The 57671-nt window shown below is 44.9% G+C and carries 43 protein-coding genes and 1 pseudogene (2 of these 44 cut by a window edge); 18 read left to right on the top strand and 26 right to left on the bottom strand.

The genetic code is table 11. The features are described from left to right. Both AB6E30_RS04835 and malT read right to left on the bottom strand, forming a co-directional pair. Positions 1–716 carry the 5' portion of a DUF368 domain-containing protein gene (locus AB6E30_RS04835; RefSeq protein ID WP_102321107.1) on the bottom strand. 205 nt of this gene lie to the left of the window's left edge, so only the first 716 of its 921 coding nucleotides appear in the window; it begins with the start codon at positions 714–716; the stop codon falls past the left edge of the window. A 611-nt stretch (positions 717–1327) separates the two neighbouring features. Then, positions 1328–4036, bottom strand: a complete 2709-nt coding sequence (gene malT / locus AB6E30_RS04830) for an HTH-type transcriptional regulator MalT (RefSeq protein WP_017061867.1) — start codon at positions 4034–4036, stop codon at positions 1328–1330. A gap of 567 nt (positions 4037–4603) precedes the next feature. Between malT and AB6E30_RS04825 the strand changes: the two genes are divergently transcribed. The 3 genes from AB6E30_RS04825 to glgB all read left to right on the top strand — a co-directional run bounded on the left by AB6E30_RS04825 (position 4604) and on the right by glgB (position 11778). Continuing rightward, the gene (locus tag AB6E30_RS04825; protein ID WP_102394044.1) at positions 4604–7057 is read left to right on the top strand and encodes a glycogen/starch/alpha-glucan phosphorylase; all 2454 of its coding nucleotides are present in this window, start codon (positions 4604–4606) and stop codon (positions 7055–7057) included. Positions 7058–7242: 185 nt separating this feature from the next. Beyond that, complete coding sequence (malQ, locus tag AB6E30_RS04820) at positions 7243–9423, top strand: 4-alpha-glucanotransferase (protein ID WP_017067441.1); 2181 nt, start codon at positions 7243–7245, stop codon at positions 9421–9423. 174 nt (positions 9424–9597) lie between these two features. Then, the gene (gene glgB / locus AB6E30_RS04815; RefSeq protein WP_017064240.1) at positions 9598–11778 is read left to right on the top strand and encodes a 1,4-alpha-glucan branching protein GlgB; all 2181 of its coding nucleotides are present in this window, start codon (positions 9598–9600) and stop codon (positions 11776–11778) included. 80 nt (positions 11779–11858) lie between these two features. Here the strand turns inward: glgB and AB6E30_RS04810 are convergent, their stop codons facing one another. The 6 genes from AB6E30_RS04810 to AB6E30_RS04785 all read right to left on the bottom strand — a co-directional run bounded on the left by AB6E30_RS04810 (position 11859) and on the right by AB6E30_RS04785 (position 17466). Next, positions 11859–12329, bottom strand: a complete 471-nt coding sequence (locus AB6E30_RS04810) for a TetR/AcrR family transcriptional regulator (RefSeq protein WP_372083000.1) — start codon at positions 12327–12329, stop codon at positions 11859–11861. Between the two features lie 223 nt (positions 12330–12552). After that, positions 12553–13392 (bottom strand): energy-coupling factor transporter transmembrane protein EcfT, encoded by an 840-nt coding sequence (locus tag AB6E30_RS04805; protein ID WP_017064241.1) that lies wholly within the window; start codon positions 13390–13392, stop codon positions 12553–12555. Then, positions 13389–15083 (bottom strand): ABC transporter ATP-binding protein, encoded by a 1695-nt coding sequence (locus tag AB6E30_RS04800; protein WP_017064242.1) that lies wholly within the window; start codon positions 15081–15083, stop codon positions 13389–13391. The genes AB6E30_RS04805 and AB6E30_RS04800 overlap by 4 nt, the downstream gene beginning before the upstream one ends. A gap of 6 nt (positions 15084–15089) precedes the next feature. After that, positions 15090–15638 (bottom strand): ECF-type riboflavin transporter substrate-binding protein, encoded by a 549-nt coding sequence (locus AB6E30_RS04795; protein ID WP_372082999.1) that lies wholly within the window; start codon positions 15636–15638, stop codon positions 15090–15092. A 302-nt stretch (positions 15639–15940) separates the two neighbouring features. Continuing rightward, entirely contained in the window at positions 15941–17071 is a 1131-nt protein-coding gene (locus AB6E30_RS04790; RefSeq protein ID WP_017061874.1) for an HlyD family secretion protein, read from the bottom strand. Then, entirely contained in the window at positions 17071–17466 is a 396-nt protein-coding gene (locus AB6E30_RS04785; protein ID WP_017061875.1) for a DUF3302 domain-containing protein, read from the bottom strand. The genes AB6E30_RS04790 and AB6E30_RS04785 overlap by 1 nt, the downstream gene beginning before the upstream one ends. A 250-nt stretch (positions 17467–17716) precedes the next feature. On the opposite strand from AB6E30_RS04785, the gene AB6E30_RS04780 reads away from it, so the two are divergent. Further along, positions 17717–18619, top strand: coding sequence for a DMT family transporter (locus AB6E30_RS04780; RefSeq protein ID WP_017061876.1), 903 nt, complete (start codon positions 17717–17719; stop codon positions 18617–18619). Between the two features lie 31 nt (positions 18620–18650). On the opposite strand, the gene AB6E30_RS04775 is transcribed toward AB6E30_RS04780, so the two are convergent. The 4 genes from AB6E30_RS04775 to deoD form a co-directional block, all read right to left on the bottom strand. Continuing rightward, a complete protein-coding gene (locus AB6E30_RS04775; RefSeq protein WP_372057063.1) occupies positions 18651–20231 on the bottom strand; it encodes a diguanylate cyclase domain-containing protein in 1581 nt (526 codons plus the stop codon). Next, positions 20231–21700 (bottom strand): hypothetical protein, encoded by a 1470-nt coding sequence (locus AB6E30_RS04770; protein ID WP_017061878.1) that lies wholly within the window; start codon positions 21698–21700, stop codon positions 20231–20233. Before AB6E30_RS04770 ends, AB6E30_RS04775 begins: the two co-directional genes overlap by 1 nt. Before the next feature lie 186 nt (positions 21701–21886). Then, positions 21887–23356 (bottom strand): lactate dehydrogenase, encoded by a 1470-nt coding sequence (locus AB6E30_RS04765; RefSeq protein WP_017061879.1) that lies wholly within the window; start codon positions 23354–23356, stop codon positions 21887–21889. Positions 23357–23438: 82 nt separating this feature from the next. Beyond that, on the bottom strand, positions 23439–24149 hold the full coding sequence (gene deoD / locus AB6E30_RS04760) for a purine-nucleoside phosphorylase (RefSeq protein ID WP_017061880.1): 711 nt from the start codon (positions 24147–24149) through the stop codon (positions 23439–23441). Positions 24150–24495: 346 nt separating this feature from the next. Here deoD and AB6E30_RS04755 point away from each other — a divergent pair, with 346 nt between their 5' ends. Continuing rightward, positions 24496–25470, top strand: a complete 975-nt coding sequence (locus AB6E30_RS04755; protein ID WP_137001438.1) for a L,D-transpeptidase family protein — start codon at positions 24496–24498, stop codon at positions 25468–25470. A gap of 157 nt (positions 25471–25627) precedes the next feature. Here the strand turns inward: AB6E30_RS04755 and AB6E30_RS04750 are convergent, their stop codons facing one another. Next, positions 25628–25894, bottom strand: coding sequence for an Lpp/OprI family alanine-zipper lipoprotein (locus AB6E30_RS04750; RefSeq protein ID WP_017061882.1), 267 nt, complete (start codon positions 25892–25894; stop codon positions 25628–25630). Positions 25895–26255: 361 nt separating this feature from the next. On the opposite strand from AB6E30_RS04750, the gene AB6E30_RS04745 reads away from it, so the two are divergent. After that, positions 26256–27587 (top strand): DEAD/DEAH box helicase, encoded by a 1332-nt coding sequence (locus AB6E30_RS04745; protein WP_017061883.1) that lies wholly within the window; start codon positions 26256–26258, stop codon positions 27585–27587. A gap of 115 nt (positions 27588–27702) precedes the next feature. On the opposite strand, the gene AB6E30_RS04740 is transcribed toward AB6E30_RS04745, so the two are convergent. Further along, positions 27703–28950 carry an SGNH/GDSL hydrolase family protein gene (locus tag AB6E30_RS04740; protein ID WP_102332720.1) on the bottom strand — a complete coding sequence of 416 codons (1248 nt, stop codon included), beginning with the start codon at positions 28948–28950 and terminating at the stop codon, positions 27703–27705. Positions 28951–29462: 512 nt separating this feature from the next. On the opposite strand from AB6E30_RS04740, the gene AB6E30_RS04735 reads away from it, so the two are divergent. Both AB6E30_RS04735 and AB6E30_RS04730 read left to right on the top strand, forming a co-directional pair. Continuing rightward, a complete protein-coding gene (locus AB6E30_RS04735) occupies positions 29463–30404 on the top strand; it encodes a triacylglycerol lipase (RefSeq protein ID WP_137001439.1) in 942 nt (313 codons plus the stop codon). A 38-nt stretch (positions 30405–30442) separates the two neighbouring features. Next, positions 30443–31330: a lipase secretion chaperone gene (locus AB6E30_RS04730; RefSeq protein WP_017060037.1), complete on the top strand. Its 888-nt coding sequence runs from the start codon at positions 30443–30445 to the stop codon at positions 31328–31330. A gap of 107 nt (positions 31331–31437) precedes the next feature. On the opposite strand, the gene AB6E30_RS04725 is transcribed toward AB6E30_RS04730, so the two are convergent. Next, entirely contained in the window at positions 31438–33081 is a 1644-nt protein-coding gene (locus tag AB6E30_RS04725; protein WP_136981746.1) for a methyl-accepting chemotaxis protein, read from the bottom strand. Between the two features lie 480 nt (positions 33082–33561). Here AB6E30_RS04725 and AB6E30_RS04720 point away from each other — a divergent pair, with 480 nt between their 5' ends. The 5 genes from AB6E30_RS04720 to AB6E30_RS04700 all read left to right on the top strand — a co-directional run bounded on the left by AB6E30_RS04720 (position 33562) and on the right by AB6E30_RS04700 (position 39624). Beyond that, on the top strand, positions 33562–34383 hold the full coding sequence (locus AB6E30_RS04720) for a phosphate ABC transporter substrate-binding protein (RefSeq protein WP_017064254.1): 822 nt from the start codon (positions 33562–33564) through the stop codon (positions 34381–34383). Positions 34384–34494: 111 nt separating this feature from the next. Then, positions 34495–35424, top strand: coding sequence for a phosphate ABC transporter permease subunit PstC (pstC, locus tag AB6E30_RS04715; protein WP_017064255.1), 930 nt, complete (start codon positions 34495–34497; stop codon positions 35422–35424). 15 nt (positions 35425–35439) lie between these two features. Beyond that, complete coding sequence (gene pstA / locus AB6E30_RS04710; RefSeq protein ID WP_017064256.1) at positions 35440–36303, top strand: phosphate ABC transporter permease PstA; 864 nt, start codon at positions 35440–35442, stop codon at positions 36301–36303. A 90-nt stretch (positions 36304–36393) separates the two neighbouring features. After that, a complete protein-coding gene (gene pstB / locus AB6E30_RS04705; RefSeq protein WP_004737715.1) occupies positions 36394–37143 on the top strand; it encodes a phosphate ABC transporter ATP-binding protein PstB in 750 nt (249 codons plus the stop codon). A 336-nt stretch (positions 37144–37479) separates the two neighbouring features. Beyond that, positions 37480–39624, top strand: coding sequence for a GGDEF domain-containing protein (locus AB6E30_RS04700; RefSeq protein ID WP_372102778.1), 2145 nt, complete (start codon positions 37480–37482; stop codon positions 39622–39624). Between the two features lie 69 nt (positions 39625–39693). Here AB6E30_RS04700 and AB6E30_RS04695 read toward each other — a convergent pair whose 3' ends face one another. From AB6E30_RS04695 to AB6E30_RS04670, 6 genes are read right to left on the bottom strand one after another with little or no spacing between them, the layout of a single operon-like run. After that, positions 39694–41373 carry a BatD family protein gene (locus AB6E30_RS04695; RefSeq protein ID WP_372102777.1) on the bottom strand — a complete coding sequence of 560 codons (1680 nt, stop codon included), beginning with the start codon at positions 41371–41373 and terminating at the stop codon, positions 39694–39696. Between the two features lie 2 nt (positions 41374–41375). Next, positions 41376–43298 (bottom strand): VWA domain-containing protein, encoded by a 1923-nt coding sequence (locus AB6E30_RS04690; protein ID WP_372102775.1) that lies wholly within the window; start codon positions 43296–43298, stop codon positions 41376–41378. Continuing rightward, positions 43291–44298, bottom strand: a complete 1008-nt coding sequence (locus tag AB6E30_RS04685) for a VWA domain-containing protein (RefSeq protein WP_372102773.1) — start codon at positions 44296–44298, stop codon at positions 43291–43293. The genes AB6E30_RS04690 and AB6E30_RS04685 overlap by 8 nt, the downstream gene beginning before the upstream one ends. Further along, positions 44291–44776, bottom strand: coding sequence for a DUF4381 domain-containing protein (locus AB6E30_RS04680; RefSeq protein WP_017065687.1), 486 nt, complete (start codon positions 44774–44776; stop codon positions 44291–44293). Before AB6E30_RS04680 ends, AB6E30_RS04685 begins: the two co-directional genes overlap by 8 nt. Beyond that, the gene (locus AB6E30_RS04675; RefSeq protein ID WP_017060044.1) at positions 44773–45699 is read right to left on the bottom strand and encodes a DUF58 domain-containing protein; all 927 of its coding nucleotides are present in this window, start codon (positions 45697–45699) and stop codon (positions 44773–44775) included. Before AB6E30_RS04675 ends, AB6E30_RS04680 begins: the two co-directional genes overlap by 4 nt. A gap of 10 nt (positions 45700–45709) precedes the next feature. Continuing rightward, positions 45710–46666 (bottom strand): MoxR family ATPase, encoded by a 957-nt coding sequence (locus AB6E30_RS04670; RefSeq protein ID WP_017072421.1) that lies wholly within the window; start codon positions 46664–46666, stop codon positions 45710–45712. A 455-nt stretch (positions 46667–47121) separates the two neighbouring features. Between AB6E30_RS04670 and AB6E30_RS04665 the strand changes: the two genes are divergently transcribed. Continuing rightward, complete coding sequence (locus tag AB6E30_RS04665; RefSeq protein ID WP_102321291.1) at positions 47122–49038, top strand: methyl-accepting chemotaxis protein; 1917 nt, start codon at positions 47122–47124, stop codon at positions 49036–49038. A 208-nt stretch (positions 49039–49246) separates the two neighbouring features. After that, the gene (locus AB6E30_RS04660; protein ID WP_010431457.1) at positions 49247–49447 is read left to right on the top strand and encodes a hypothetical protein; all 201 of its coding nucleotides are present in this window, start codon (positions 49247–49249) and stop codon (positions 49445–49447) included. A gap of 239 nt (positions 49448–49686) precedes the next feature. Here AB6E30_RS04660 and malK read toward each other — a convergent pair whose 3' ends face one another. Next, a complete protein-coding gene (gene malK, locus AB6E30_RS04655; RefSeq protein ID WP_081229370.1) occupies positions 49687–50799 on the bottom strand; it encodes a maltose/maltodextrin ABC transporter ATP-binding protein MalK in 1113 nt (370 codons plus the stop codon). 664 nt (positions 50800–51463) lie between these two features. Here malK and malE point away from each other — a divergent pair. The 3 genes from malE to malG all read left to right on the top strand — a co-directional run bounded on the left by malE (position 51464) and on the right by malG (position 55203). Then, positions 51464–52648 carry a maltose/maltodextrin ABC transporter substrate-binding protein MalE gene (gene malE, locus AB6E30_RS04650; protein ID WP_102394061.1) on the top strand — a complete coding sequence of 395 codons (1185 nt, stop codon included), beginning with the start codon at positions 51464–51466 and terminating at the stop codon, positions 52646–52648. An 81-nt stretch (positions 52649–52729) separates the two neighbouring features. Next, positions 52730–54301 carry a maltose ABC transporter permease MalF gene (gene malF, locus AB6E30_RS04645; protein ID WP_017060049.1) on the top strand — a complete coding sequence of 524 codons (1572 nt, stop codon included), beginning with the start codon at positions 52730–52732 and terminating at the stop codon, positions 54299–54301. A gap of 11 nt (positions 54302–54312) precedes the next feature. Continuing rightward, positions 54313–55203, top strand: coding sequence for a maltose ABC transporter permease MalG (malG, locus tag AB6E30_RS04640; RefSeq protein ID WP_017060050.1), 891 nt, complete (start codon positions 54313–54315; stop codon positions 55201–55203). Between the two features lie 561 nt (positions 55204–55764). Here the strand turns inward: malG and AB6E30_RS04635 are convergent. The 4 genes and pseudogenes from AB6E30_RS04635 to AB6E30_RS04620 all read right to left on the bottom strand — a co-directional run. Next, the gene (locus AB6E30_RS04635) at positions 55765–56037 is read right to left on the bottom strand and encodes a hypothetical protein (RefSeq protein ID WP_019822928.1); all 273 of its coding nucleotides are present in this window, start codon (positions 56035–56037) and stop codon (positions 55765–55767) included. Between the two features lie 237 nt (positions 56038–56274). Beyond that, a complete protein-coding gene (locus tag AB6E30_RS04630; protein WP_017064263.1) occupies positions 56275–56778 on the bottom strand; it encodes an acyl-CoA thioesterase in 504 nt (167 codons plus the stop codon). A gap of 406 nt (positions 56779–57184) precedes the next feature. Beyond that, positions 57185–57439, bottom strand: a pseudogene (locus AB6E30_RS04625) (peptide ABC transporter substrate-binding protein); the annotation flags it as partial. Positions 57440–57487: 48 nt separating this feature from the next. Then, positions 57488–57671, bottom strand: partial view of a DMT family transporter gene (locus AB6E30_RS04620; RefSeq protein ID WP_372102771.1) — the end only. The gene runs 710 nt beyond the window's last position; only the last 184 of its 894 coding nucleotides appear in the window; the start codon falls outside the window, past its right edge — the gene reads right to left on this strand; it ends in the stop codon at positions 57488–57490.

The following is a 57671-nucleotide window of genomic DNA, read 5'->3' as shown; positions in this document are numbered from 1 at the left end:
TTAGGCAGCGTACCGATCATCAAACCGGTTAAGAATACCAATGTGAAGTCGCGGAATGAACGCAATAGCCAAGACAGTACATGTGAGAAAGTCAGCAGTCCGATCACACAGCCCGCAAGGAATAGCGCAAGTATATCGACTTGAAATGATTTAACGGCGCCAAGCACGGGGCCATACATGCCAATCAGGAGCAGAATAAAGCTGCCTGAAATACCGGGTAAAATCATCGCGCAGATAGCAATCGCACCCGCAATCAATACGTTGATGCTGGTTGGTTCCATTTGCAGCGGTTTAAGCACGGTAATGCTATAAGCGAAAGCAACGCCAAGCAGCAAAAACACGAAGCGAATCATATCGCGTTTCTCTACTTGCTTAAGAATATGGAAAACCGAGACCAAGATCAGGCCGAAGAAGAAAGACCACAGTGGAACAGGGTGGGTGACTAATAACCAAGAAATCAATTTTGCGAATGTCGCAATGCTCGTGAATACGCCCGCGAACAGTGAAATTAGGAAGAAACCATTGATGTGATTAAACGCGGCTTTGAAGCCTTCGAGTTTCCATAAGCCAAGTACGCTAGGGTTAATTCTGCGAATGCTTTCTAGCAGCGTATCGTAGATACCAGTGATGAATGCGATGGTTCCGCCCGACACGCCAGGTACAACGTCTGCTGCGCCCATTGCCATGCCTTTGAAAAAAGTACTTAAGTAGTTCATTGCTTCATAGAGTTGAGGATGATTTTGTGCAGTATACAAACTTTAGTGTAAAAAAAGTATGAATATGCTTTTGGGGAAGGGCTTTTATTACTCTATTAATTGTAAGGCAATAAGTTGAAGTGAATATTTGCCTAACATTTAGATAACAACCACTTAGTGATTTGTCATTAAGAGCAGAGATGAAACTGATCCCTTATCGATATTGCATCTTGGTTGCAATATGCAAATGCACTTTGCAATTCGCATGACAAATTCATGGTTTTTATGCGGTGCAGGGCTTATAAAACGTCGAATAAAAGTTGGCACGCTAACTGCATTATATACATTGACCCTTCTTAAGCCGAGGGTCACCTAGCCAACTGACGTTGTTAGTGAACTTATGATTTGTTCACAAATATATAGAGCCAATCGCGATTATTGCGGTTGGCTATTTTTTTGCCTGTCGTTTGGTGATCGTCTTTTTACTTTTCCCATTCCTACATTTTTAGGTTCTAAACTTCAGATGAAAAAAAAGCCAGCCACCATCGGTGACTAGCTTATGTTTTCTCGAATCAATCTCGAATCAATCTCGAATCTCGAATCAATCTCGAATCTCGAATCTCGAATCCGTTTTAGTACCCCATCAACTGCAGCAAGTTCTCCGCTGTGCTGATTGCTTCTTTACGGTTAGCAATGTTGAGCTTTTGGTAAAGGTTACGGATGTGAGTCTTGATTGTGGTACCCGCTACATCGAGTTCTTGAGCGATCTGCTCATTACTGAATCCTGAGTAGATCAGACCAAGTACTTGCCATTCACGCTGGGTGAGTGGGCTAGTACGCACAAGCTCAGGAATGTTCGGGTGATTAACCAAGTTCTCAACAAAGTCTTCATCGAAGTGAACCGAGCGGCTGCGTTGGGTCGCGGAAATATCTTTCATGATTTGTTGTGCGCGGTGACGTTCTAAATCACCTAAGCCTGGCTTGTTGCTCAACTTATCCAAGATATGCCCGATAGTCCCACCGTCTACCAAGAAGTTACCGACCATACCGGTTTGGTTAGTCATATGAAGCGCTTCTTCGAGTAGTATTCGTGCGCTGTCTTCATCGTTAATTTGTGTACGTAACACGGCTTCAACGATCAAGTTGCGGTTGGTGTCTGTAATCAGGTGCGAACGCTGGGCTTCACTCTTAAGGAAAGTCAGCGCTTCTTCTGCGTCTTCATACTGCTCAAGGATGATGTGAGCACGAACGATGTTTCGCCACTGAAGTTGGCAGAAGTGGTTACTTGCCGATTCAGGTCGAACAGCCACACTCAGCCAATCACGGATAGCTTCTTTATCGCCTTTTACTTGCCAGAACAGAATCAAAGAAAGAGAAGCATTTGCCGTCCAATCTACGTGGTAAGTCGATTGACGCAATAGGTGCTGAATCTGGTCGATAAATTTCGACGCTTTATCAATCTCACCACGGCTCAATGAAATACGAGCCAACATAGAATAGCTGTGCAGGTGTTTACTCGGAGAGTGGTGACCAAGGATATCTAAGCCTTTGTAGCAACACTCTTCCGCTTCATCTAGTCGGTTCCAACACCAGAAGATCTGAGCGCGAACACGCAGCAAGAATTCGTGCAGAGGTACGTATTGCAGCTGATGTTCTTCAATCAATTTGAATGCACTGTCTTGTAGCTCAAATGCAGCTTGAACATAACCTTGAGCAATCAAGATTTCGCTTTGTTGCAGAATCGCCCACAGGGCCTGATGGTAAACCTGATACTGACGTGCCAGTTTTTCTGTTTGTTGCATCATCGGTAGCGCACGGCTTAGGTTACCCATTACGTGATTCACTTCGCCCACAACCGAGGTTGCGACAATGCGGCTACGATAAACGGTGGTGTTCAACTGACTCAACGAAAGCTCAGCCAATTCCAATGCTTTCTCAGGCTCATTGCTGTTGATGGCAACTTGTGCGCGTAAGGCGTTGTATTGGCCTTGCTGCTGAGTATCGAGTTCAATGTTTCGCGCTTGATATTGAGTCTCAGCCTCTTCCAACAAAGTACCCACTTGGTCATAACGGTGCTGACTTTGTGCAAGCCAAGCGCGCAACATCGAAAGCTTTGGCTCACTGTATAGTTGATCTGTGGTTAGCTGTTTGATCGCCATTTCTAATGACGAAAGCTCACCTTGGTTGAACATCGGCCAACCGTGCTCAGTCAGGATTTGAATGATCAGTTCTGGATCTTCAGCACGCTGTGCGTGACGTAGTGCTTGGTGTGGTGTGTTTTGCTTGATCCACGCTTTTGCAGCACTTCGATGCAGTTCAGCTTCTTGCTGAGGAATTCGAGCTTGGCGCTCATGTGCGAGGAATTCACCAAATAGATTGTGGAATCGGTACCAGTTTTTCTCGCCTTCAAGCGGGTAGATGAATAAGCCAAATCGGTTGAGTGATTCGATCATACCCAGTGCGTCTTCACGCTGTGTAAGCGCGCAGACTAATTCGTCATTGAAATGATCAAGTACTGAACACTGCATTAAGAACTGTCGGGTTTCTTTATCCAGTAGATCGAATACTTCTTCAACCAAGTAATCCCAAAGGTGGGCATGGTTAAAGTGAGAGAATGACTCTGCGGACTGTGCAAGAGTGCGTTTTTGGTGTTGTGCTTGTAGCGCGATAAGTTGTAGTGCAGAAGGCCAACCTTCTACATAACTACAAATGCTATCTGCCGTGGTGTCATCAATGCCGTCGGCTACGCGTTGGTTGAAAAAGCGTGTGGTTTCTTCGGTATCAAACGCCAACGAGTCATTACCTAATTCGATCATTAAGTCACGAACGCGCAGGTTTGCTGTACCAAGTGGTGGCGTACCACGACTGGTGACAACCAACGTTAGGTTATCGGGCATGTGTTTGAGGAAGAAGCGCATGGCTTCGTGGATGTCGTCATTGTTGACCAAGTGATAGTCATCCAACACCAGAAAGCACTCGTGATGGAATTCCGACATCTCGGCAAATACTTCACTTAATAAAGAATGCAGCGATGAAAACTGTCGCTTTTCTGCCAGTTTTTGGGCATTCGGACAGGCATTTTGAGTCGCTTTATTAAGTGATTGAAGTAGGTAGTTGATAAAGCGGAAGGCATCATTGTCGCTATCATCAATGCTGTACCAACCCACATTAGGTTTATCTACCAACCATTGTGCAGCCATGGTGGTTTTGCCGTAGCCCGCTGGAGAGCGGAACAACACAAGCTTATAGCAATCTGCATTGTGAAGCAGATCGAGAACCCTAGGTCGTAGGATTGCATTATGTAAGCGGCCGGGACGAGTCAGTTTCGAAGGGATCCACATATCGAAGTTTTACACCTATTCCGTGGCTATGTTCTGGAATATCCCAATCTATCGTTGAGTGCACTCCAATGACATGAGCCTAATTACTTAAGTCTTTACTCATATTACGTGAAGCCAAACGTTACCGACTACGATCCTCCTCAGAAACCTTGCACTCCTGCATGTTTTTGGGTGTCTACGCCCTTTATTTGAGACTTTGCTCACGTTGCGGGTTGGTTTGTGAATGTGACTTCGTTCATCCCTACACGGGAATCAATGCAAAAGATGAGAGTTGGAAATTATTTTCGTGATCTGAAACTCAGATTTGGCAATGACTTTAAATGGGTTAAATAAAAGTCACATCAATTGAAGTTAAGTTATCGAACGGGAGCTTGTGATCTTAGTCACTCCAAGTTTTTGTTCGCAGTCAGAACATGAGAGTCAGATCACTAACCCTAAGTCGGTACGCCCCCTACGCCCTCCCATCTACTCCTAGTCAGTTGCATTAGCGGGAGGATGTTTAGTTTATGGTGACCATGCACGATATGTCACAGATGAATTAGAACTATTAAAAGCGAGATTTCTGAAATGAAACCAACTCAGCAAAAAACTTTCGATAAAGTGTCATTCCAAGAGAGTGTTAAGAAACATTTATCTGCAACCTACGCAACAACGATTGAAAACGCAGATAGCCGCGCATGGTACCTAGCAATGGGGCGTGCGCTAGCAGAACTCACAACATTTGATCTGTTAGAAACTGAAAATGACGAAAAAATTAAGAACGCGAAGAGCGTTAACTACCTATCACTTGAGTTTTTGATTGGCCGTCTAACAGGTAACAACCTGATCAGCATGGGTCTATACGAACAGATCACTCATGCAATGGAAGAGCTAGGTCAAAACCTAACTGACCTTCTAGAAGAAGAACGTGACCCATCACTAGGTAATGGTGGTCTTGGTCGTCTAGCTGCTTGTTTCATGGATTCTTGTGCCGCTCAAGAATACCCAACAGTAGGCTACGGTCTTCACTACGAATACGGTTTATTCAAGCAGTCTTTCCAAGACGGTCGCCAACAAGAAGCACCTGACGCATGGCGCGGTGTTGAAGGTTACCCATGGGAAGTGGCTCGTCCAGAACTAGCACAACACATTGGTTTTTACGGTCATGTAGAAGTTGAATTCATCGACGGTAAAGAAGTACGTACTTGGGTTCCAGGTATGGAAGTGAAAGCAATGCCTTGGGATCTACCTATCGTAGGTTACGAGTCAAGCACGGTTTACCCACTGCGCCTTTGGGAATGTCAGGCAATTGCACCATTCTCACTAGCAAGCTTCAACAACGGTGATTACTTCGAAGCGCAACACTCGCTAATCGATGCAGGTAACATCACTAAGGTTCTTTACCCGAACGATAACCACGAGAAAGGTAAGACACTGCGTCTAATGCAGCAGTACTTCCATTCAGCAGCATCGGTTCGCGATATTCTACGTCGCCACGAAGCAGCAGGTTTCTCTCTAGAAGATCTGCCTAAGCAAGAAACGATTCAGCTGAACGATACACACCCAACGATCGCGATTCCTGAGCTAATGCGCATCCTGATTGACGAGAAAGGTCTATCTTGGGATCAAGCATGGGAAATCAGTGCTCACACGTTCGCTTACACGAACCACACACTACTTCCAGAAGCGCTAGAGACTTGGTCTGAATCACTGATCAATCGTCTTCTTCCACGTCACATGGAAATCATCTTTGAAATCAACCACCGCTTCATGCAAGAAGTTCGCAAGATGTGGCCTGGTGACGGTGAGAAGCAAGCGAAGCTTTCTATCATCCAAGAAGGTTTCCACCGCATGGTTCGCATGGCAAACCTATGTGTGATTGGTTCTTACAAAGTAAACGGTGTAGCTGCGCTTCACTCACAACTGGTTAAGAAAGACTTGTTCCCTGAGTTCAACGAAATCTTCCCAGGTAAACTGACTAACGTAACGAACGGCATCACGCCACGTCGTTGGTTGAAGTTCTGTAACCCAGGTCTATCTACGCTAATCACGGGTAAGATCGGCACTGAATGGCCAGCAAAACTTGAGCAGCTAGAAGGCATCGCTAAGTTTGCAACAGACGCGAAATTCCAAAAAGAATTCATGGCTGTTAAGAAAGAAAACAAACAGCGCCTAGCTGATTGGGTTCAAGAGAACATGGGTATCGAGCTAGATACTAACGCTATCTTTGACGTTCAAATCAAACGTCTTCACGAATACAAGCGTCAGCACCTAGATTTGCTACACATTCTATCTCTGTACCACCGTATTCTTAACGAACCTGGTTTCGAGTGTGAGCCACGCGTATGTTTCTTCGCAGCGAAAGCAGCACCGGGTTACCACCTAGCGAAAGAGATCATCTTCGCGGTTAACAAGATTGCAGAGAAGATCAACAACGACCCTCGCATCGGTAACAAACTGAAAGTGGTATTCATTCCTGACTACCGTGTAAGCATGGCTGAAATCATCATCCCTGCAGCAGACGTTTCTCAGCAAATCTCACTAGCGGGTAAAGAAGCATCTGGTACGGGCAACATGAAGATGGCTCTAAACGGCGCGCTAACTATCGGTACGATGGATGGTGCAAACGTTGAGATTCGTGAAGAAGTGGGTGATGAAAACATCTACATCTTCGGCCTAGACGTTGATGGTGTTCAAGCTCTGAAAGCTCAAGGCTACAACCCATACGACTACTACAATGCAGACCCACTACTGAAAGCATCTCTAGACCTACTGACTGGCGATGAGTTCACTCCAGGTCAACCAGGCCTTCTACGTGCAACGTTTGATAGCCTGCTAGACGGTGGTGACCCTTACCTATGTCTTGCTGACTTCGCATCTTACGTGAAAGCGCACGAAGACATGGGCACGCAATACAAAGACCAAGCAGGTTGGGCTAAGAAAGCAATTCTTAACACAGCATTGGTTGGTAAGTTCACATCAGACCGCTCTATCCGCGACTACGTGAACAACATCTGGAAACTTGAAGCGGTTAACCGTTAATACTTCCAAAGTAGCCAAGGCAGTTTCTGCCTTGGCTCAATTAGCTTGTGAGCAAACGAAAGGCTTAAAGGTTTCGTTTATAAACAAGCTGCTTACAAACCGATTGTCACAAGCTAATTGATTAGTAAAAATTAAATTAACAACCCTACAAAATAGAAAGCGTCAGAACGTTTTCGGAGAGAGCGATGAAAGAACAGACCGTATTAAAACAAGTCGCAGAAATGGCAAACATTGCCGACAGTTACGTTAGTGCGTGGGGCGATGAAGCACAAGTATCAGACGAGACGATCACGTCTCTATTGGCTTCGTTGGGCTACGATACAAGCAGCGATGATGCACTGCTTAAGTCAGCAGAAAGAAAACACAAAAAAGATGTACTAGACCCAGTTCTTGTCTTGCGTGACGGTGAGCCAGTAGAAGTGGCGCTTAATCTAGGTGTAAGTGCTCGTGAAAGTGAGTTCAGCTGGCGCTTAGAAACCGAGCAAGGAGAGGTACTTGAAGGCTATCTTCAATCTCAAGTCATTCGTGACGAGCGTGCCGAGGGTGGCCCTTTAGTGTTTGCATTGCCAAGTGATTTGGCATGGGGTTATCACAAGCTCATTGTGAGCCGTAAGCGCCGTAAGAAGCCTTACGAGATGACACTGATTATTACGCCAAAAGCGTGTTTCAAGCAGTCACCAATCGAGCAAGGCAAAAAGCTTTGGGGACCCAGTGTTCAACTTTATACCCTAAGAACTCAGCATAACTGGGGTATTGGTGATTTCGGAGACCTAAAACAGCTTGTTGCGGATATCGCTTCTCGTGGTGGTGACTTCGTTGGTCTAAACCCCATTCACTCATTGTTCCCTGCGAACCCTGAAGGTGCGAGCCCATATAGCCCATCTTCTCGTCGCTGGTTGAACATCTTATACATTGATGTGAGTTCAGTTCCTGAATTCGCATTAAGTGCAGAAGCACAACAAACAGTCGGCAGCGCAGAGTTCCAACAGCGTCTACAAAAAGCGCGTGAAGCACACTGGGTAAACTACACCGAAGTGTCTGAGCTTAAGATGAGCATCTTGCCTCTGCTATTCGCAGAATTTAAGACTCGTCATCTAGACAAAAACAGCGACCGTGCACAAGCGTTCTTAGCCTTCGTAGAAGAGGGTGGCGATAGCCTGATGCATCAAGCGGCGTTTGATGCTCTACATGGTGAACTGCATGCAGAAGATTCTGGCATGTGGGGATGGCCGGTATTCCCTGAGAAGTACCGTACATTCGACAGCCCAGCGACACAGAAATACATCAAAGAGAACTTAGAAAACGTTCATCTGTACATGTACCTGCAATGGCTAGCAGATTGCCAGATCAACGATGCACAGTCTCTTGCAGAAGAGAAGGGCATGGCTGTTGGCCTGTACCGTGACTTAGCGGTAGGTGTTGCAGATTCAGGCAGCGAGACTTGGGCTGACGAAGGCAACCTAGTGATGGATGCGAGCATTGGTGCTCCACCTGATATTCTTGGTCCTTTGGGTCAGAACTGGGGTCTACCTCCGTTAAACCCAGAAGTGCTTCAAGAAACAAGCTACGACGCTTACATCAAGCTACTTCGTGCGAACATGAAGCACTGTGGTGCACTGCGTATCGACCACGTTTTAGGTCTACTGCGCTTGTGGTGGATTCCAAAGGGTGAGAACGCAACTAAGGGCGCGTACATCTACTACCCAGTACAAGATATGCTGTCTATTCTGGCGCTTGAATCTCACCGTTACCAATGTAGCGTTATCGGTGAAGATTTAGGAACGGTACCGGATGAGATTGTCGACATCCTTGCAGATGCTGGCGTGCACTCTTACAAAGTGTTCTTCTTCGAAACATCAGAAGATGACGGTGGTTTCATCTCACCAAAACACTACGCATCACAATCGATGGCGGCACTGTGTACTCACGATATGCCAACGCTTCGTGGCTTCTGGCACTGTGATGACCTGAAAATGGGCCAAGAGATTGGCTTATACCCAGATGCAGAACAATTAGAAACCTTGTTCGATGACCGCCTAGAGTGCAAGCAAGGTATCTTAGATTCAGTAGCATGGCATGGTTTCCTACCAGAAGGTGTGGGCCGCGATGCGAGCCAAGTACCGATGGACTCTTACCTTGCTGAGGCACTTCAACTGCACGTAGCGGCTGGTGGTTCAACACTACTGAGCGTTCAGCTAGAAGATTGGCTAGAGATGGACAAGCCAGTAAACATTCCTGGCACGGTTGATGAATACCCTAACTGGCGTCGTAAACTATCAATGAACTTGGACGAAATATTTGCTCACGAAGGCGTTAATCGTATCGCTTCTAAGCTGACTGACGTTCGAGAAAAAGCCGGTAAGTAATGACGTGAGTGACTTGAAATTAGGTGGTTTTTTGCTTACGCCGTACGAAACTACAACCTCGGTCACTCAATAATGAATGCTCATCTGGTAGAATAAACCGTCGTTATATTGCCCGCACTAATAGCGGGCATTTTTGTATTATGTTTTTTGGATGTTTGGTTAGGGAGAAACGTTTTGGAACTAAGTTCGATTTCAAAGCAAAAACAAATATATACCCAACTATCACAGGCTTGTTTCACAGACCCATTCGCGTTTTTAGGGCCATACCTACCTTCTGAGCAAGGTGCATTACGTGTGTGGATTCCTGGGGCAGATAAAGTCGAGTTGATTGTTGGAAAGGAACCTCGTATTGAGTTAGCGCGAGAGGGTGAAAGTGGTTTCATTCTTAAGCAAGAGAGAGACTTACGTTTTACTCACTATAAGCTTGCGGTTGATTGGGCTGGCGTAGAACAGATCATCGATGATCCTTACCAGTACCACGATCTGTACGCGAGTTATGAAGATCTTCATACACCGAAAGATATGTATCATCACATGGGGGCTCAGTTTATTACGCTAGAGCGTGATGGACAGACGATTTCAGGTACGCGTTTCTTGGTGTACGCACCGCATGCAACTGCGGTAAGCTTGGTGGGTAACTTCAACGCTTGGGATGGTCGCCGCCACCCAATGCAACGCCTAGATTACGGTATGTGGGGCTTATTCATTCCTGAACTGGAAGAAGGCGCTCAATACAAGTTTGAATTAAAAGGACCAAATGGCGAAGGCTTACCACACAAAGCTGACCCATGGGGTTTCTACTCTGAGCAATACCCATCGTTCTCATCTGTAACTTACGATCACGCTCGTTACCAGTGGCAAGATACTCAATGGCAAAATCGCCCGGTAACGCAAAAGCGCAAAGAAGCGCTTTCGTTCTATGAATTGCATGCAGGTTCTTGGAAGCGTAACGCTGAAGGTGAATTCTTAAATTACCGTGAGCTAGCGGCAGAGCTAATCCCATACCTAACGGATCTTGGCTACACGCACGTTGAACTAATGCCAGTTTCAGAACATCCATTCTACGGTTCTTGGGGCTATCAGCCTGTTGGTCTTTTTGCACCGACTAGCCGTTTTGGCTCTCCAGATGATTTCAAATACTTCGTCGATCAATGTCACCAAGCGGGTCTTGGCGTTGTTCTGGACTGGGTTCCTGCTCACTTCCCAAGTGATGATCACGGCCTAGCAAACTTCGATGGTACGCCATTGTTCCATGATCCAGATCCACGTCGTGGTTGGCATCAAGATTGGAACTCGTACATTTACGATTTAGGCAAAGAGCATGTTCGTCGTTTCTTAGTTTCTAATGCACTGTACTGGTTCGAGCAATTCCACATTGATGGCATCCGTGTTGATGCGGTTGCTTCGATGTTGTACCTCGACTATTCGCGTAGCCATGACCAATGGATCCCGAATGCGGATGGCGGCAACGAAAACTACGACGCTATCGCAACCCTTAAGTGGATGAACGAAGAAGTGTATAAACACTTTCCGAATGCGATGACGATTGCTGAAGAATCAACGGCTTTCCCTGGTGTTTCAGCACCGACTTTTATGGGCGGCTTAGGCTTTGGCTTTAAGTGGAACATGGGTTGGATGCACGACAGCTTGTCTTACATTCAAGAAGACCCAATCAACCGTAAATATCACCACGATACGATTACCTTCCCACTGGTTTACGCACACAGTGAGAATTATGTATTGTCTCTGTCTCACGATGAGGTGGTTTACGGTAAAGGTTCTATCCACAACAAGATGCCTGGTGATGAATGGCAGCAAACGGCTAATTTACGTGCTTACATGGGCTACATGTACGCGCAGCCGGGCAAGAAGCTTAACTTCATGGGGGCTGAATTTGGTCAGACGGCTGAATGGAATCATGACGACCAACTGCAATGGTTCTTGCTGGATTACGAGCGTCATCAAGGTGTTCAGCGTTTAACGAAAGACCTGAACAATCTGTACCGCTCTGAAGCTGCAATGCACGATCTTGATTTTGATCCGAAAGGCTTTGAATGGCGTCTACAGGACTCTGCTGAAGCGAGCATTCTTGCGCACGAGCGCATCAGTGAATCTGGTGAGCGAGTATTGATAGTGTCTAACTTTACGCCAGTGCCTCACGAGCATTTCCGCTTAGGTGTTCCTGCAAAAGGTGAATACGCATTGTTGTTGAATACAGACTCTGTCGACTATGCAGGCAGCGGTTTTGAAGTGAAGCAGACTGCTGAGATTGAATCTGTAGAGAGCGAAGGGCTAGACACATCGATTGAGCTGCGTTTACCACCGTTATCGACCGTTTTTTACAAGCTAAATTAGGTCTATAAGTTGAAGTAAGCGATAACTAAAAAGAAAATGGGAGCCGAAAGGCTCCCATTTTTGTATTTCTAACGCTTGGTTTAATGCTGCTTGAAGTTTGTGAGATAGAACATTGAACGTCCTACGACAGTCTCAAGGATTCGAACGGTATCAAGCCCAAAGCTATTAAACATTATCTCGCGGAATTGACCATCTGAACTGATGTTAAACTGTTCAGGGCTCTTGACCTGGGAGGCATGGAAAAACATCAATTTGATCACGAATCGAAATTGATCATTATCTAGAGCGTTTTGCCAAGATTGAATGAATACCTCTTCCGATGAGAACTCTAGATTCTCTATAACAATTGATAGCATGTGTTGGTGTAACGCTGATCGGATAGCGCGGGTCGACGGATAATAGCCCTGAAGCGTCGTTAAACTAATGCCAATCTCTTGAGCAATCCTTGCATAAGTTAGTGCTTCATGTCCTTCAGCCAGAAAAAGGTTTAGTACGATCTCATCGTAGTTTTTTTGATTTTCTAGTTTTTGTACTTGAGTAATTCGAGCCATTACAAATCTCTACTGATTGTAACATTCTGTAAACGAGTATATTAAGAGCTTATGAATTAAATCTCAAACTCCAAGGGTAAATAACTGGTCAATTTATCGTTAAATATAGTCAGTATTGTGTCATTGGTTAAATTATCAATCAGATTTTGGCATAAACAAAAACACCGCCCTATTGAGCGGTGTGTTATTTAAAGTCTTTGTTTATCTATGCTAATTCAGATGACTAGAACGGATACCAAAATAACTGCGGCTCTAGAATGCGTTTCGCAATGGCTAACACCACGATAAAAGCGATGACACCTAAACAAACAAAGTCGATACGTTTCAAAGGTGCATAGCTATACCAAGTGCGAGCTTTGTGTCGGCCAAAACCTCGTAACGTCATTGCGTTAGAGATCTCGTCTGCTCGGTCCAAGCTAGAGAAAATGAGCGGGCCTAGAACCTTAGCCACATTTTTGATTCGAGTAATTAGAGGCGCTTTCTTTGAGAGCTCTACACCACGAGCCTGTTGAGCATGCATGATATTGATGAAGTCTTTCTTAACTTCTGGCAAGTAACGCAGTGTTAAGCTGACCGCATAGGCGATCTTGTAAGGAACACCGATACGGTTGAGGCTAGCTGCAAACTCAGTCGGATGCGTTGTGAAGACAAAAATCAACGCTATCGGGAACATGCTCATGTATTTGAGCGTCACAGTAACCAAGTAAAACAGAGTCTCTTGGCTCAACGAGTAGTTACCCGGCAATGTCAGCAATAAGGTTTTGCTGCCGATGAGCTCAGTACCTTGCTGTGGAGCCAGCAGATACATGAACAAAGCATTTAGGCTCAATACACTCGCCGTACCCAATAACAGAGGCTTATATACGCGTACAGGCACATTGGTCAGCTTTAGCAGGTATAAACCAGTCACAATAAGCAGTGCAATCAATCTTAGGTCGAACGTAGTTAAGACCACGGTTACCCAAGCTAAGAAGAGCGCAAATTTGGTGATGCCGTTAAGTGCATGAAGCGGTGATTTTGTATCAATGTAATTGATGCCGAATTTTACTTTTGATACGTTCATTGAGCGCTTCTCTCGTAGTCGATGAAGTACTGCATGAATGCGTTGGTGTCGTCGATTTTCATCATAGTCGCGAGTTCATAAATGCTGGTGGTACAAAGATTTGCGCGTTCTAACAGCGATGGCTGACTGAATACTTCCGTCATCGCGGCATTGGCAATCAGCTTGCTGTCAGCAATGACAATTGAGCGTGTGGTGTACTCTAGAACAAGGTGCATGTCGTGTGAAATGATCACGACGGTGATACCTAACTCGCGGTTAAGCTTTTGGATAAACGCCAGCATTGAGGTGTAGTTGCGGTAATCTTGACCCGCTGTTGGTTCATCCAAGATCAGAAGCTCTGGCTCCAATACTAAGATAGAAGCGATCGTTACGCGTTTTTTCTGACCGTAGCTTAGCGCTTCGATTGGCCAGTGGCGGAACTTGCTCAAGCCACACAGCTCAAGAACGTTTTCCACCTTCTCTTTGATTTCCTGCTCTGCAACCCCACGATTACGCAGACCGAATGCAACTTCATCAAAAATCATATGATGAGAGATCATATGATTTGGGTTCTGCATCACGACACCGACTTTCTGGCTTCTTTCAAAGATAGAAAGCTCAGATAGGTCTTCACCATTTAGATAGGAAGAGCCTGAATCGGCATCGATCACACCCATGATGAGTTTAGTGATGGTAGATTTGCCTGAACCGTTTTTGCCTAAGATTGAAACGAACTCACCCTTACCAATCTTAAAGCTGACATCTTCGAGAGCGTTCTTTTCACCATCGTAAGAGTAAGTCAGGCCGTGGACCTCAAGCAAAGGTTGGTACTGCTTCTCGGCAACTGGAGTCGGGCGCTCTGCAAACCAAGCCTGAACCGCAGGGCGGAATCTTTTGTAATCGAGAGCTTTGAGGTTTGATAGCTTATCTTCACTGGTCAAAGGTGCTTTCGCTGCCTTCAGAGCAGATAAATAAAGTGGTTCACGAATACCGTGTGTTTCAAGCAGTTCAGAAGCTAAGATTTCATCGGGTGTCATGTCCGCGACAATTTCACCGCGCTCCATCAAGATCACTCGATCGATATCGCGATGTAGTACATCTTCAAGGCGATGCTCGATGATGACTATAGTCTTGTTGGTTTCTTTATGAAGTTGGTCGATGATTTCGATAGTCGCTTTACCCGTTTTCGGGTCAAGGCTAGCCAAAGGTTCATCAAACAACAGGATGTCAACGTCATCAACTAAGATGCCCGCTAATGACACGCGTTGTTTCTGGCCGCCGGATAAATCATGTGGCGAGCGATCAAGCATATCTGCTAAGTCGACCATTTTTGCTGTCGACTTAACCAGAGGGTACATATCAATGTTCGACACTAACTGATTTTCCAGTGCGAACGCGATGTCTTCGCCAATACTCAAACCGACAAATTGGCTATCAGTATCTTGTAATACTGTGCCAACCTGCTCGGTATAGTCGTGCATAGAAAAATCAGAAATGTTCTTACCGTTGATCTCTAGAGAGCCAGTCACCTCACCTTTGATAGCATGAGGAATCAGACCGTTAAGGCATTGACCTAGGGTAGATTTACCACTACCGCTTGGTCCAATAATGACGATTTTCTCTCCTTTCTCTATCCTTAGATTGATATTTTTTAGCGTCGGTTTATCCAGCGACTCATATCTAAAAGAGAAATTCGAAAATGCTATAGTCATTATCGCTTATGCCTCAGTCAGGTTACGGCTTTGTTTGTTGCGTTTAGCGACTGATTTTAGGATCAGTAAGCCAACAACAGCGATCAGAACGGTGTTACCCGCAGCAATGATAGAGAGTTGAGTGAAGACTTTAGTAAACGGTTCTGCATAAAGGATGGTATCTAGGAATGCAGAGCAGCCGTAACCAACCACATTACCGGCAAGGGCAAGTACCACAAACAGCGCGAAGTCCTTCATAGGCAACTCACCTTGCTGAAGGCGGTTCTTGGTCAACATCGGGAATAAGCCGATAACCATGCCTACGACACCTGAGCCTAAAACCCAAGTTAACCACACACCCCAGCCTGCGAACAGATCCGTTACCCAGTGACCGATAAAGCCAACTAAGAAGCCAACAATAGGGCCGAACAAAACAGAAAACAGTGCTAGAACTGCCATTGCTGGTTTCAATGTCGTGTTAGCAAACACTGGGACACCAAACATAGGTAAACCACCAATGCCGTACAGTGCCGCGCCAATGGCGATAACGACCACTGTTTTAGCTGAAAAGTTCATAGATAACCTCGAATACTGAAAGATAAAGCTTAATAAAGAACGAATATTCACCATTATTAATATGCGTCTCAATGAGAACGTTTTTTGGGCAAATATAAAAAATAAGGCGCGCATTATACAGTAGAACCCTTCCATAAGGGAAGGTAAGTGTCTAGATGTCTAAAATTCCATCTGAACACCTAAATATCGTGTAAAAAGCGTAATTTTACGGTTAATCCAGCAACAAAAAAGCCAGAGCGAGTCTGACTTTTTCATTCGTCTTAACAATGTGTTAAGCGGGTTCGTCACGTACCTTTGACCGTTTAGTGGTCTAGGTATAGATAGTTTTGCCAACTCTTCATGCGAATAAGGACCTTGCGCATGATTGAAACGTGGGTGAAGCTGTCAGAATAAACGGCAACTTCAACCGCGGTACCCATAGGTAAATGGTAGTCAGACAGGTCATCAGTGATGGTCATTTTAGCAAATACGCGTCCATTAGTACGAAGTGCATTGGTACCAATAAGTGTTCCGCGCGCTTGAATTTGACTCTCACCAATAGCTGGGATTATTTCATCAATGCGTCCTTTGAAAATCTTGCCTGGTAGTGCTCTGAATAAAAATTCAGCTTCGAAACCAGGATGCAGTCGTTGCAATGAGTTTTGTCTGAATGCTGCGATGTAGTATTTTTCTTCCGTATGGACAAATGTCATGACAGGAGCAAGAGGTAGCGGTACAGCCATTACGCCTGGACGCAGTGCTAGTTGTGTAACATATCCATCCGTTGGTGCTCTCACGACCGTTTGGTCAAGGTTGAATTGAGCCTTACGTAAGTCTGCAAGTAATCCTGCCACTGCGGTGTTCTCGCCACCAATTTCAGAATTTAGAGCGATCTGAGCTTGTTGTTGACTTGCTTCTGCTACTTTTACTGCTGCTTCCGATGCCTTATAAGCTTGTCTACGAGTATCCAATTGTTGTTCGGTAAACGCACCACTTTCAAAGCCACGCTTATAACGAGAAAATTCGCGTTGCGCTTTGTCTCTTTCTGCAATCGCTTTGATTTTAGCAGCTTCAGCTTCAGCAACTTGAGATTCAAGCCCAAGTGCTCCTTGGCTTGCTTCTTTTACTTTCGCTTCGAGCTTAGCGACTTCTGCTTCAAAAGGGATAGGGTCAATTTTAAAGAGGATGTCTCCTTTCTTTAAAGGAGAATTCGCCTCAACAGGAACCTCAATGACTTTACCTCTAACGCCTGAAACAATTGGAGTCGTTGAGTAAACTTGGTTGCCAAGTTGTGTGAAAGGATGGTTGTAGTTCATTAATAGGATCAATGTTCCTACGATGACCACACCACCGAGCACTGCGGTAGGCACTGTCCATTTGTTTAGTGGGATATTAAATACTTTGAAAATAGTGATACAAAGTGCCGCGTAGGTCATTATCAGTAGTAAATCCATTACTTAGCCTCCTGATCTTGAACGTTGTTTGACTCTTTTTTTGTGCTGCTTTGTTTAGTATTTGCTTGTTTGAGCTGTGCGATCTCTTCTTGAAGGGTGCTAACTTGATCGATTAAAACATCCACTCGGTGATGAATATCGTGCTGCTCTTCTTCGAGTTTTTCGAAGCCCCAGCCTCGGTCTTTCCGCCATAATGTTGCCCAAATCCATAGAAAGGGCCAAATTGTGTGCAAAGTGAATAGGCTAACCCAGCCTGAGACGTGAATTGCGTCTTGGTGAGGATGATTACGTTCTTTGGCTATTTCATAAGGGATATCGTGAATAACGATGATGCCGTAAAAGATGACTAGAGCAACGAAAATGAGTAAGCCGAGTGCAAAGTAGTCTAAAAACATAACAGATCCTTGTAATGTTAGATGTTAGTTATAAATATAGTACGCTATCATCCAAGTAATTGTTATAAAAATGATTTACTGAGTTATAAATAATGAGTATTCGCTTCTAATGTGAGCAAAACCATTGACGAATCTTATAAAATCTCATCGCGTTTGAAGAGGCTATTTCGGCTTTCTGGTTGGTATTTTAGCTGAAATGATGACAGCTACGATTCTAAATGACGTGCACAACCACAAAGGATAAACACGGATGTATATAGGTGAATTGGCGGCTATTGGTGCTGCGATTGTGTGGGCGTGTGCGACATGGATTTATGGACAGTTTGGTCATCGCTTCTCTGCGATGCAATTGAACATTGTTAAGGGTGTAGTGGCGTCAGGGATGATGTTGCTGGTGATGCCTCTTATTCCGATGCCGGAGTTTGAACTGAGTACCAACCATTTTCTGATATTGGCAATTTCAGGTGTGATTGGCATTGCGATTGGAGATAGCGCCTATTTTGCGGCGTTGAAAAGAATCGGTGCCAATAAGACGCTGTTACTGGAATCTTTAGCCCCGCCTCTTTCTGGTGTGCTGGCATTAATGTTCCTGGGCGCTGTATTGACAGTGCAAAGTTGGCTCGGTGTCGTGATTACAACACTAGCGGTGACCTTCGTTGTCTTCCAGCCATCAAAATCGGCGAGCGGTGAATCGAATAACAAAGCGCAGTGGGGTGGCATTGGTTATGGGCTTGTGGCGAGTGTCTGTCAGGCATCTGGTGTGGTTATTTCTCATTACGCGTTAGTGGCGGGTGATATCCCACCATTGTTAGGTGCTTTGATTCGCCTGACGATTGGCGTGTTTGCTGTGATGCTGATTATCCCTTTCGTTGAAAAGAAGCCGTATTCATCGATAAAAAGAGATTTATGGGAAATGACCAAGCTCGATAAACTGTGGTTACTAGGAGCAATCTTTGTCGGGACGTTTCTCGCTCTATGGCTTCAACAAGTGGCGTTGAAGAATGCTAACCCTGCGATTGCACAAACGTTGATAGCGACCAGCCCGGTCTTTATTTTGGTGATTTATGCGCTGAAAGGGGAGAAGGTGTCAAAGCAAAGTATCATAGGCACACTTGCCGCCCTTGCTGGTATTTCTCTGTTCTTTTATCAATAAGCAGTTGGCTAAGCTACAGAGCTATATGCCACTACTCTGTACACACTTGATTACGGCCGTTGGCTTTAGCTCGGTATAGCGCTTTATCCGCACGGTAGAAGGTGCGTTGAGTATTCTCTCCGTCACGATGCAAAGTGATACCAATACTCACGGTCAAACCACGCTCCCCAAGTATTTCATGCCATCCAAATTGGAAGATGCGCTCTCGATAATTTTCAGAGTGCATTTCTGCCTTCGGAAGATCAGTGTTCTCTAGAATGACGAGGAACTCTTCTCCACCAAATCTGACACATGACGCGCCTCTAAACTTAAAGTATGAACGTAGCTCTTGAGACACACTAACAATCGCTTTATCGCCCACTAAGTGACTCAGTTCATCATTGATAGACTTGAAGTGGTCAATATCAATAACCATCAGTGCGAAAGAGGTATCGTGCAACAGCATGTCTTTCAATTTCACATCTAACCAGCGACGGTTGTGTAACCCTGTCAATGGATCGGTGAATACGTCTTGTTGAAGCTGAGCAACCGCATTCTTGTGTTGTTCCGTTGTCTCTTTCAGCTCTTTGTTCTCTTGTTCAGAGAGAATGAGTTTGAGTTGTAATTCAAAACGGGACAGGCGGCGTAGTTGGCTTGCACCGAGTTCACTGATCGGGATCTGCTTCATCAGATCGGTTTCAATTCGGTAGCCTTTTTTCTCATAGCTTAGCGCTTCTTGAAAACGCCCTTGATTCATACACACATCACTCAGCGAATCGTAGAATCGTTTTGCAAGTACTGGCGACGAGTAGGCTTTCACGCGTTTGTCTGTGCTCGACAAAATCATGCTCGCGTAGTCTTGCTTGCCGGTTGCACTTAGGCAATGTGCGAGCTCTAGACGAGTCATGGTTGCAAGCCAGCTTGCTTGAGTGCTGTTGGCTGGGTATTGAATCTTAGACAGACAGCGTAGCGCTTCATGGTGTTTTTTCTTAGCGCGCAGCACCTTTGCTTGGTAAAGCAGTATTTGAGCTGTGAGCAACTTGTCACTGACCAAAATACTCAGTTCTTCGCACTCATTCAGTAAATCGCTGGCTGCTGTAATGCGATTGAGTAGAAGTAGGCTTGCTACCATATGCAGCTTGAATTTGAGGCGAAGTGAGCGACTGCTTATCGCGTGGTCTATGCTGCTGATTTTTTGATAGTAGCGAAGAGCTCTGTTGTGATCGCCATAGGAGTCACACAGGTTGCCCATGCCTAAAATGGCTAATACATACTCATCGATATGGCCGTGTTCAACCGCGATAGTCGACGAACTGACGAATTCATTGAGTGCTGACGTGTAATCACCGATTTCAACTAAGCGGTCACTTAGGCTGGTTTTGACTGTCAGTATGTCTTCGATATCGGCAGGAAGGTGGAGCAGATCGAGTGCTCGTCTCAACTCTTCGATGCTGGTTTGATTTTGTTGTAACTCAGCACGGTACTCAGAGCTAATGATATAGCAGTGTGCTTGCTCTGTTTGCGTCGTCGAAACGTGCTGACGAATGTGGTTCCAGAAGATGATCGCTTCTTCACCTGATACTGATGAAGGGTCTAAACCGGCGTCTGTGATCTTGCTTAATAGAGTTTCCATTATTCTATTACCTCAGCATCGTCTTCTTCTAATTGTTCAAGCGTGAACGGGAACGTCAAAATATCATTGAGGCTGACGGTCGGTTTCGAACCCTTTAGTCCTTTTCTATGCCATGGATAGATATCAAGCATGGTGCTGAGAGTTTGGAAGGTTTGCTCTGCGGCTTCGCCTTTTTCGGAAAGCATAAGGGCCACACGTTCAGAACTTAGCCTTGCGATGAAGTCATTCTGGTTACATAAAGCATGAGCAATCTCGGTACAGACATCTAAGTAATCAGTATCGACATGATGGAACATAATGATGCTGTGGTTTGAACGTTTAAGCTCTGTCTTGAACAGCACCAATTTTTCCCACCAAAAGGTTTCAGAGACAACATAAGAGAGGTGCTTCTCAGGGTCGTACTCGTGTTGACCGCGAATACGGTTAATCAGTTTTCGTGCTCTCTGTTCAAGCTGGCGTTTTGAACTGCGTGCTTTGTCCAAACCGACACGTGTCGTTTGCTCTTTGAGCATGCCGATAGAATATTGACGGTACTTTTTAAAGGCGACGAGCGCGGCTTGGAAGTCTTGGTTTTCTTCCGCCACCAAGGATTGTTGGTAACAGATTTGGCTCAGCAACTCGCCATTATCGAACTCGTTTGCGGATTGTTCTGCGAGCCTCAGTAATTCCGCCGCTTGTTCTGGTCTTTTTCTCAGGAGCTCCAATCTAGCTCGGCTGATGTATGAGTGCGCCTTCATCCAAACTAGGTTGTGTTCAACTGCCAGATTGTGCGCTTTGGCCGTGGCGCGCTCCGCGTCATCTAAGCGTTCAAGACCAAGTAGGGCAAGGCCTCGAAAGTCCCATACCTCTGCATGCCAAGTGTTATCTTTATGGTCTTTTAATGCTTCTTCTGCACCGTCCAATACCGACAGCATTTCAACATAGTTGTTGAGCAGGTAGTAATCCCACGCAAGCAGTATTCTGGCTTTACCCTCTAACCAACCAATGCGGCTGTTGTTAGCAACTTTAACGGCAAGCTGGTGGGTAGAACGTGCAAGTTTATATTCGTGGGTCATCCGCCAAATATTGCCAAGGCCAATGAGGCATTCAATTTGAATTTCGACTTCATCAACCAACGCGGACTGCTCTAAAGCATTGATCCAGAACTGTTGGGCGGAATAGTACTTGGCTTGTCCCCAGAACTGGAGCGCGTGTAAATGGAGGATTTCAGGGAGAAAAAGGTCGGTATCTAATCGGCTTTGGCGCTTGTAGGCTTCCTTGATGTATTTTAAACCTTTTTGGTAATCCATCAGGTTCCAGCTACATCTTGCCATTAACATTAATGACTGGATGGCACCCTCTTCAAACAGAACTTGCTCTGATCGGACTAGGCACTGTTGGGCAATCTCTAGGATCACCGATGGCTCAGAGTCGACACGAGTTTTGAGTTTTTCTAATTCTGTTTCAAGAAGGTACTGATTTTTGTCCAAGACTTACATCCATGATTATCGAACATATTGATAACACAATCATTATAAGAGTGTAATTTGAGATAAGCACCAATTATCTTTCGTAGAGCGTCAAAGGAACATCGATCTTTTCTAATTATGGGTGTTACCTCATGTTGTCGCTTTAAAATCAATGAGTTCCCGAATAATTACCTAGAGGCTTTGTTGCTATGAAAGTAGTTGCTTTAGAGTTAATGGCAGCTCCCCTACGCCTAAGCGTTGTGCTGCCGTGAGCCCTTGCTTATCTTGGTAGCACAGATTGTGCCAAGCTCTAAATATGTCGAGCAATGGAAGAATGCCCCCAGGACGAAGCTTACGTCTGGGCTCATTAATAAAGCTATCAAATAACAACTGAAAGCGCTGTTGATAGAACTTAGTTTGTTGAATTGAGGCTGTGTTAAACCACTGTTTTGGTTCTGGATTGTTACCGGTTAGGTAGCAGATACCTTTCTGGTTATCACCCTGATTGGCAATAGCCCAGCGATCTCGCCACCAACTCATGTGAACGATGTCGATCTTTTCAAAACTTTGGTCGTCTTGCCAGCCTGAATCTTCTTCGACATACATGAGGTCAATATTTTGACTCTGAATGCGCGGCAAACATACACTTAAAGCGGCAGATCTTAGTAATGGATCTTGTGGCATATAGATGGCGACATGCTTGTCTTCGTTACACATATCCAACACATGTAAGAAGTGAGCATAAGAGGTATAAGGCGGTCGAATGAGAGCGCCTTTTGAAGGGTAACTAAATGTGGTGAGGTTACCCATAGGGTCCTCAACGTTACCTCTCGCAAGAATCACTTGGTACTGCTGTTCAATGCGCTCTTTTAGTTTGTCAGAGGGCTGAGGCAGTTCGAGATTTGCTTCTGAAGAGTGCTCTTTGGATACAAATCGTGCCACATCATCATAAGGGTTATGGTCGACGTTTCCTGATGGTTCTTCATTTTGAGAGTAGTTAACGTGTTGGCAAAGTATATAGCCAGAATGCGCCTCGCCCGTCGCTATCCACACCACACCGTTGTTACTTTGTGGTTGCAGACGCTGGTAGTGAGATGCGAACTCGTAATCTTTCGCATGGTTAACCCATCGTGCATCGATCATCGCTAATTTACGACGACAACGGCTCGCGATATGGTCAACATGATCATAGAAAGTCTTTGGGTTGATCTCTAATTTTCGGCAGATTTCACGTACGGAATAGCCCATGAACAGTAAGCCCATGAGGTTCTCTTGAAATTGGAGTTTTTTATTGGATCCAGACCATTTATCAACGAAGGTTGTTTGGCAGTCTTTGCATCGATAACGCTGCCTGTCGCCACTGTAGCCGAAGGCATGATAAAGATGTTTATGGGTATGAACCGATAAGCCGAAGTTATCGCAATCATCATTACGACAAGCAGGGAGCCCGTCGCTGTGAAGTTGTCTTAGGCGATGAAGTTCGCTTAACACTTCACGATTGTTAAGTAAGGGGGGGAAAGCTCCACATTCACGACAAACCATCGCTGGACGCTTAGGGTTCGCGTGTTGCAAAACATACCGTTTTGCATCGCTCAAGCCAAAGTTGTCACACGCCAATGTTTTACAAAAGTTGAGTTGCAAACCATCCGCATCTTTTGGCAGCTTGTCGTTAGACACGATCTCCCCCTCGGGATTATTTGAGCAGCCAAGCGAGCCTGGCTGCGGGGTAACGCTTTTCAATGTATCTTTTATCAAATCGTTAGATGTTGATTGCTGTCTCTAGAGCAACTTTCATCATGTCGTTGAAAGACTTTTGACGCTCTTCAGAACTTAGTTTTTCACCACGGATGATGTGGTCAGATACTGTTAGGATAGTTAGTGCTTTAGCACCAAGGTCTGCAGCAACGCCGTAGATACCAGCCGCTTCCATATCAACACCTAGGATGCCTAGCTTTTCCATTTTTTCGAAAAGGTCAGCTTCTGGAGTGTAGAAAAGGTCTGCAGAGAATACGTTACCAACTTTAACTGGAACTTCTTGTGCACGAGCTTGGTTTACTGCTTCTTCTAGAAGACCGAAATCAGCGATAGCAGCGAAGTCGTGGTTGTTGAAACGAATGCGGTTTACTTTTGAGTCAGTAGATGCACCCATGCCGATAACAACGTCCATTAGTTTAACGTCGTCACGTACCGCGCCACAGCTACCTACACGAATAACGTTTTTCACGCCGAACTCAGCGATTAGCTCGTGTACGTAGATGCAGCATGATGGGATACCCATACCGTGGCCCATTACAGAAACTTTCTTACCTTTGTAAGTGCCTGTGTAGCCAAACATGTTGCGAACGTCACAAACTTGCTTCACGTCATCAAGGAATGTTTCTGCAATGTATTTTGCGCGAAGCGGGTCGCCCGGCATAAGTACTGTTTCTGCGAAATCACCAGCTTGAGCATTAATATGAGGTGTAGCCATGGTCGTTCTCCAAAGTTTAAACGGTAATTATAGGAACAGGATTTAATCAATTACCGATTCTGTTGAATTGAATTCGTTTTGTTGAGGCAATATTAGCGAGTTAGAACGTGGCTCCATGAGACTTTAGTCACAAAATAGGTCTGCCATTATAGTTTTATTAATATTGATAACCAAATATGTTGAAAGCGTAAAGGCAATCGATTTTGTATGGGTAAATTGCAAGTGAATGAGAAGAAAAGGCTTACATATAAACTTGTTGCCTATTAGTTTCGAGACAACAATACGTTGTAGAGACGTTTGATCAGAGATAATCTAAACTTTGATAAAAGACAAACCAAGGATTTGTATGTCGTATTGCGTTAACTCGACGCCTTTTCAGTCAATGAAAACACGACTCCACAGGGCGGCGTCGCTTGTTGTAAGAACTACTTTGCTTGCCAGCGGGATAGCTTCATCGTGGGTGTCTGCTGCAACCTTTGAATTGCCACCAACGGAAAGCCGCATTGTGGGCAGAATCCAGCAGCATGAAGTGGCGGCGGGCGAAACCTTGGCCATCATTGCCAAGCAATACGATATTGGTTTTCTCTCTTTAATGGCAGCCAACAAAGGGGTGGATCCTTTTCTTCCCGCGGAAGGCTATGTGTTAAGCATTCCAAGCCGCTTGATTTTGCCTGACACCCCAAGAAAGGGGATTGTCATCAATCTTGCTGAGTTAAGGTTGTATTACTTTGAGCCTGAGAAAAATCAGGTGCATGTTTTCCCTGTCGGCATCGGTCGAGTGGGGCGTGATACTCCCGAGATGATCACTAAGATAAGCCAAAAAAGACCGAATCCAACATGGACGCCACCAAATTCAATCCGCAACGAGTATCTTGAAAAGGGCATTGAATTACCGAGAGTGGTTCCTGCCGGGCCGGAAAATCCATTGGGAGAGTACGCTTTGAGGCTTGCTTATGGCGCTGGCGACTATTTGATCCATGGTACAAACAAAGATTTCGGGATAGGTTTACGAGTTAGCTCTGGTTGTATCCGAATGGAACCTAAAGACATTGAGTGGCTGTTTGAGCAAGTGAACCGTGGTGAACAGGTCACCATTATCAATGAGCCGATTAAGGTGTCATTAGAGCCTGATAGAAGTGTGTTTGTAGAAGCGCACGAGCCATTAACTCGAAGTGATGGTTCAAAGAAATCATTACAGATCCCTGTGGAACTAAAATGGTGGCTTGAAGACGCAGAACTGCCAAATTCAAAGGCGAAAGCGGTTATCTTTGCTCAAAACGGCGTACCTGTAGAGATAGCACCACCTGTGATTGAGTTTTAATTCGATTGCCTCTTCTGCAACAAGGGGCGGTTTTATCTTGTTTACTCGCATTAGTGTCACCCAAAAAAAGCACCACATCCGATAAGAAGTGGTGCTGTCTATATACTGCTTTTTGCGACTTATTTAATCTACAGCTTAATCGCGATTAGATCTCAAACTACTTAGTGTAAGACTCAGCGATGTTGTCGATGCGTTCGTTAGCACGATCCGCTTCTTCTTTCGCTGCCATAGCGGCTGCTTCTGCTTCTTGAGCCTTCATTTCTGCGGCTGCTTTGTCACTCTTAAGTGCTTCAACTTCGCTTGTAAGTTGAGCCACTTGGTTAGTTAGTTGATCCATTTCTGACACTGCAGCTTCTTCTGGTTCTGAAGAACAACCGGCTAAAATGAAAACTGATGCTGCAGCTGCGATTAACGTCTTATTCATAAGAACTCCTTGCTTATTTATCATCAAAAGATGCGCTATACATTCTTTATCATATAGTCGCTTCATTAATGATTGTAGCGACTAATTTTTTAACTGCAAAAACAATAACTAAAGAAATTGCTAAATTTTTGAGTTAATTAGCTAAGTATCACGTTGTGTCTCATTTATGAGATGAAGGATTTAGAGACGACTTGAAGGTGTTTTTGGAGAGCTATCCCTTTGCTAGCAATGCATACGTTGTTCTAGCTAAAGATAGATAAAGGGATAAATTTACTGTGATCTCTATCCTTATAAAGTACTTTCGCGGTATCATGTCACGTTAAATTAATTTTATTCAATACCATCATGACTGGAGAGTCCTTTGCACTTTAAAGATTTAGGCTTAGATAACCGCTTACTGAAGAACTTAAAACATTACGACTTCAAGAAGGCGACAGAGATCCAATCAAAAGCGATCCCTGTTGCTATTGCTGGTAAGGATCTATTGGCTTCATCAAAAACGGGATCAGGAAAAACATTGGCGTTTGTGTTGCCAATGATACATAAAGCATTAAAAACAAAAGCGTTTTCTGCTAAAGATCCTCGTGGTGTAATTTTGGCTCCTACTCGTGAGCTAGCGAAGCAAGTTTACGGCGAACTGCGTAGCATGCTTGGTGGTCTGTCTTATGAAGCGGCGCTTATCTTAGGTGGTGAGAACTTTAACGACCAAGTTAAAGCACTGCGTAAGTACCCTCGTTTTATCGTTGCGACTCCAGGCCGTCTTGCTGACCACCTAGAACATCGTTCATTGTTCCTAGATGGTGTTGAAACGCTAATCCTTGATGAAGCGGACCGTATGCTTGATCTGGGTTTCGCTCCAGAACTTCGTCGCATTGCCAATGCAGCTAAACACCGTCGTCGTCAAACGTTGATGTTCTCTGCAACGTTAGATCACGCTGAAGTAAATGGCATTGCAAATGAAATGCTAGACGCACCTAAGCGTATCTCTGTTGGTGTTTCTAACGAGCAACACTTAGATATCACACAGAAATTCTACTTATGTGATCACCTAGATCACAAAGAAGCGATTTTAGACCGTGTACTGGAAGAAGCTGAATACCGTCAGGTAATGATCTTCACAGCAACACGCGCTGATACTGACCGTTTAACAGATAAGTTGAACGAGAAGAAGCTTAAAGCGGTAGCACTGAGTGGTAACCTAAACCAAACGCAACGTAATGCTATTATGAGCCAGTTTGAGCGTGCGGTTTACAAGATTCTGGTAACAACCGATGTTGCTTCTCGTGGTATTGATATTCCAAACGTAAGCCACGTGATCAACTTTGATATGCCGAAGCATACGGAAGAGTACGTGCACCGTGTAGGTCGTACTGGCCGTGCGGGTAACAAAGGCGATGCGATTTCTTTGGTTGGTCCAAAAGACTGGGACAGCTTCAAGCGTGTTGAACTTTACCTTCAACAAGATTTGACCTTCTCTGTACTTGAAGGCCTAAAAGGTAAATTCAAAGGCATTAAGCCACGTAAGCCTGCGTTTGCTAAAGGCGGTCCTGCTAAGAAGAAGACCAACACTCAAGCGAAGAAAACGCCGAAGAAACCAGTTAAGCGCGATAAGAGCTTCCACCAAAATGTGGCCGTGGGTGATACCGTGTTTATCCCTAAGAAGAAAGTCGCACCAAAAGTGGACGACGAGTAATCACCAGCCAGTTTTAAAGCGTTTGCTAGTAAAACTGACATAAATAAAAACCGCCAATATTAGGCGGTTTTTTTGTATCTCGACCTTGGCTCAGCCATTACTTTTCGATATTTAGTTAGAAATTGAACGTCGAGAACGAATACGCCAAGATGTGGTCGGCAATGTATTTATGAGTAGCTGTAGTTGGGTGTGTCACGCCCCAAAATACATAACTGTCTGAACCATAGGTGGCACAGTCATTGGTTAAGCTGTGGCTTCGCAAGTAGTCCGCGGCTGAGCTTCGATTGATATTAAGACAAGCATCACTCGCGTTTCGAAAGCCATGTTGTTCTGGGTTATCGGTAATGCTGGCGAACAACGCACTTGCATCGAACAACACCACGTTTTTCCCCATACCTTGGTAATACTCGGCTTGAGCTTTGATGAACTGGTTGAATTCTAAGATCTTGCCACGAACTTTTATTATCTCTTGTTCGGTAGAGTATTTGAATTGAGGGGCTTTGGTTGCATCGGGTAAGGTGAACAGCAGGATATTGTTCGCACCAGATTCTGTTAAGCGGATCAGCGCGCTGCTAAAGTCAGCCTTTACATCGGCGACTTCTCGGTTGTAATTCATGAAGTCATTGAGGCCAAACTCTAAAGTAAACAGTGAGTTTTCCGGACGATAGTTTTTGGCGACTTTCATGTAGGTCAGATAAGAGGTGACTTGATCATAAACACCAGTCAATGCCACGTATTGGTTGGTACCTGCGGCGCCACCCACAGCCCAGTTATACAGAGGGACATCTTTCGCTTTTGCTAAATACTCCGTCCAGACTAAACCATTCGAAAAGTGCCCTAAAAACCACGAATCTGCGTTCGGAAAAACCCATTGTGAGCCATTAAATAGATTACCAGTGTCGGACAGGCTATCACCAAAGGTGACAATACGATTGATGCTACTGGCTTGAAAAGCGTTGTCGTTGGTCCAGATTGAGTGGTTGTAAGAGAAGCGATTATCTGCGGCAAAGTAGGTGATGTCAGCGGCGTCATGTTGGATGTCGAGCGTCTGTTCGCAACGTTGTTTAATTTCCGATTGCGGGGCATCGCTGTAGAACATGTTTTTGAATGAAACGGAAGACCACCAATATCCGTTGATCGTGTAGTAATCACCACTCTCTTTCTTTGCCCACTTCCAGTCGGTGGCTGGGGAATCATGAGAGGCATCGGTTCGATACCAACATCTAACATATGAATAGGTCTCTGAGCCTTGTGCACTGAGTACTTGTGCAGATGTAATCGATTCAGGTGTTGGTATTGAGTCTTCAGCGGCATAAGCGCCAAAAGGCAGGGCTAACGTGAGTATTAAAGCCGTATTTTTCATCACTGTATTCTCTTTTATATTTAGATGAGCCAAACAGAAACGCTGTTGCTTGTTTCTTGTTTCTTGATAAGTGGATAAGTGGATAAGTGGATAAGTGGATAAGTGGATAAGTGGATAAGTGGTACGACCTATATCTAAAATCAATAATTAGCGTCAATATATTCAGGGTTGTGGTGTGTCGTTAATGGAATAAGCCTCAAGTTATCAACGAGTTTTTGGTTGAAAAATACCTGTTTCCAAACGGTTATTTGTCGAATAATTTTGGTTTATTGAGAATGTTGAATTGATATTTGAGTCGGGATATTGAAAGAACAATCTCATCAACCTTAGTTAAATGTTAATTTAATCAATTGCTTATGTTTTTTCTCCTGATTCTGTTTGCCTGATGTTCATCGCACCTGTTTAATTCAAGTTCGCCATCACAAATATGAAGTCGTTACTTTCTGTTTTATAAAATCATCATCTACGGTTCTTTTACTCATCAGAGGTCTAATCTGTTTAAGGAAAGAGCATTGAAAAAGATATTAATTTGGACGATAGCCTGCCTATCCAGTTTTGGCGTATATGCCGGAACGAGCGCATCAGCATTAGAAGCCAGCGGATACACTGAAACGAAATACCCCATTATGTTGGTACATGGTCTGTTTGGTTTCGATACATTAGCGGGCGTTGACTATTTCTATGGCGTACCTGAATCCCTAACCAAAGATGGCGCGAACGTATATGTCGCTCAGATCTCTGCAACCAACAGTTCAGAGGTCCGTGGTGAACAGTTACTCAGCCAAGTTGAAACGCTGTTAGCTGCAACAGGAGCAAGTAAGGTGAATCTGGTTGGTCATAGCCACGGTGGGCCTACGGCTCGTTATGTTGCGTCAGTTCGACCTGATCTTGTTGCTTCAGTGACCAGTATTGGCGGTGTGCATAAAGGTTCTAAGGTCGCTGATCTCGTTCGAGGGAACGTATCTGAAGGCTCTGTCACAGAAGGTATCGCGGTTAAATTAGCAGGTGGATTAACGACACTGATTAACCTTTTATCTGGTGGAACGGATCTCGACCAAGACGGCCTCGCTTCTCTTGAAGCATTGACCACAGAAGGCTCGCTAGCCTTCAACCAGTTTTACCCTGAGGGCGTTCCGACGTCTGAGTGTGGCGATGGTGAGTGGCAAGCAAGTAACGGCGTTTATTACTATTCATGGACAGGGTCTTCCACTTTTACCAACCTTCTTGATCCTACCGACGGAGCGATGACAATCCTAGGCTTAGCCTTCAACGAACCTAATGATGGCTTAGTAGGAGCATGCAGCGCGCATTTGGGCAAAGTGATTGGTGATGATTACAAAATGAACCACCTAGATGAGATTAATGGGTTATTGGGAATTCACCACTTGTTTGAGACAGATCCTGTAACTCTATATCGTCAGCATGCCAATCGATTGAAGTTGGCTGGCTTGTAGTCTGCAAAGCCGTTTAACAAGAAAACAAGGGAAGTATGATGAAAAAGACCGCCATTTTGTCGATAACCACGATAGCCCTGATGAGCACAGCGGCGGTCTTTTTATATCTAAATAATCAAGATACACATACTGACGACGAACAACGCGTCTCCTCATTGAAAGTCACCTCTCAGCAAGATACCGACATCGATAATGCATCAGCAAAAGACATGATGGAATATTTCGTGTCAGGTAATGCAGAATTAACCCTTGAAGATATTCGAGACAACGTGGCGAAACACCACGAACAAGCATCAACAACCGTGGTTGATGAAGCACTGTTTGCCAAATATCTTGAGTATAAGTCGGCACTGACATCGTTGGACGTGCAGTTCGGTACCACATCCATTTCCGCTGATGATCTACGTGCACTCAATCAAGCGCTCCTTGACCTCCAAGCTCAGTTTTTCAGTGAGAGCGAGATAAGTATTCTGTTTACGCACGACAACAGAATGAGAGAAATCGCCTTAGAAAAGTTACTTCTGAAACAGGAGGGATTAGAGGATGAAGAATACCAACAAAGACTCGAATCCTATCTATCTGAGCAACCTGATTATGTTCAGTCGAGTCACCAGAATCAGGTGTTACTCCAACAGCTCTCTAGCTCTGAAGGTCTCGATGAACAGGGTAAATACTTAAAGAGAAGCGAACTTGTCGGTGAAGAAGCAACCCAGAGACTTGAAGCACTTGATAAACAAAGAGCGGCCTTTGAAGACTCGTTAGAGGTCTACTTCGCAGAACGAAATGATGTCTTGAAAGATTCATTCCTATCAAAAACCGAACAACAAGAGAAGATTGCGCAACTTAGGACTGAACATTTCCTACCAGAACAGCTTAGAAGGGTAGAAGCGATTGAAAGAATTCGAGCGGCTGAATCTCGTCAGTAGTGTCTAAAAGCGAAAAACCAGCCATGATGGCTGGCTTTTTGTTTATCGGCGAGTTCTAAAGAGCATACAGCCTGAATCTGTTTGCCTTGAACTTCGTACCTTGAAGCCTATACCTTAAAGTAATCCAACTGCTGTTTCTGTTGTTCGGCTAGGTTAGATAGCTCGTGGCTTGCTGCAGCGGCTTGAGTAATGCCGGTAACGTTTTGGCTTACTAGGCTGTAGATGTTTGAGATGTTACGGTTGATGTCTGAGGTTACTTGGCTTTGCTCTTCGGCGGCAGAGGCAACCTGAGTGTTAATCTCAGTCATGTCCGTTACCGAGTTAGCAATGCCTGAAAGCGCCGCGCTTACTTCACCTGCAAGAGTTTGGTTGTGTTCCAGCATAGATAATGAGCTGCTCATGCTTTCATTCGCGTTACCGGATTGAACCTGCAAACCTTCTATGATGGTTTGGATCTCTTTGGTTGAATCTTGTGTACGTGCCGCTAGCATTCGAACTTCATCAGCAACCACTGCGAAACCACGACCGCTTTCACCTGCACGAGCGGCTTCGATTGCTGCGTTAAGCGCCAGCAGGTTAGTTTGTTCAGAGATACTTTGAATTACCTCAATCACTTTACCAATCTGTTCAGAGTGCTCTTTTAGCGTGCCCACAACATTTGCAGCTTCGCTTAGCTGAATCGCCATCTGTTCGTTAGCTTTGTTGCTTTCATTAAACAAGCTCATGCTGTGTGTCGCCATTTCGTCAGCTTGCTTAGACGCTGAGTCGGCTTGTACTGCGTTCTCATTAACGTGTGCTGCTGTGCTTTCCAATTGGTTCACAGCAGAAGCAACTTGCTCCACCTCTTGCTTCTCTTGGTCTGAGTTAACGCTGGACTGTGTCATTACAGCCGCTAGCTCTGTCGACGCAGAAGCCACTTCGATACTGATTCGAGACAGCGAGCTTACCGTGTCACGCAGCTGTTCAACAGACTGGTTTACGTCTTGCGCTAGGCGTGAGATTTCGTTGTCGCCATACTCTTCTGCTTTAACTAACAAGTTACCTTTTGCTACTTCCCGCATCGTTTCTTGAATGTTGCTGATCGGCTTAACAATGATGCCAGCCAGCGTCCAACTGATAATTAGAGCTACAGATAGGATCACTAGAAGCGCAATGGTTGCGGTATCGAGTGTGCTGGTGTGTTGCTGACCATTGATGTCGACTTCTTGAGTCGCAAGCAGATTCAACTTTTTAGAAAGCGTGTTGATCGCTTGCACCATGTCATTACCCGCGTGTCGGTATTGGTCGATTGCGATCTGGTAGCGGTTTTCAAAATCTGAAGAGAGTGATGTATCGCCGTGTTTCGCTCTTAATAGAGGAAGCATGGTGGTGCGAGAAAAGTCGACATAGTGATTCATCGCTTTGTTCATCGCGGCCACTTCATCTTGCATGCCTGGCACTGTGTCTAATGAATTCAGTAGGCGAGTATTCTGATCGCGTTTTTGGTTTAGTGTTTCAACCAATGTTTTTACGTCATCAGCATTGAATAGACTGTAAATCGCTTTGATGCGCATGCCATAGCTGTTGTCGACGATTTCGCTAAGTTCTTCTTTATGTAAGATTAACTGGTCGGTTGCTACTGACACATCTTTGAATGCACTTTCTAGTTTTTCACCACCGATAATGACACCGGCTAAAAGTAAGACAACGGAAAATAGTACGGGTATAAGAATTTGTATTTTGATTGATAAGCCACTGAGAAGTTGGCGCATGTAATGTCCTTCTTTGAATAAAATAAAAAGATGAGAATTATTATTATTAGAATTAGTTGGCGATTCTAACTAATGAGACTGACAATTCAATCAGTAAAGGCTTTGATTTCGTTATATGCGATAGGTATTTGATATAGATGGTTATTTATTGTTCTAAATGGCGATAAAGGTGGATCTTTTTATCCATCGTGTTAGGGCTAATTGATTGATAAATAGAGAAATATATTGGTTAGTATTCGATATAAATAGGGAAGGAAATCTAGCTTTTTGGTGCTCAAACGATGGTGAGACCTGCATTCACTAACTGCATCTGATGGGGGCGCGACTATCAATTCATCGAGTAGGAGAGAAATTAGCCATTAATTTGTAGTTGTCATATAGGCTTCAATTAAGTGAAACACAACTGTCACATTCGGATTCTAAAGTAGGCCTCGTTCAAGCAAAACATTACGGCAATAACGCCACTAAAGGAAATTTGTGATGAAAAAGACAGTTATCGGTGCAATCGCACTACTAGGCGCTCTAACAGTGAATACAGCTTCAGCTAAAGAAACTATCTCTGTAGTTGGCTCTAACAGTGCTTCTCCACTGGTTGAAGTTTTTGCAGAAACCTACATGAATAAAGGCGAACCAGTGTTCATCGAAATTCAAGCACCAGGTTCTTCTGCAGGCATCAAAGCAGCAAAAAATGGAAGTGCTGACCTTGGTATCTCTTCTCGTGACCTAAAAGAAGAAGAGAAAACAGCTGACCTGAAAGAGCTAGTTATCGCTCGTGACGGTATCGCAGTTGTTGTTAACCCGAACAACGAAGTATCTGCTCTTACTGCTGAGCAAATCACTTCAATCTACAAAGGCGACATCACTAACTGGAAAGATGTTGGCGGTGCTGACAAGCCAATCGTAGCAATCACTCGTGATACTGCATCAGGTACACGTGGTGCATTCGAAGACATCATGAAGCTTAAGAAGAAGATTGGCGATAAGAAAGTATCGGCTATCTCTCAACGTGCACAAGTTGCAAACGGTAACGGCGCACTTAAAGTTTCTGTAGCAAGCAACCCATACGCTATCGGCTTTATCTCTCTAGGTACAGTTGACGAATCTGTTCAAGCTCTAACTATCGACGGCGCTGCTGCGACTGTAGACAACGTTAAGAACGGTTCTTACAAAGTTGCTCGTCCATTCCTAGTTCTTTACAAAGCAGGTGCTCCAACAGCTGAAACTCAACAATTCCTAGATTGGATGGTTGCAGATGAAGCTCAAGCTATCGCTGGTAAGAAAGGCTACATCACAGTTAACTAATCTTAACTGACTCAATCTTAATTATTGCTCAGCCTGCTTTAGGCTGAGCCTTTTCTTTCAACTTTGTTTATTTCGAGCTCTTATTGAGCCACAAAGTTTGAGATTTTATATATGACCATCGCAAATAGTGAAAAGCTTATGAATACTGAAGCGACTCAAATCAACAAGCCAAGTCTACGTGCTAAGAAGCGCATCGACTGGAGAGAAAGAATCTTCCACGGCTTGTTCTTATCGAGTGCTGTAATCGGCATCGTATCACTAGCCGTTATCGCTTACTTTATCGTTGCAGAGAGTATCCCTGCATTCCAAGAGGCCGGTGTTTCTGGCATCGTTCTGGGTGTTGACTGGTTACCTCCAGCTCTATTCGGTGTTGCAACCATGATTGTTGCATCGATTGTTTCGACACTTGGAGCTGTAGTTGTTGGTGTGCCAGTTGGTGTATTAACCGCTATTTTTATTGCTGAGATTGCTCCAAAGCGTCTTGCAGATATTATTCGACCAGCAGTTGAGCTTCTAGCGGGTATCCCGTCGGTAGTTTACGGCTTCTTCGGTCTAGTAATTATCGTTCCAATGATTCAAAACGTTTTCCAAGTACCAGCGGGTAACACTATCCTGGCGGGTATCATTGTTCTGGGTATCATGATTCTTCCTACCGTTATCACGGTTTCTGAAACTTCGATTCGTGCGGTACCTCGTACATACAAAGAAGGTTCACTTGCACTGGGTGCTTCGAAAATCTACACGATTTTTAAGCTACTCGTTCCTGCTGCACGTTCAGGCATTATGACTGGTGTGATTTTGGGTATCGGCCGCGCACTTGGCGAAACGATGGCAATCATCATGGTTATGGGTAACGCGCCAGCAATGCCAGAAGGCATTTTGGACTCTGCTCGTACGCTAACAGCAAACATTGCAATTGAAATGTCTTACGCAAGTGGCGTTCACGCTAACGCACTGTACGCAACAGGTGTTGTACTTCTAGTGTTCATCATGATGTTAAATGGTGCTCTACTTTATCTTAACCGTGAAAAAGCGAAGTAGGCGAGGATAAGTAATATGGATCGCGTAAAACTAAAACAAGCACGTCAAACCAAAGATAACATCCTAAAAGGTTTTATCTGGGCAGCTGCAGCTGTAACCGTTGGTTTCTTATTCTGGATTATTTGGTACATCCTATCGAACGGTCTGCAATACGTAGATTGGAACTTCATCACTGACGATTACACTCGTACTGGTGAAGAACGTGGTATTTTCCCAATGATCATTGCCACGATCTACATGGTAATCGCATCGATTGCGGTAGCCGCGCCACTGGGCATCATGACGGCGATATACTTAACTGAATATGCGAAAGTAGGTAGCCGATTGGTGAAAGTGATTCGATTCTGTACTGAGTCGTTAGCTGGTATCCCATCGATCATCTTTGGTCTGTTCGGTATGACCTTCTTTGTTTCGATTCTTGGTCTTGGCTTCTCGATTCTGTCGGGTGCACTAACGCTAAGTATCCTGATTCTTCCTGTAATCATTCGTACTACAGAAGAAGCATTGATGGCAGTGCCACAAACTTACCGCGAAGGCTCATACGGCCTTGGCGCTTCAAAAATCTACACTATCTGGCGTTTGATCTTACCAAGCGCAATGCCAGGTATCTTAACTTCGGTCATTCTTAGTATTGGTCGTGTAATTGGCGAATCAGCACCTGTATTTTTAACAGCAGGTATGGTGGCACGTGTTCCTGAGTCGGTATTCGATTCTGGCCGTACACTAACGGTTCACCTATATAAGCTGACAACAGAGCTATTTACTATCGATGAGTGGAACCAAGCCTACGGCACGGCGACAGTCCTAATCGTACTGGTTCTCTTGATCAACATGGTTACAAAACTGATTGCGAGACGCTTCAACACGGCAACTTACTAAGCTCATTAGCTGGCTCATAAATAAAGCGAGCCCCCGTGATAAAGAAAGCATCAAGTTAGACACGAATTTAAGAATTTAGAGATTACGAACATGAATAAATTTGATATTGAGAACCTAGATCTGTTTTACGGCGACAACCAAGCGCTTAAATCTATCAACCTGCCAATTCCAACTCGCCAGGTTACTGCTCTGATTGGCCCGTCTGGCTGTGGTAAATCAACACTATTGCGTTGTTTGAACCGCATGAATGACCTAATTGAAGGCGTTACGATTAAGGGTAAGCTGGATATGGATGGCACTGACATCTACGGTAATATCGATGTCGCTGACCTACGTATCCGCGTAGGCATGGTATTCCAAAAGCCAAACCCGTTCCCAATGAGCATCTACGAGAACGTGGCATACGGCCTACGTGCTCAAGGTATCAAAGACAAAAAACACATCGATGAAGTGGTTGAGCGCTCGCTACGCAGTGCTGCACTGTGGGATGAAGTAAAAGACCGTCTTAAAGCGCATGCATTTGGTCTGTCTGGTGGTCAACAACAGCGTCTATGTATTGCACGTACCATTGCAATGGAACCAGATGTAATCCTGATGGATGAACCAACATCGGCTCTAGACCCAATCGCGACACACAAGATTGAAGAATTGATGGAAGATCTGAAGAAAGACTTCACTATCGTTATCGTAACGCACTCAATGCAGCAAGCGCGTCGTATCTCAGACCGCACGGCTTTCTTCCTAATGGGAGAGCTTGTAGAGCATAACGAAACCAGCGTTATTTTCAGTGAACCAAAAGATGATCGTACTAAAGGTTACGTAAACGGTGACTTCGGTTAATCGACGATTTACGTGTGGTATTTAAGCGATTAGATACCTTTACACACTAACTGAAACGCAGGTTAGATAATCGAATAGAACAACAGAATTATCACTATAACTATAAGCGATGGAAGTTTTGCCCCACTATAGGTGGGGCTTTTTTATGTGTCTAAAAAATCCCCAATGTCGATGTGATTTTGGGCAGAGAATCCCATTTTTGTCGTCCTTCTCATGCTTGTGATAATGTTAAAGGTGAAACTGCGACCCGCTTAACATCTCATTTTCACTTACATTGATTGCATATCAAGCCTTCTGTATTTTTGCTTTATTCTTAATCGCCAATGGAAGGAAGCTGTGCCTGTTAAAGCCTTTGCAAAACAAATATCTGCGACACGCGACCATCGTCTGTTGGCTGAGTCTCTTTTTGACTATCTGGTTAAGGTACTTACTCCAAAAGGGATAGGAATATTTGCTGAACCGACGCCGGAGAGCGACGCATTACCGCTTTTTTCTTATGGCGACCTAACCTCATTGGCGAGCTACCCCTCTACATTTTGGCCGTGGGTCTCACAGTTTGATACCGCAGACGGGGTTTTGCCAATGGCTATCAACACCTGCAAGTGGGAACACATGAAAGTGCTTGGTGGGGAGTCGTTTATCATGATGCTCGACAACGCACCTGCCTCCAGAACTTATTTAATTGTTCAAAATTGCAATGCTGAGAAGGTTAATCAAACCTTTGACCAAGATCTTGATGTGTTACAGCTCGCGGCTGCCCGTTGGCAATGTATTCGTGCCGAAAAGAACGCGGCGCTAGAAATCAAACACAGAGACACACGTGAAGCTCAATACTTAGATGAGATAAAGTTACGTGAGCTGTTTGTAGAGAACATGAAGCTGGTTCATCAGGTCGCGCTTGAGCTTTCTAACCCTGAGTCACTCGATGCTTTGTATAAAGCATCGGTTGAGGCTGTGCGAGACAGGTTAGGGTTTGATCGTGCGATCTTCATGTTGCTTGATATGAAAAAGCGTTGTTTCAGTGGAACTTATGGCACTGACGAAGCGGGTAAAACCAACAGTGAACACCACACTCAATACGATTTGCACCAACTTGAAGCGGAATACATTGAAGCGCTGTCTGATAACCATACTAATCTAGTCATCATCGATAATGCGCCCCTGTATACAGAAGGTAAGGTGGTCGGGCAGGGGTGGAATGGCATGCTTATCTTGCGTGAAGGCGACAAACCTGTCGGCTGGATCGCCATGGATAACTACATTCATCGCTCACCGATTACTAACTATCAAAAGCAGATGCTTGAGTCTTTTGGCTCTTTGCTTTCTCAAATCTATATTCGCAAGCGCCAAGAGCAGAACATACGTATGTTGCACTCGAGTATGGTGGAGCTGTCTCGCTGCGATACCGTCAGTGAAGTGTGTAAATCTGCAGTGAGCTTTGCGATTCAGCATTTAGGCATCGACCGACTGGCTGTTTTCCTCACCGATAAAAATTGCAGTTACATGCAAGGTACGTGGGGCACGGACATAAAAGGCGATATTGTCGATGAATCCTATTATCGCTCAGAGCTGGTGGAGCGTGACATTGTCGCCGCAGCACGAGCCTGTCCTAACCAAGTCGCCTTTGAAGAGTCCGTGCCTATCTATCACGATTTCAATATTGTGGGAGTCGGTTGGACTGCAATGACGATGCTCACCACCAATACGGGTGAACCGATTGCGTTTATCGCTGCAGATAACTTGTTAACTCGCAGCCCTTTAACCTCACAACTGCGTGAAGTGATACGTATCTTCGCTTCGAGTTTAGCGGAGGTGCTACAGAGAACTATGGCGCAAGAGGAGCTCAAAAAGCTCAATGAGACGCTAGAGCAAGAGGTCAGTAAGCGCACTCAAGAGCTTGAAAGAGCCAATGAACAGTTAGACATCATTTCTAAGCTAGACCCACTGACGCGCCTTGGAAACCGCCGTATGTTGTCGCAGGTTCTAGAAGACTTGAACGGTGACGATCAAGGTGCCTTTGCCTTACAGAACGAAATTACATTTGGCTTGATTCTTGTCGACCTCGACCACTTTGGTTTGTACAACAGTGTCTATGGTCATACTGAAGGGGATGCGGCTCTGAGGACGGTAGGTGAGATACTGAATGCCCATGTTCACAATGATAAAGAAACCTTCTGCCGGATTGGCGGAGAGGAGTTTATGTTGTTGATGATCGGCACTCATCACTCTGAAACTAAACAGCGTGCAGAGTCGATCAGAAAATGCATTGAAGAGGCAAAGATCCTTCATTGTGAAAGCAGTACCAGCCAGTATTTAACCGCATCTGTCGGCTATGCCTCGATAACGTCTGACCAGCATCAGTTCGATTTTGATTTGTTGTATGGCAAGGCAGATAAAGCCTTGTATCAAGCCAAAGACTCGGGGCGAAATCGAATTGTTTCTGCCTTAAAACGTAAAAAAGTCACAGCCTCTCTTTCTTAAAATAAAGGCCGTTGATCTCAAGATGATCAACGGCCTTTGTGCTTTACTGTTCTTGATGAACAGCGTCGACTAAAGATTTTCTAGCGAACTATTATGCTTTTTACTCGCAACTCTCTTGGGCTTCTTCACCGTTTTGATTGCCAGCTCAGGGCTCCATGTTTGGGCTGGTGAACCGGCTTCACCATAAAGGCTTTGGTTTAGCTTGGTGAGTTCGGCTTCAACGGTTTGTAACGTCTCATCACTTAGATCTGTATTTTCAGATTTCCATTGCTCAAATAAGGTTCTGGTCATCACGCCATCTTTCGTTCTTAGAGCTTCAATAAGCGCTTCTGCGGTATCTGATTGACGTTCAACAGTGTGTGTTGGTTTTGTCGTTACACCGCGGCGTGACCAGAAGTAGAATGCCAATGCTGAGCTGATTAGCCACAAAGCTGCAAATAGGGCGGTGAGATAAGGCCAGAATCCTGGGCTATCGACGTTAATCACTGTTGGTGCTGTTTGTTGGAGCGGCGCGCTAGCAACAGGAGGTGTGCTTGATACAACACGATCACTTGCTGTTACTGTTAGCTCTAGGCCCTGAGCTTTACTGGTTTGTTCTGATTGGGCATCAGTATTGAACCAAGCTTGGGAAACATCCGGAAGTGAGATGTTTCCTGCCTCTTTTGGGATTAGAACCTGTTTATGCACCACCACCGCATCGCCGGACTGTGTTGTGCCAAATTGCGGTTTTTCTTCATAAACACGAACCGATTTAGGGTAGGTGATATTCAGTTTTGGTAGTTGGTGCTGCGTTAAGTTACTCGCCGTCATGGTAATAGTACGAGTTAAAGAATCCCCCGCTTCTATTTCGATGGCTTGCTTGTCGCCTTCTAATCCATTGGTACTGGTTAATTCGTTACCTTGGCTATCCGACCATTGCTGTATCAATTTGAAGTTTGATGTTGGTAACCACTCACCCTTGTAGCCTTTTGGCACATCCTTTACGGTGACATCTAAGATTTCAACGGGCGTGTCGAGCTGGAAAAGGCGCGTTTTGCTTGAGTTGTTGGTTGAGTAAACAACGGCTCCAGTCAGCTTCGGTCCGTTAAGCTTAAATTGACCTGCTTTTTGTGACGAGATACGGAATGACTGTTGAACTACCGTCACCTCCTTTCCATTGAGAACGTCTTGAAATTGCTTCGATTCCCCAATAGGTTCCACATCTAAGCCTGAAGAGCTCGGTGGCGCTATTTTAGGATCTTGCAGCCTTCTTGGGTCAGCTTTGATGATGAGTTTTACATCAAGCTCAGCCACTTCTTCTGGGTACAGCGAGTTCTTGCTGAGATTAAGCTGGAACTCTGCCATATCATGTTGAGTTGGAGCGGCTTTGTTAATTGCAACATTGATGGTGATAGGCTTGGTTTTTGCCCCTTCAATATCAAAACTCGGGATTTGCAACTTACCCAAACGCAGTGGAGCAAGGCTAATGTTCCATTCACTTGATACCGAACGGCTGCCATTGACGATTCGCATCGACGACCCAAAGTTTGGTGTGCCAACATAGAAATCCTGCTGGAGCGCTGTTAGATCTAGAGCATCAGAGGAGACCTTTTCATCGGTTGCAACTCTAAGAAGGAACACTTCATCTTTGGTGACACTGTTATGTGAAACGCTCGCCACGGCGTTTGCAGCCAATACTGAGAAGGACGAGAAAGCTCCCAACAACAATGTTAGGAGTACGGATAAAAATGGCTTGTTTAAAAATCGCATGGTTACCACTTTTTGTTCTGGTTGTTAGGAGCACTTTTTTGTCGTGCTTGTAAAATCATTTGCGCTTTAAGCAGTTGGCTCGGGTCACGGGCGCTTTCTACTTGCTCAAGTTTTCGCATGTCAGGGTCGCTCGACAGAGGTTGATCTGAGGTTTGTGCTACAGCTTGCTGACTACTTTGCTCACCATCTTCTTTTGAAGCTTGTTGTGCGCTAGCACTTTGAGGTGTAGCGCCTTCTTGGTCACTCTGTTTCGGCTGATCACTGTTACTTTGTTGCGTGGCTTGCTTGTCGTCTTGTTTAGACTTTTCAGAGTCAGAGTGATTTTCAGGTTGGCCTTGAGATGAGTTTTGGTCTTGGCTACCGCGTTGATCTTGGTTACTGCTTTGATCTTGCGACTTGCCACTGGAGCTTTGTTGTTGATCCTGAGAGCTTTGCGAAGAATCATTTTGCTGACCTTGCTGACCTTGCTGACCTTGCTGACCTTGCTGACCTTGCTGACCTTGCTGATTTTGGTCATTCTGGTCTTTGGAGTCAGAATCGCCTTGCTGTTGCTGTTGCTGTTGCTGTTGCTGTTGCTGTTGCTGTTGCTGTTGCTTCTGAGCCTGTTCGACAATCTCTAGGTTCTTCTTCGCATAAGCATGTTCAGGGTTGCTTTCAAGAATACGTTGATACTCTTGGATCGCTTGGTCGTACTTACCTTGTTGGGCTTGAGCGTTAGCAAGGTTGTAGCGAGCATCTTCACTAGAAAGCTCTTGCAGCGTCTGCTCTGCGGCTTCGAAATCACCGGCTTTGTATTGAGCAATGCCTTTCCACTCTTGTTGGGTGAACTGTTCAGCAGCTTGTTGGAAGTCCTCGTCCTGATACAGCTGATAGCCTACTTGATCATTGGTTTTCCACGGGTTCGCAAACGCAGTATTTGGTTGGCTAAAAGAGATAACTCCAGCTAAGGCACACCAAATAACCCCTTTCCTGAATAATCCAAGTGCCGGAAGTAATAGCAAAGGCAGTAACCAGAAACCGTTGTTCACTCTGGTGTTGAGTGAGTTCTTGGTCTTGGTTACTTCCGATGTTGTTGCAACGCGGTCGAGGTAGCTCGCGATGTGTTCAACATCTGAGTTATCAAATTGAACTTCAGTGAACGTGCCACCATAGCTGCGTGTAAGCTCGCGCATGTTCTTCAAGTTGGTTCTTGCCACCACGGTTTGTCCTGAGTCGCTTTGCAGCATCGACCCCGTAGGTAACGAGATTGGCGCACCGTTTTCACTCCCTACAGCTAGAATCGACAATGTCCAATCGTTGCCAGAGAGTAGGGAGTCGATCTGCTTCTTCTCTTGGTCATCGATGTCATCAGCAATCAATACCAAATCACCTTGGTAGATCTTCGCGCGAGTCATCATATCAATCGCAAGCTTAACGGCTGATGCGGCATCACCACCTTGATAAGGCATGATATCTGGCGATAGGTTAGGCACTAGGTTTTTGATGGTGTTGATGTCTGACGTTAGCGGGCTAATGGTGTAAGCATCCCCAGCATACGCCACCATGCCTGTTAGCCCTTCCTTCCATAATGAAAGCAGATCAAGAGCCTTGTATCGCGCTTGAGTTAAGCGATTCGGCTTAATATCGGTGGCATACATTGACATCGACATGTCCATGATCACAACTCGTGCCTGCGTTTTTTCAAAGCTTGGTTGTTCGTTTTTCTCGAAGCTTGGCCCAGCTAACGCAATAACGCCGACCAGCCACCAAATACCGAAGTAAGTACTGCGATTTTTCGATGGCTTGCTTGATTCTGGCGCCAAGTAACGGGCGATGTGTGACGCGAGTAATCCTTGTTTGGACTGTGTCTTGCTCAGCCACCAAATAGCGGGCAGCACGGCAAGCGCCAAGAACCAATATGGGTAGATAAAAGTAAAGTTAGACATTTTTTCTCCTAATGGCTAACAGCATAAATGCGAAGAACATTGCCGCCGACAGTGGCCATACAAACCACTCTTGTTGCGGTCGCCAGATCTTAGTGGCGTTCGTCACGGGCTCTAACTGGTTAATGGTGTCGTAAATCGTCGCTAACTCTTTGCTGTCACGCGCTCGGAAGTACTGACCGCCGGTGCGTTTGGCAATTTCTATTAGTGTACGTTCATCCAAGTCTTGAGCAGTATTGACTTTGCGCGTCATGAAGAACTCTTTGACCATCATCTCGCCTGCACCGACACCCACGGTGTAAATCGTTGCGTCGTATTTCTTTGCAATATCCGCCGCTTCTAATGGGTCTAATACCCCGGCGGTATTACTGCCGTCGCTGAGTAGAATCATTACACGTTGGGGCGCATCGCTATCGACAAAGGTTTTGGTGGCAAGACCAATACCATCACCAATCGCTGTTTGAGTACCAATCAGCTTTAACACCGCTTGATTGAGCTGTTGTGAAAGCGTATCTCTATCTAGCGTAAGCGGGGTCTGCAAGTAGGCGTGATCAGCAAATAACACCAGTCCAACTCGGTCGCCTTTTCGTCGCTCAATAAAGTCACTCAATACGCGTTTCACCGCCGATAAGCGGTCGATGTACTCGCCATTGAATTGCATGTCCTCTTGGCTCATGGAGTAGGAGAGGTCGACAACCAACATCAAATCACGGTGCTTCGGTTGAAACTCAACGGGTTCGCCATACCATACAGGGCGTGCGCTCGCCGTAACCAGCAGAAGCCAGATAATCACGGACAACGCCTTTGGTAAGCGACTGCTCGGTGTTTTGGTATTACTGTCTTCTGGCAGAAATGGAAGTCTTAGGGCATTGCTTGATTCTGACTTTGGTGAGAACAAGTAAACGAGCAACGGCAGTGGCGCGATGAAGAACATCCACCACCAAACGAACTCGATGTTTAGCAAGTCCCCGCTTAGAAACATAGGGCTTAGAAAATCACTCATAACGACCTCGCTTAGGAGGAAGGGCTTTACGAAGCCAAGTTTCGCAATCATTAACTAATTGTTGTTGAGCCTTTTTCTGTTCGTCATTCATAAGGGCTACATCTTGATAGAGCGCTTGTTGCCACTGGGATTGTTTTGCTACAAATAACGGCTTCGCCAATTGCGCATCTAAGAACTTCAACCAATCATCACCAGACAAACCTGCAATTTTTTCACGAGGGAAATAGCTCAGTGCTGCTTGACGAACGATGTCTTGAGCTTTGCTCGGAGACAAGCCATCTTGGGACTGACTATTACTAAAGTAAGACAGCGCTTCTTGTTTCGCCTGTTGATTGTTTTTTCTACGTTTTAGAATGAAAAACACCAAGGCAATCAGGAAAATGGCTGTGATAATGACTGCCCACCAACCCCACGCCAAAGGCCACCAAGTCGGGGCGTCTGGCGCAATCACCGGACTTAAATCTAAGGGCTGTTTCATGACTGAGCTCCTGATATCTGGCTCATGAGTGACTGCGCACTCGACAGCGAGCTATAAGGTATCGCGAGAGATAACCCCATCTGTTGCAGCTGCTGTTTCTTAAGCGAAAAAGCATGGTTAAGCTTTTGCTTTTCTTTATTAGAAGAGAAATTAAACCATTGAGTTTTGCTGCCATCGGTGACCTGTTTAGAGCCTTTATAGGTGGTTTCACCTTGCTCTAGCGGGTCGTAGAAATGCACAAGACGTACTCTGTTGTGTCGGCGAATTTGACTGATAAGTGAGTAGTCACTTTCTTGGTAACGCACAAAGTCACTGAGCATAATAATATCGCTTCCTTTAGGGCAAAGCTGGTGCAGAGATTTCAGTCCATGCTCTAAGGTCGTGTCATTATGATTGTCGTGATTAGTCAGTGCCGTATTATTGATTTCTATGACTTTTTGCAAAATACGCAGTGGAGCATGGTTGCTTGCACTTGGCTTAATCTCAATGACCTCTTTGCCAGTATCGATCACCGCGCCAATTCGATCTTTTTGAGCCACAGTAAGCCAGCACAGTTGGCTAGCAAAGTGTGCAAGTTGAACCGATTTCAGCAACAAGGTTGAGCCGAAAATCATACTGCTTGATAGATCCAAGAATAAAATGACAGGCTGTTCTCGTTCTTCAGAGAAAAGTTTGGTATGCGCTTTGCCCGTTCTGGCTGTTACACGCCAATCAATGCTGCGAATGTCATCTCCCGCTTGATATTGACGAACTTCAGAGAAATTCATCCCGCGACCTTTACGATTGCTCTCGTGTTGACCGTTTAGTTGCGACCACAGGCTCTTGGCTGGAGGTAACCAGCGAACAGACTGCGCTTTGTATTGCAGCAGTTCATCCAGATTTAACGTGACGCCGTCACTATGGTTGGGTAATTGATTATTCATGCGCGTATCCCTATGCGCTACCAACCAACGAGATAAGGTGTGCGATCACTTGGTTTGCAGTGACCCCTTCAGCTTGTGCGTGGTAGCTACGAAGCAGGCGGTGACGTAATACCGGGAATGCCATCGCTTGAACATCTTGCGGCGTAACATAGTCGCGGCCAGCAAGCCAAGCGTGAGCGCGGGCACATCTGTCTAGGGCAATGGTTGCACGCGGGCTGACACCCATGTCTAACCATTGATCAAGTTGGTCACTGTATTGCTTAGGTTGGCGAGTCGCCATAACCAGTCTGATGATGTACTGCTCAATGGTGTCTGCCATGTGAATGTTGAGCACTTCTTGGCGCGCTTCAAAGATCGTTTGCTGAGATATCTGTTGTGGCTGAGCTGATTCGTTACCTTGAGCCTCACCACGGTTGAGTCGTAAGATCTCAAGCTCGCTTTCCATATCTGGGTATTCAACCTCTAGGTGAAGCAAGAATCGGTCTAACTGAGCTTCCGGTAGCGGGTAAGTCCCTTCTTGTTCAATTGGGTTCTGTGTTGCCATTACCAAGAACAACTCAGGCAGCGCATAGGTTTTTCGACCGGCAGTTACTTGTTTCTCTGCCATTGCTTCCAGCATTGCCGCTTGAACTTTCGCCGGAGCACGGTTGATCTCATCCGCTAGAATCAATGAGTTGAAAATCGGGCCTGATTGGAAAGTGAACTCCCCAGTCTCAGGACGGAAGATGTCGGTACCCGTCAAATCAGCTGGCAACAGATCGGGAGTGAATTGAATACGGTGGAAGTCACCCTCAACACAGTCAGCCAATGATTTTACTGCACGAGTTTTTGCTAAGCCGGGAGGTCCTTCAACGAGGATATGACCATCTGCTAAAAGGGCGATCATCAGTTGCTTAACGAGCTCTTTTTGACCAATGATTTGAGACTCTAGATAGTTTTGAAGGACTTCGAAATTTGTTTTGTGCATTTTGGACTCTCTGGGTATCCATTTGATTTTTATTTTGAGTATTGGTCACTGATTTCGAGGAAAAAGTTCCAGTACATTTGCGTAATTTATTTTTTCAAAATTGGAAAGATTTACAAGTGGTTAGCTAAAAACATCGTTAGGTTGTGATTATTACCATATCAATTGGTTTTTATATACAAAAGCTCGGCGGTGGATAGTGGTTTGAGTTCGGGTGGATCTAAGGGCTGAGAGCTAAAATCGACTCTCGACAATGCGGTATTTGCTTAGTTAATTCATGTCCAAGGTGAATGTTTCTAATTGTTACATCACATTTGCAATTTTTTGAGAGAACAGCCTCTAGTTTTATTGGTTGTGGCCGATACATCACTCAGATTGTGCATTGCTTGTTGGAGTGCACTAAAAAAGTCCTGTTCAGGGTATACCAATAACGAGCGATTCTTTTTAAAGGTCCAAATATGTTTAAAACTAACTCTCTGAGTATCAAGCAAAAAGTTGTACTTGGAATTACCTTTGCGGTTCTTGCATCGACAGTGATTGTCGGCGCAATGGCACAACAACAAGCAAGAGATGTATTAAGTCATCGATTGATCGATATTGAACTTCCAGGAATGCTAGAGCGAATCAATGGTGAAATTGACCGAGAAGTCTCTCAGCTATTGCTAGCGGCGGAGCAAATTGCTTCAAATGAATTTATTTCTGATGCTATCGAATCGACCGATCGCGATCCGGCACTAGAAAATAAACTGGTTAAACAGCTGAACAATGTTCGTAACCAGTATCAGTTGAACGATGCATCAGTGGCGAACCGTCAAACGGCTTACTACTGGAATCAAAATGGTTTCCTACGTCAGTTAAACCAACAACAAGATGGTTGGTTCTTTGGCTTTACGCAATCTGGACAGCCGACCATGGTGAGCATGTTCCAAGAAGCCAATGGCGAAGTGAAGATGTTTGCTAACTATCAGCAGCCTTCTGGTTTGGCGATGTCTGGTCTATCAAAGTCGATGGATGACATGGTTAGCCTGCTGAACGGTTTCAAGATTGAAAATACCGGTTTTGTCTTCTTAACCGATAGCCAAGGTGATGTTCAAATTCACCGTGAGCGTTCTCGCAGTGACTCTTCACTTCAACAACTTTACGGCCCTCAATCAAGTCAACTACTGAACAAGTCGGGCTTTAACCTGATTACCACTGAAAGCCAAGGCCAAGAGCTGTTCGTGGCGAGCTTGTATGTGTCGTCAATGGACTGGTTTGTTATTGGTGTCGTTCCGACTGATGAAGTATTTGCAGAGCTAGATGCGACTGCACAAAAGATGCTGATCATGACTGCGGTTGTGGCATTAGTGTTTATCCTAATGGGCGTAGTTCTGGCGAACAGCATTACTCAACCGATTAAACTTCTGGCTAAGCGTTTCGGCGACCTTGGCGAAGGTGATGGCGACCTGGCACAGCGTATTGAAGTGAAAGGCAACGATGAAATCGCACAGCTTTCAAAAGGCTTCAACGGATTCATTGAAAAAATTCACGAGTCGATGAAAGAGGTGTGTTCGACAAGCCAAGCGCTTCAAGTGGCAGCAGAGAGTGTCTCTAACAAAGCCCACATCACCCACGACAACAGCCAAGAACAGCGTGACCAAACGCTTCAAGTGGTGGCTGCCATTAACCAAATGGGTATGACCATCAGCGAGATTGCATCGAACGCGGCAACCGCAGCAGAAACGGCTACCCAAGCTTCAGGCAATACGGAAGTAGGTCGCTCTGTGGTGAACAAAGCAAAAGACGCGATCAGCCGTTTGGCGCAAGATATCGAAAGCACGGGTCAGGTAGTAGAGCAACTGGCTTCTACAACTCAAGACATCGGTTCTATTCTGGGTGTTATCCGTGATATTTCAGAGCAAACTAACTTACTCGCATTAAACGCAGCGATTGAAGCAGCCCGTGCCGGTGAGCAAGGTCGTGGTTTTGCGGTTGTAGCGGATGAAGTACGTAACCTAGCAAGCCGTACCGCAGATTCAACGGAAGAGATTCAAAAGATGATCAACCAACTGCAAAGCGATGCGAAAGATGCAGTAACGGCAATGAGTGCGGGTAAGGTGATTACCCTTGAAGGTGTATCGGCGTCGGATGAAGCGGTAGACGTGCTGAGTGGTATTTCAGACCGTATCGTTGATATCACAGACCGTAACACTCAAGTGGCAACGGCAACGGAAGAGCAATCAACCGTAGTTCACACCATCAACCAGAACATTGAAGAGATTAACGCAATCAACGAAGTGACAACGGGCACGGCTGAGCAACTTGCAGAAGCGAGCCAAGAGCTTCGAGACCTTTCTTCTCGTCTAGATAAGATGGTTGGTTCGTTTAAGCTTTAATCCCTTTAAGCTGTAGCATGGCTTAGAAAGAGACATAAACTAAGAGCTGGATTCATTTAATCGTGAATTCAGCTCTTTTTATTTACGGGCTTGTTTTCTTCTAACTGACGTTCGCTTGATCTGGTTTCGGGCTTTGCACTCAATCGCCCTAGCATCATAGGGCGTAAATGAGTAAAATCTCGTTAGGTTTAATATTTAGGTAAGTATCATGAGCGATTTTGAAAAAGAACTAGAGCAGATGACTCAAGAGATGGGCGATGAGCCTGAGGTGAAACTGCCATCACTTGAAGAGCAAAAAGCAATTGTTGCTGAGTTCAAGCGACTAGAAGCGGAAGGCAAACTGACACCTGAAGTGTTAGAGAAGCATTTTGGCCAGTTCAACAAACAGAATGATACGCCAATTCACTAAGTTGATTTAGACAGGTTTCATGTCTGAAAGAAGTGATATTAGCGGTTGAGCTGATAGCCTAACTAACAGATAAAGGTCTAGCGATTGCTAGGCCTTTTTTATTGCCGCTAACGAAAGACCGAGTAGCTGACTCATGAACTATTCAATGTAAGTGATACCGTCTCCAGCACATAAAAAAATCCCCCTTACTGAGTAAGAGGGATTCGATATGGGCAGTTATATCCTAAAAGGCTAAGCGATTAGTCTGTGCCGTATTCTTTGTACAAACGACGACATGCGCGGCCATCGCTGTGGAACAGGTGACAACGGTGCGCTGGAATACCAATCGCCAACTTGTCACCTGATTCGATTTTCAACGTGTCTGGCTGGCGATAGATAACATCAGCGTCGGCACTTTCAAGGTTTAGGTAAACCTGAGTTTCGTTACCTAGTTTCTCTACCATCATCACGTCAGCTTCAATCGTCGCGTCACCTGATTCAGCAGACATCAAGTGTTCAGGACGAATACCCAGAGACATACGGTCACCAGCATTGACAGTCGTACCATCAACTGGGATCCAGAAAGTCATACCGTTAGAAAGTTGAACTTGTACGCGTTCTGCTTCCGCTTGTTCAATGTGTACCGACATGAAGTTCATCTTCGGTGAACCAATAAAGCCAGCAACGAAACGGTTTTGAGGGTAGTGGTAAAGGTCAAGCGGCTTACCGACTTGAGATACATAACCACCATCAAGAACAACGATCTTATCCGCCATTGTCATCGCTTCCACTTGGTCGTGGGTAACGTAGATCATGGTACAACCCAGTTGACGCTGTAGCTTGGTGATTTGTGAACGCATTTGAACACGTAGTGCTGCATCTAGGTTTGATAGAGGCTCATCAAGTAGGAATACGTTTGGTTGAGAAACCAGAGTACGACCAATAGCAACACGTTGACGTTGACCACCAGAAAGCGCTTTAGGTTGACGCTCAAGAAGGTGACCAAGCTGAAGAATTTCTGCAGCATGTTCAACACGCTTGTCGATCTCAGCTTTATTTGCGTTTGCTAGCTTAAGACCGAAAGACATGTTGTCGTATAGGTTAAGGTGAGGGTAAAGCGCGTAAGACTGGAATACCATACCTACGCCACGCTTTGACGGTTCAACGTCATTCATGCGTTGGTCGCCAATGTACAAATCACCAGACGTAATGTCTTCTAGACCTGCGATACAACGTAATAGCGTCGATTTACCACAACCTGATGGTCCAACGAATACTACGAATTCACCTTCGTTGATGTCTAAGGTTACGTCCTTAGAAATCTGTACATCACCATATGATTTATAAACGTTTTTTAACGTGACACTCGCCATCTAGCTTGTCCTCGATCGATCAAATTTTAAGTTTTACTGCTTATCATTATAAGAAATTTTTGGGTCAGCAGTAACTGTAGGAATTGGTAAGTATTGAATGAGTAAGAAAAAAGTGGGTGAGACTTGGCTTCTTTAACCAAGCCCACCCGTCATAGCCAAACTGATGCCCATTTCCCCCACATCCAGCTAAACCTCCCCCGTGATTCAATCACAGATTTAGCTCGATGCTAATATAAGACACCAGCGGGCAGTGAAGCCAACTAAATGAATAATGCGTCAACGCATAACACTTGCCGGTAAAGGGTTCTTACTATCCACTCTTGGATGAATGCAGTTTCGGTGAAATGGCGTAAGGGTACATCCTCCCAATGGGAAATTAACTAGGGGGAGTAGGAGGGGAGGAGTAGATATACGGGGTTATTAATAATTGGCGATCCAGTTCAAATAAATCCACCACGTAACGGTGATGTTGATCACGATGAGTATACGTTTTGTGATTGCAGTCTCTAATCTGACCGGATGGCGATCACGAATTTAAGCCATAATAGCTAGGGCGTAGTGGCTAGGATGATGAGCTAGGGTCTGTTTTCTCAGATCATAACCTCCGAAAACTGGCTCATCTTGGTAGATGTGCCCTACGTATAAATATAAAAAGGATATTCACATGAAAAACGCTCTAAGCGCTGTAGCTCTAGGTACAATAGTTGCTCTGGGTTCTTTTGGTGCAAATGCTGCTATCGAAGAAGGACAACTAACAATCTGGGTAGGTGGTGACAAAGCTTATGAAGGCATGGCTGAAGTAGGTAAACGCTTCGAAGAAGATACTGGTGTTAAAGTAACCGTCGCTTTCCCTGACAAGCTAGAAGAAAAATTCCCTCAAGTAGCAGCAGCTGGCGATGGCCCAGACATGATCTTCTACGCACATGACCGTTTTGGCGGCTATGCAGAAGCGGGACTTCTTGTTGATATCAAACCTTCTAAAGAGACTAAAGAAGGTATCGTAGACTTCGCATGGGACGCTGTTTCATACGAGGGTAAAACAATCGCATACCCTGTTGCTGTTGAGTCAGTTTCCCTAATTTACAACAAAGCACTTGTTCCTAACCCACCTAAGTCTTGGGAAGAAATCCCAGCACTTAACGCTGAACTTCAGAAAGACGGCAAGAAAGCAATCATGTGGCCTCTACGTGGCGGCGCTTACTTCACATGGCCTTTACTTGCAGCTGACGGCGGTTACGCATTCAAACAGACTGCAGAAGGTTACGATATTAAAGATGCGGGCGTAGCGACTGATGGTGTTCAGAAGTCTCTAGGTTTCATCGAGAAGATGGTACAAGACAAGGTTATCTCTGCAGACATGGATTACTCAGTTGCTGAGTCTGAATTTGTTGCGGGTAACGTTGCAATGACAATCAACGGCCCTTGGGGTTGGGAAAACATCAAGAAAGCTGGCGTAGATTACGGCGTAACAACACTACCTAAGTTCAACGGTAAAGCGTCTAAACCTTTCGTTGGTGTATGGGCAGGTGGTATCAGCACTGCGTCTCCAAACCGCGACCTAGCTGTTGAGTTCATGGAAAACTACCTACTAACAGATGAAGGTATGAAGAGCCTGAACGACGACAAGCCACTAGGCGCTGTTGCTCTTAACTCTTTCCAACGTCAACTAGACAGCGATACTCGTATTGCAGCAACAATGGACAACGCGATGAACGGTGAAATCATGCCTAACATCCCTCAGTTCACAACATTCTGGTACAGCATGGAAGAAGCGATCGGCAACGTAGTTGACGGCCGTCAATCAGTAGACCAAGCACTAAAAGCTGCTGAAGGTCGTATGGTTAAGTAACACCCAGGCACTACCTTTTAAGGAGAGGGTAACCTCTCCTTACTTTTCTATTTTTTATCTATATCGCTAGCAGGTTCCTCTATGCAGTCAGTTCAAGGTACAGATGCTATCCCAGCACCATCAAGCCTTCCAGGCAGTAAAAGCGTCTTCATTAAATGGGGGTTGCTTGGTAGCGTTGGCTTAATAAACGGCTACGCTACAATTCTAATGTATTCTCGCGGTGAGCTCGCTTTTGCGCTGCTTACAGTGATCTTAACGGCTTTGGCACTTTACATTTTTGGTAGTAAAAAAACTTACGCCCACCGTTATATTTACCCAGGTATTGCCGGAATGATCTTGTTCATTCTTTTCCCATTGGCATACACCGTAGGGCTTGCGTTTACTAACTACAGCGCGAAAAACCAACTTTCTCTAGAGCGCACTCAAACCGTTCTTTTAGACCGTTCTTTCCAAAGCGGTGAGAGCTACCCATTTACTTTGTACAAGACAGATGACGGTCACCAGATCGTTGTAAAAGATGGCGATCAACTGTTAGCGACTGACGTATTTTCTCTAGACAATATGACAGAAACAGAGATGGACCTATCTGTTATTGAGTCTGCGCAAGGTGAAAAAGAGAAGATCAAAGCGATCATTCAAAACCGAGCAGCAATCAGTGGTGTTGATTTCAATCTACCTGACGGTGGTGACATCCGCATGAGTGGCTTACGTAAGTTTGCTTCTGTTGCTCCGCTTTACACGCTACAAGACGATGAAGAAACGTTAATCAACAATGAAACGGGTGAAGTTCTCAAGCCAAATATGGATGTGGGTTTCTACCAGCCTGTTGATGCAAATGGTGAGTTTACGGGTAATACCATCTCTCCAGGTTTCGTGGTTAGCATTGGTACGCATAACTTTGAGCGTGTATGGAAAGATGACGGCATTAAAGAACCGTTTATCAGCATCTTTATTTGGACGGTTATCTTCTCGGTATGTACCGTAGCGTTCACGCTAGTTATCGGCCTTGTATTGGCTAACATCGTGCAATGGGAAGAGTTGAAAGGTCGTTCTATTTATCGTGTTCTACTGATTCTGCCTTACGCCGTACCCGCGTTTATCTCGATTCTTATCTTTAAGGGTCTATTCAACCAAAGCTTTGGTGAGATCAACATGGTGCTCGAGAATATCTTCGGCTTAAGCCCGAACTGGTTCTCAGACCCTATCTTAGCGAAAACCATGGTGTTGATGGTTAACACATGGCTAGGTTTCCCTTACATGATGATTCTATGTATGGGTCTGCTTAAAGCGATTCCTGATGATTTATACGAAGCGTCAGCAATCGATGGTGCGAACTTCCTTGATAACTTCAAGCGCATTACGTTCCCATTGATGATTAAACCGCTTACACCGCTATTGATTGCAGCGTTTGCCTTTAACTTCAACAACTTCGTAATGATTCAACTATTGACGAACGGTGGCCCGAACATGATTGGTACTTCTGAGCCAGCGGGTTACACAGACTTGCTTGTAAGCTACACGTACCGAATTGCATTCGAAGGCGGCGGCGGTCAAGACTTCGGTCTAGCAAGTGCTATCGCAACGCTTATCTTCCTATTGGTTGGTGCACTAGCGTTACTAAACCTTCGTTTCACTAAACTGTCTCAAGATTAAGGAGCACGACAATGGCTATGGTACAAGGTAAAGGCCTTAAATACCGAGTGTGGGCAACGCATGCAGTGTTGTGGTGCTTCTTGGCAATGATTATCTTCCCACTACTGATGATCATCGCGATCTCGTTCCGTGAAGGTAACTTCGCAACCGGTAGTTTGATTCCAGATAACCCATCATTGGAACACTGGAAGTTAGCATTGGGTATGTCAGTAACGAACGCAGATGGCTCGGTAACGTCACCTCCGTTCCCTGTGCTAACTTGGTTATGGAACTCAGTGAAGGTTGCAGGTATCACATCGATTCTGATTGTGACACTGTCTACGACATCGGCTTACGCGTTTGCTCGTATGCGCTTTAAAGGTAAGAACACAATCCTGAAAGCGATGATGATTTTCCAAATGTTCCCAGCAGTATTGGCTCTAGTAGCAATCTACGCGCTGTTTGACAAACTTGGTCAATACATTCCGTTCTTAGGCTTGAACACACACGGTGGTCTAATCTTCTCTTACCTAGGTGGTATTGCACTGCACGTATGGACGATTAAGGGTTACTTTGAGACGATTGATAACTCTCTGGAAGAGGCAGCAGCCCTTGATGGTGCAACGCCTTGGCAAGCATTCAGACTGGTTCTACTACCGCTGTCTGTGCCAATCCTAGCGGTTGTGTTTATCTTATCTTTCATCGCGACAGTGGGTGAGGTGCCAGTAGCGTCTATCCTACTTACAGATGTGAACTCTTACACGCTAGCAGTAGGTATGCAGCAGTACCTATACCCTCAGAACTACCTATGGGGTGACTTTGCGGCAGCGGCTGTACTATCAGCACTTCCGATTACTATCGTGTTCTTACTTGCTCAACGTTGGTTAGTTGGTGGTTTGACGGCAGGTGGTGTAAAAGGATAAGCTGTACTCTATAAGAAAGAAAAAGAGCGACCGTTAGGTCGCTCTATATTGGCATTTTTATTACATCATTTGGTTTGGCCGCCGATCAGTAATAAAAATAACCCTCAGGTTACGCATAGCTGGCTACTAATCAGGTTCCTTACGCTATTAATGATTAGTGGTTTTTGTAACTCTAACCCAGGTATTTACTTGGGTTTTTTTATGCCTGCTACTTTTTGTTTTTTGTGTCAGCGTTACTCGTTAACTATCGCGCTCATATCTACTTTAAAACCCAAAGTTTCGAGTTACTTCTCTCCTAAATACCGACCACTTCATTTTGGTTACTTGTAGAAATGAACTAGTCTCACAAATCAGACACTCAGTATAAGTGGCTGTTGTACTATTGATATGTTGTGAATATTCCAATGCGTGATACTTCAATGATTTGTATGCAACAAAACCTGAAATTGCACTGAAAATGTATGGGTAAGCGAGAGGTAGTTACAAAATATTCAAGTGACATTCATGAGGATTATGGAGGTGGGTTTATTTATGCTTCTGGTTTTTGGTTGGACTTAGAAGTTAGAACTCTTTACTAGAAGGAGCACAACCTAAGTGTTGCAACAACACATAGATACTTTCTTGATCGAGTGCCACGCGACGAAATAGATCGGCAAATGTCGGATCTCCACCGAAACACGTTTGGATATAGTGGTTGATTTCATTGCTGTCGTAGCCTTCGACGTACAAAGTTCTAACCCATTGGTACTCAACAGCCTTTAAATTGTTCAGTGTAGACTCGCTAAGAGTGGGGCGTATGACGCTCAAGAGTGGCTCCAAGAAATTCAAATGCATCTATTATGATTGGCGGTATTTAATCAGAGCAAAATGACGACTTTATTACAGTCAAAATAAATCAGTGAACAAGTGCCGATTCATTTCAACCTTTGGCTGGGTATCACGCTCTTATCGTCTGTATTGGGTGTGCAGCGGATTTGGCTGTGTAGAGCACGAAGGTATCAAATAGATCAATGCCAAGCAGGCGCTTGGCATTGTAATAAGGTTTTGTAGGGGGAGGGCAGCTGGTGGACCTTACTTAAGGTACTTCACGTGAGCTTCCATCTCTTCACCAATCTGTTTTCGCATGTTCATTAGGCGAATAGCCGAATCTCGTAATTCGATGTCTTCTGGCGTCTCTGGTATCCACTCTGGCACTTTAGTCGGATTACCATTCTCATCGACAGCGACCATAATAACGATACAGTGAGTTGTTAGGCGGTTATTGAGCTCTTTAGGGTCGCTTGCTTGCACGTCGATAGCGATATGCATTGAAGATGAACCTGTGTAAATGACCTTTGCACTTACTTCCACAAGGTTGCCTACATGAATTGGGGCAACGAATCGAATTCCGCCTGCATAGGCTGTTATACAGTATTTACCGCTCCAACCTGCGGAACAAGCGTAGGCTGCTAAATCGATCCACTTCATTGCTGCACCACCATGAACTTTACCACCAAAGTTCACATCCCCGGGTTCAGCTAAAAAACGCAGAGTAACGTCTCGTTTACCATTTTGTCGGCTATTGCTACTGCTCATCTATCTTCCTTCATTATTATTTTGCTGCGTAACATGCTTGTTACTTGCTAGTAACAATATACTTAAGATGACATAAGTTAAAGCGGATAATCTCATGGTTAAGACTATTTTTTTCAAACAGATGATCAGTTGATGAATATTGGTGCTTAAAGGCGTATCAGGCGAATGGCAAACATGGATGAAGTGATATCAAGCAAGAGAATAGAAATACTGATTAAGTCACTAGATAGGTCGATTGCAAAAAAAACACCTAGCGTAATGCTAGGTGTTTCTAAGCCGTGTGGTACTCATGTCGGTACTTTTTTGTGTTAGCCAACCAACCGCTGTTGATTTGGTTTAGTTAAAGTGGCTGTATCTCAGATACCACTAAAGTGGTAGTGATTATTGTTTTCTTATCAGCTCACTTTTACTGTTTTAAAAAGTATAGATCCTTCGCGTAGATATTTCCTTTCGGATTATTGTTTGGGAAGCCTTTTAGTGTATTTCGCACTAATCGTGTGTGATTGTAATGATATAAAGGTATAACTGCTGAAGAATAGTTGATTAACGACTCACCGTGCTGATATAAAGTAAAGCGTTTAGACTAATCTTCCGTTTTACTCGCTTGCTGTAAGGGCTCATTATAGTATGGATTACAGTAGCCACTCTCATTTGCTGTGTGAAACGTGAGTTTGAATTTTTACCCTAATGTGAGCGTTGGGTAATGCGTTTAGCTTTGTTGAGGGAGAGGAGCCTCAAGCCTTGGCTTTCTTCTGATTTGAGCAAGGATGACACCTGAAATCACCATCACACCACCAATGATGTGGAACTGGTTAATCTCTTCACCAAGCCATGTCGCGGCTAATACGATCGCAACAACCGGAAGCAAATTCATGAACATCGCACTTGAGTCA

Source organism: Vibrio sp. 10N.247.311.12, from assembly GCF_041467515.1.
GTDB classification, from domain to species: Bacteria; Pseudomonadota; Gammaproteobacteria; order Enterobacterales; family Vibrionaceae; genus Vibrio; species Vibrio crassostreae_C.
The sequence above is the reverse complement of the archived record's forward strand: the minus strand, read 5'-3'. Positions and strand labels throughout refer to the sequence as shown.

What these genes read in the sequence shown, in the direction of transcription:
- malT (WP_017061867.1), bottom strand. Translation starts at nt 4,036, where the DNA reads ATGTGGATCCCTTCGAAACTGACTCGTCCCGGCCGCTTACATAATGCA.
- AB6E30_RS04825 (WP_102394044.1), top strand. Translation starts at nt 4,604, where the DNA reads ATGAAACCAACTCAGCAAAAAACTTTCGATAAAGTGTCATTCCAAGAG.
- malQ (WP_017067441.1), top strand. Translation starts at nt 7,243, where the DNA reads ATGAAAGAACAGACCGTATTAAAACAAGTCGCAGAAATGGCAAACATT.
- AB6E30_RS04810 (WP_372083000.1), bottom strand. Translation starts at nt 12,329, where the DNA reads ATGGCTCGAATTACTCAAGTACAAAAACTAGAAAATCAAAAAAACTAC.
- AB6E30_RS04805 (WP_017064241.1), bottom strand. Translation starts at nt 13,392, where the DNA reads ATGAACGTATCAAAAGTAAAATTCGGCATCAATTACATTGATACAAAA.
- AB6E30_RS04800 (WP_017064242.1), bottom strand. Translation starts at nt 15,083, where the DNA reads ATGACTATAGCATTTTCGAATTTCTCTTTTAGATATGAGTCGCTGGAT.
- AB6E30_RS04795 (WP_372082999.1), bottom strand. Translation starts at nt 15,638, where the DNA reads ATGAACTTTTCAGCTAAAACAGTGGTCGTTATCGCCATTGGCGCGGCA.
- AB6E30_RS04790 (WP_017061874.1), bottom strand. Translation starts at nt 17,071, where the DNA reads ATGGATTTACTACTGATAATGACCTACGCGGCACTTTGTATCACTATT.
- AB6E30_RS04785 (WP_017061875.1), bottom strand. Translation starts at nt 17,466, where the DNA reads ATGTTTTTAGACTACTTTGCACTCGGCTTACTCATTTTCGTTGCTCTA.
- AB6E30_RS04780 (WP_017061876.1), top strand. Translation starts at nt 17,717, where the DNA reads ATGTATATAGGTGAATTGGCGGCTATTGGTGCTGCGATTGTGTGGGCG.
- AB6E30_RS04775 (WP_372057063.1), bottom strand. Translation starts at nt 20,231, where the DNA reads ATGGAAACTCTATTAAGCAAGATCACAGACGCCGGTTTAGACCCTTCA.
- deoD (WP_017061880.1), bottom strand. Translation starts at nt 24,149, where the DNA reads ATGGCTACACCTCATATTAATGCTCAAGCTGGTGATTTCGCAGAAACA.
- AB6E30_RS04755 (WP_137001438.1), top strand. Translation starts at nt 24,496, where the DNA reads ATGTCGTATTGCGTTAACTCGACGCCTTTTCAGTCAATGAAAACACGA.
- AB6E30_RS04750 (WP_017061882.1), bottom strand. Translation starts at nt 25,894, where the DNA reads ATGAATAAGACGTTAATCGCAGCTGCAGCATCAGTTTTCATTTTAGCC.
- AB6E30_RS04740 (WP_102332720.1), bottom strand. Translation starts at nt 28,950, where the DNA reads ATGAAAAATACGGCTTTAATACTCACGTTAGCCCTGCCTTTTGGCGCT.
- AB6E30_RS04730 (WP_017060037.1), top strand. Translation starts at nt 30,443, where the DNA reads ATGAAAAAGACCGCCATTTTGTCGATAACCACGATAGCCCTGATGAGC.
- AB6E30_RS04725 (WP_136981746.1), bottom strand. Translation starts at nt 33,081, where the DNA reads ATGCGCCAACTTCTCAGTGGCTTATCAATCAAAATACAAATTCTTATA.
- AB6E30_RS04720 (WP_017064254.1), top strand. Translation starts at nt 33,562, where the DNA reads ATGAAAAAGACAGTTATCGGTGCAATCGCACTACTAGGCGCTCTAACA.
- pstC (WP_017064255.1), top strand. Translation starts at nt 34,495, where the DNA reads ATGACCATCGCAAATAGTGAAAAGCTTATGAATACTGAAGCGACTCAA.
- pstA (WP_017064256.1), top strand. Translation starts at nt 35,440, where the DNA reads ATGGATCGCGTAAAACTAAAACAAGCACGTCAAACCAAAGATAACATC.
- pstB (WP_004737715.1), top strand. Translation starts at nt 36,394, where the DNA reads ATGAATAAATTTGATATTGAGAACCTAGATCTGTTTTACGGCGACAAC.
- AB6E30_RS04695 (WP_372102777.1), bottom strand. Translation starts at nt 41,373, where the DNA reads ATGCGATTTTTAAACAAGCCATTTTTATCCGTACTCCTAACATTGTTG.
- AB6E30_RS04690 (WP_372102775.1), bottom strand. Translation starts at nt 43,298, where the DNA reads ATGTCTAACTTTACTTTTATCTACCCATATTGGTTCTTGGCGCTTGCC.
- AB6E30_RS04685 (WP_372102773.1), bottom strand. Translation starts at nt 44,298, where the DNA reads ATGAGTGATTTTCTAAGCCCTATGTTTCTAAGCGGGGACTTGCTAAAC.
- AB6E30_RS04680 (WP_017065687.1), bottom strand. Translation starts at nt 44,776, where the DNA reads ATGAAACAGCCCTTAGATTTAAGTCCGGTGATTGCGCCAGACGCCCCG.
- AB6E30_RS04675 (WP_017060044.1), bottom strand. Translation starts at nt 45,699, where the DNA reads ATGAATAATCAATTACCCAACCATAGTGACGGCGTCACGTTAAATCTG.
- AB6E30_RS04670 (WP_017072421.1), bottom strand. Translation starts at nt 46,666, where the DNA reads ATGCACAAAACAAATTTCGAAGTCCTTCAAAACTATCTAGAGTCTCAA.
- AB6E30_RS04665 (WP_102321291.1), top strand. Translation starts at nt 47,122, where the DNA reads ATGTTTAAAACTAACTCTCTGAGTATCAAGCAAAAAGTTGTACTTGGA.
- AB6E30_RS04660 (WP_010431457.1), top strand. Translation starts at nt 49,247, where the DNA reads ATGAGCGATTTTGAAAAAGAACTAGAGCAGATGACTCAAGAGATGGGC.
- malK (WP_081229370.1), bottom strand. Translation starts at nt 50,799, where the DNA reads ATGGCGAGTGTCACGTTAAAAAACGTTTATAAATCATATGGTGATGTA.
- malE (WP_102394061.1), top strand. Translation starts at nt 51,464, where the DNA reads ATGAAAAACGCTCTAAGCGCTGTAGCTCTAGGTACAATAGTTGCTCTG.
- malF (WP_017060049.1), top strand. Translation starts at nt 52,730, where the DNA reads ATGCAGTCAGTTCAAGGTACAGATGCTATCCCAGCACCATCAAGCCTT.
- malG (WP_017060050.1), top strand. Translation starts at nt 54,313, where the DNA reads ATGGCTATGGTACAAGGTAAAGGCCTTAAATACCGAGTGTGGGCAACG.
- AB6E30_RS04635 (WP_019822928.1), bottom strand. Translation starts at nt 56,037, where the DNA reads ATGCATTTGAATTTCTTGGAGCCACTCTTGAGCGTCATACGCCCCACT.
- AB6E30_RS04630 (WP_017064263.1), bottom strand. Translation starts at nt 56,778, where the DNA reads ATGAGCAGTAGCAATAGCCGACAAAATGGTAAACGAGACGTTACTCTG.